The organism is Streptomyces sp. NPDC020490 (genome assembly GCF_044335305.1).
Classification (GTDB): domain Bacteria; phylum Actinomycetota; class Actinomycetes; order Streptomycetales; family Streptomycetaceae; genus Streptomyces.
This window is the reverse complement of sequence record NZ_JBIRUY010000028.1, coordinates 41,031-95,818: the sequence shown is the minus strand read 5'-3', so window position 1 is coordinate 95,818 and position 54,788 is coordinate 41,031. Positions and strand designations below refer to the sequence as shown.

The 54,788-nt window shown below is 73.7% G+C and carries 53 protein-coding genes and 1 pseudogene (1 of these 54 only partly in view); 19 read left to right on the top strand and 35 right to left on the bottom strand.

Features of this window, described 5'->3' with window-relative positions:
• The 3 genes from ACH4ZX_RS26900 to ACH4ZX_RS26890 form a co-directional block, all read left to right on the top strand.
• Positions 1-483: the final stretch of a polyprenyl synthetase family protein gene (locus ACH4ZX_RS26900; protein WP_398277755.1), read on the top strand. The gene continues 567 nt to the left of window position 1, outside the view; the window shows 483 of its 1,050 coding nt (coding positions 568-1,050); the start codon falls outside the window, past its left edge; the stop codon is at positions 481-483.
• A 97-nt stretch (positions 484-580) separates the two neighbouring features.
• The gene (locus ACH4ZX_RS26895; RefSeq protein ID WP_398277753.1) at positions 581-1,540 is read left to right on the top strand and encodes a threonine/serine dehydratase; all 960 of its coding nucleotides are present in this window, start codon (positions 581-583) and stop codon (positions 1,538-1,540) included.
• A gap of 173 nt (positions 1,541-1,713) precedes the next feature.
• Entirely contained in the window at positions 1,714-3,393 is a 1,680-nt protein-coding gene (locus tag ACH4ZX_RS26890; RefSeq protein ID WP_398277750.1) for a serine/threonine protein kinase, read from the top strand.
• Here the strand turns inward: ACH4ZX_RS26890 and ACH4ZX_RS26885 are convergent.
• Positions 3,385-4,830 carry a serine hydrolase domain-containing protein gene (locus ACH4ZX_RS26885; RefSeq protein ID WP_398277747.1) on the bottom strand — a complete coding sequence of 482 codons (1,446 nt, stop codon included), beginning with the start codon at positions 4,828-4,830 and terminating at the stop codon, positions 3,385-3,387. The two genes, ACH4ZX_RS26890 and ACH4ZX_RS26885, sit on opposite strands and share 9 nt — an antisense overlap.
• Before the next feature lie 165 nt (positions 4,831-4,995).
• Between ACH4ZX_RS26885 and ACH4ZX_RS26880 the strand changes: the two are divergent.
• Positions 4,996-5,337, top strand: a pseudogene (locus ACH4ZX_RS26880) (hypothetical protein); the annotation flags it as partial.
• A 77-nt stretch (positions 5,338-5,414) separates the two neighbouring features.
• Entirely contained in the window at positions 5,415-6,122 is a 708-nt protein-coding gene (locus ACH4ZX_RS26875; protein ID WP_398277869.1) for a DUF2238 domain-containing protein, read from the top strand.
• Here ACH4ZX_RS26875 and ACH4ZX_RS26870 read toward each other — a convergent pair.
• A complete protein-coding gene (locus ACH4ZX_RS26870) occupies positions 6,043-6,546 on the bottom strand; it encodes a DUF6328 family protein (RefSeq protein ID WP_398277744.1) in 504 nt (167 codons plus the stop codon). The two genes, ACH4ZX_RS26875 and ACH4ZX_RS26870, sit on opposite strands and share 80 nt — an antisense overlap.
• 155 nt (positions 6,547-6,701) lie before the next feature.
• Between ACH4ZX_RS26870 and ACH4ZX_RS26865 the strand changes: the two genes are divergently transcribed.
• Positions 6,702-7,052 (top strand): hypothetical protein, encoded by a 351-nt coding sequence (locus ACH4ZX_RS26865; RefSeq protein ID WP_398277741.1) that lies wholly within the window; start codon positions 6,702-6,704, stop codon positions 7,050-7,052.
• Between the two features lie 101 nt (positions 7,053-7,153).
• Here the strand turns inward: ACH4ZX_RS26865 and ACH4ZX_RS26860 are convergent, their stop codons facing one another.
• From ACH4ZX_RS26860 to ACH4ZX_RS26830, 7 genes are all read right to left on the bottom strand, one after another.
• Positions 7,154-8,137, bottom strand: a complete 984-nt coding sequence (locus tag ACH4ZX_RS26860; protein ID WP_398277738.1) for an aldo/keto reductase — start codon at positions 8,135-8,137, stop codon at positions 7,154-7,156.
• A 91-nt stretch (positions 8,138-8,228) separates the two neighbouring features.
• Positions 8,229-8,840, bottom strand: coding sequence for a TetR family transcriptional regulator (locus ACH4ZX_RS26855; RefSeq protein ID WP_398277735.1), 612 nt, complete (start codon positions 8,838-8,840; stop codon positions 8,229-8,231).
• On the bottom strand, positions 8,837-10,309 hold the full coding sequence (locus ACH4ZX_RS26850) for an MFS transporter (protein WP_398277732.1): 1,473 nt from the start codon (positions 10,307-10,309) through the stop codon (positions 8,837-8,839). Before ACH4ZX_RS26850 ends, ACH4ZX_RS26855 begins: the two co-directional genes overlap by 4 nt.
• A gap of 78 nt (positions 10,310-10,387) precedes the next feature.
• Entirely contained in the window at positions 10,388-11,605 is a 1,218-nt protein-coding gene (locus tag ACH4ZX_RS26845; RefSeq protein WP_398277730.1) for an FAD-dependent monooxygenase, read from the bottom strand.
• A gap of 234 nt (positions 11,606-11,839) precedes the next feature.
• Positions 11,840-12,196: a LuxR C-terminal-related transcriptional regulator gene (locus ACH4ZX_RS26840; RefSeq protein WP_398277727.1), complete on the bottom strand. Its 357-nt coding sequence runs from the start codon at positions 12,194-12,196 to the stop codon at positions 11,840-11,842.
• A gap of 523 nt (positions 12,197-12,719) precedes the next feature.
• Entirely contained in the window at positions 12,720-13,052 is a 333-nt protein-coding gene (locus ACH4ZX_RS26835; protein WP_398277724.1) for an AzlD domain-containing protein, read from the bottom strand.
• Positions 13,049-13,732, bottom strand: a complete 684-nt coding sequence (locus ACH4ZX_RS26830; RefSeq protein WP_360748428.1) for an AzlC family ABC transporter permease — start codon at positions 13,730-13,732, stop codon at positions 13,049-13,051. The genes ACH4ZX_RS26835 and ACH4ZX_RS26830 overlap by 4 nt, the downstream gene beginning before the upstream one ends.
• Before the next feature lie 67 nt (positions 13,733-13,799).
• On the opposite strand from ACH4ZX_RS26830, the gene ACH4ZX_RS26825 reads away from it, so the two are divergent.
• Positions 13,800-14,369: a helix-turn-helix domain-containing protein gene (locus ACH4ZX_RS26825; RefSeq protein ID WP_398277720.1), complete on the top strand. Its 570-nt coding sequence runs from the start codon at positions 13,800-13,802 to the stop codon at positions 14,367-14,369.
• 135 nt (positions 14,370-14,504) lie between these two features.
• Here ACH4ZX_RS26825 and fabG read toward each other — a convergent pair whose 3' ends face one another.
• The 9 genes from fabG to ACH4ZX_RS26780 form a co-directional block, all read right to left on the bottom strand.
• On the bottom strand, positions 14,505-15,224 hold the full coding sequence (fabG, locus tag ACH4ZX_RS26820; RefSeq protein ID WP_398277717.1) for a 3-oxoacyl-[acyl-carrier-protein] reductase: 720 nt from the start codon (positions 15,222-15,224) through the stop codon (positions 14,505-14,507).
• Positions 15,225-15,273: 49 nt separating this feature from the next.
• On the bottom strand, positions 15,274-16,356 hold the full coding sequence (locus tag ACH4ZX_RS26815) for a branched-chain amino acid aminotransferase (RefSeq protein WP_398277714.1): 1,083 nt from the start codon (positions 16,354-16,356) through the stop codon (positions 15,274-15,276).
• 42 nt (positions 16,357-16,398) lie between these two features.
• Positions 16,399-17,994: an acyl-CoA carboxylase subunit beta gene (locus ACH4ZX_RS26810; RefSeq protein ID WP_398277711.1), complete on the bottom strand. Its 1,596-nt coding sequence runs from the start codon at positions 17,992-17,994 to the stop codon at positions 16,399-16,401.
• A gap of 176 nt (positions 17,995-18,170) precedes the next feature.
• Positions 18,171-19,049, bottom strand: coding sequence for a fumarylacetoacetate hydrolase family protein (locus tag ACH4ZX_RS26805; protein ID WP_398277708.1), 879 nt, complete (start codon positions 19,047-19,049; stop codon positions 18,171-18,173).
• Position 19,050: 1 nt separating this feature from the next.
• Complete coding sequence (locus tag ACH4ZX_RS26800; protein WP_398277705.1) at positions 19,051-19,473, bottom strand: acyl-CoA thioesterase; 423 nt, start codon at positions 19,471-19,473, stop codon at positions 19,051-19,053.
• Positions 19,474-19,478: 5 nt separating this feature from the next.
• On the bottom strand, positions 19,479-21,320 hold the full coding sequence (locus ACH4ZX_RS26795; protein ID WP_398277702.1) for an acyl-CoA dehydrogenase: 1,842 nt from the start codon (positions 21,318-21,320) through the stop codon (positions 19,479-19,481).
• Positions 21,321-21,381: 61 nt separating this feature from the next.
• Complete coding sequence (locus tag ACH4ZX_RS26790; protein WP_398277699.1) at positions 21,382-22,605, bottom strand: beta-ketoacyl-[acyl-carrier-protein] synthase family protein; 1,224 nt, start codon at positions 22,603-22,605, stop codon at positions 21,382-21,384.
• Positions 22,602-22,844 (bottom strand): acyl carrier protein, encoded by a 243-nt coding sequence (locus ACH4ZX_RS26785; RefSeq protein ID WP_360748455.1) that lies wholly within the window; start codon positions 22,842-22,844, stop codon positions 22,602-22,604. Before ACH4ZX_RS26785 ends, ACH4ZX_RS26790 begins: the two co-directional genes overlap by 4 nt.
• Positions 22,845-23,108: 264 nt before the next feature.
• The gene (locus tag ACH4ZX_RS26780; RefSeq protein ID WP_398277696.1) at positions 23,109-24,128 is read right to left on the bottom strand and encodes a beta-ketoacyl-ACP synthase III; all 1,020 of its coding nucleotides are present in this window, start codon (positions 24,126-24,128) and stop codon (positions 23,109-23,111) included.
• Positions 24,129-24,289: 161 nt separating this feature from the next.
• On the opposite strand from ACH4ZX_RS26780, the gene ACH4ZX_RS26775 reads away from it, so the two are divergent.
• Entirely contained in the window at positions 24,290-25,669 is a 1,380-nt protein-coding gene (locus tag ACH4ZX_RS26775; protein WP_398277693.1) for an FAD-binding oxidoreductase, read from the top strand.
• A gap of 270 nt (positions 25,670-25,939) precedes the next feature.
• Here the strand turns inward: ACH4ZX_RS26775 and ACH4ZX_RS26770 are convergent, their stop codons facing one another.
• Together ACH4ZX_RS26770 and ACH4ZX_RS26765 are read right to left on the bottom strand one after the other, a co-directional pair.
• Positions 25,940-26,638 (bottom strand): ribonuclease H, encoded by a 699-nt coding sequence (locus ACH4ZX_RS26770; protein WP_398277690.1) that lies wholly within the window; start codon positions 26,636-26,638, stop codon positions 25,940-25,942.
• Between the two features lie 64 nt (positions 26,639-26,702).
• Positions 26,703-27,500, bottom strand: a complete 798-nt coding sequence (locus tag ACH4ZX_RS26765) for a VOC family protein (protein ID WP_398277687.1) — start codon at positions 27,498-27,500, stop codon at positions 26,703-26,705.
• Positions 27,501-27,662: 162 nt separating this feature from the next.
• Between ACH4ZX_RS26765 and ACH4ZX_RS26760 the strand changes: the two genes are divergently transcribed.
• A complete protein-coding gene (locus tag ACH4ZX_RS26760) occupies positions 27,663-28,670 on the top strand; it encodes a zinc-binding alcohol dehydrogenase family protein (protein ID WP_398277866.1) in 1,008 nt (335 codons plus the stop codon).
• Positions 28,671-28,757: 87 nt separating this feature from the next.
• On the opposite strand, the gene ACH4ZX_RS26755 is transcribed toward ACH4ZX_RS26760, so the two are convergent.
• A complete protein-coding gene (locus ACH4ZX_RS26755) occupies positions 28,758-29,240 on the bottom strand; it encodes a VOC family protein (protein WP_398277684.1) in 483 nt (160 codons plus the stop codon).
• Positions 29,241-29,411: 171 nt separating this feature from the next.
• Between ACH4ZX_RS26755 and ACH4ZX_RS26750 the strand changes: the two genes are divergently transcribed.
• The 3 genes from ACH4ZX_RS26750 (at position 29,412) to ACH4ZX_RS26740 (ending at position 32,017) form a co-directional block, all read left to right on the top strand.
• Positions 29,412-30,617 carry an epoxide hydrolase family protein gene (locus ACH4ZX_RS26750; protein WP_398277681.1) on the top strand — a complete coding sequence of 402 codons (1,206 nt, stop codon included), beginning with the start codon at positions 29,412-29,414 and terminating at the stop codon, positions 30,615-30,617.
• 141 nt (positions 30,618-30,758) lie between these two features.
• Positions 30,759-31,412 carry an ATP-dependent Clp protease proteolytic subunit gene (locus ACH4ZX_RS26745; protein WP_360748476.1) on the top strand — a complete coding sequence of 218 codons (654 nt, stop codon included), beginning with the start codon at positions 30,759-30,761 and terminating at the stop codon, positions 31,410-31,412.
• Between the two features lie 2 nt (positions 31,413-31,414).
• The gene (locus ACH4ZX_RS26740) at positions 31,415-32,017 is read left to right on the top strand and encodes a ClpP family protease (protein WP_398277677.1); all 603 of its coding nucleotides are present in this window, start codon (positions 31,415-31,417) and stop codon (positions 32,015-32,017) included.
• Positions 32,018-32,029: 12 nt separating this feature from the next.
• Here ACH4ZX_RS26740 and ACH4ZX_RS26735 read toward each other — a convergent pair whose 3' ends face one another.
• Positions 32,030-32,488, bottom strand: coding sequence for a helix-turn-helix domain-containing protein (locus ACH4ZX_RS26735; RefSeq protein ID WP_398277674.1), 459 nt, complete (start codon positions 32,486-32,488; stop codon positions 32,030-32,032).
• A gap of 278 nt (positions 32,489-32,766) precedes the next feature.
• Between ACH4ZX_RS26735 and ACH4ZX_RS26730 the strand changes: the two genes are divergently transcribed.
• A complete protein-coding gene (locus ACH4ZX_RS26730) occupies positions 32,767-33,654 on the top strand; it encodes an RNA polymerase sigma factor SigF (RefSeq protein WP_398277671.1) in 888 nt (295 codons plus the stop codon).
• A gap of 19 nt (positions 33,655-33,673) precedes the next feature.
• Here the strand turns inward: ACH4ZX_RS26730 and ACH4ZX_RS26725 are convergent, their stop codons facing one another.
• Together ACH4ZX_RS26725 and ACH4ZX_RS26720 are read right to left on the bottom strand one after the other, a co-directional pair.
• Positions 33,674-34,129 (bottom strand): ATP-binding protein, encoded by a 456-nt coding sequence (locus ACH4ZX_RS26725; RefSeq protein ID WP_398277668.1) that lies wholly within the window; start codon positions 34,127-34,129, stop codon positions 33,674-33,676.
• Positions 34,130-35,117: 988 nt separating this feature from the next.
• Complete coding sequence (locus tag ACH4ZX_RS26720; RefSeq protein WP_398277665.1) at positions 35,118-35,528, bottom strand: hypothetical protein; 411 nt, start codon at positions 35,526-35,528, stop codon at positions 35,118-35,120.
• A gap of 374 nt (positions 35,529-35,902) precedes the next feature.
• Here ACH4ZX_RS26720 and ACH4ZX_RS26715 point away from each other — a divergent pair, with 374 nt between their 5' ends.
• Positions 35,903-36,286 (top strand): nuclear transport factor 2 family protein, encoded by a 384-nt coding sequence (locus ACH4ZX_RS26715; RefSeq protein WP_398277662.1) that lies wholly within the window; start codon positions 35,903-35,905, stop codon positions 36,284-36,286.
• Positions 36,287-36,504: 218 nt separating this feature from the next.
• Here the strand turns inward: ACH4ZX_RS26715 and mgrA are convergent, their stop codons facing one another.
• Positions 36,505-37,497 carry an L-glyceraldehyde 3-phosphate reductase gene (gene mgrA / locus ACH4ZX_RS26710; RefSeq protein WP_398277659.1) on the bottom strand — a complete coding sequence of 331 codons (993 nt, stop codon included), beginning with the start codon at positions 37,495-37,497 and terminating at the stop codon, positions 36,505-36,507.
• A 210-nt stretch (positions 37,498-37,707) separates the two neighbouring features.
• Here mgrA and ACH4ZX_RS26705 point away from each other — a divergent pair, with 210 nt between their 5' ends.
• Positions 37,708-38,592: a LysR substrate-binding domain-containing protein gene (locus ACH4ZX_RS26705; protein WP_360748503.1), complete on the top strand. Its 885-nt coding sequence runs from the start codon at positions 37,708-37,710 to the stop codon at positions 38,590-38,592.
• Between the two features lie 25 nt (positions 38,593-38,617).
• Positions 38,618-39,133 (top strand): DinB family protein, encoded by a 516-nt coding sequence (locus ACH4ZX_RS26700; protein WP_398277656.1) that lies wholly within the window; start codon positions 38,618-38,620, stop codon positions 39,131-39,133.
• Here the strand turns inward: ACH4ZX_RS26700 and ACH4ZX_RS26695 are convergent.
• From ACH4ZX_RS26695 to ACH4ZX_RS26655, 9 genes are all read right to left on the bottom strand, one after another.
• On the bottom strand, positions 39,097-40,194 hold the full coding sequence (locus ACH4ZX_RS26695; RefSeq protein ID WP_398277653.1) for an adenosine deaminase: 1,098 nt from the start codon (positions 40,192-40,194) through the stop codon (positions 39,097-39,099). The two genes, ACH4ZX_RS26700 and ACH4ZX_RS26695, sit on opposite strands and share 37 nt — an antisense overlap.
• Before the next feature lie 34 nt (positions 40,195-40,228).
• A complete protein-coding gene (locus ACH4ZX_RS26690) occupies positions 40,229-40,642 on the bottom strand; it encodes a VOC family protein (protein ID WP_398277650.1) in 414 nt (137 codons plus the stop codon).
• Between the two features lie 237 nt (positions 40,643-40,879).
• Positions 40,880-41,794: an aldo/keto reductase gene (locus tag ACH4ZX_RS26685; RefSeq protein ID WP_398277647.1), complete on the bottom strand. Its 915-nt coding sequence runs from the start codon at positions 41,792-41,794 to the stop codon at positions 40,880-40,882.
• 157 nt (positions 41,795-41,951) lie between these two features.
• Entirely contained in the window at positions 41,952-43,274 is a 1,323-nt protein-coding gene (locus ACH4ZX_RS26680; protein WP_398277645.1) for an aldehyde dehydrogenase family protein, read from the bottom strand.
• A 155-nt stretch (positions 43,275-43,429) separates the two neighbouring features.
• Positions 43,430-43,780, bottom strand: coding sequence for a YciI family protein (locus ACH4ZX_RS26675; RefSeq protein WP_360748520.1), 351 nt, complete (start codon positions 43,778-43,780; stop codon positions 43,430-43,432).
• 541 nt (positions 43,781-44,321) lie between these two features.
• Complete coding sequence (locus ACH4ZX_RS26670) at positions 44,322-44,486, bottom strand: hypothetical protein (RefSeq protein ID WP_324787249.1); 165 nt, start codon at positions 44,484-44,486, stop codon at positions 44,322-44,324.
• Between the two features lie 159 nt (positions 44,487-44,645).
• Complete coding sequence (locus ACH4ZX_RS26665; protein WP_398277641.1) at positions 44,646-45,431, bottom strand: SigB/SigF/SigG family RNA polymerase sigma factor; 786 nt, start codon at positions 45,429-45,431, stop codon at positions 44,646-44,648.
• A 3-nt stretch (positions 45,432-45,434) separates the two neighbouring features.
• Positions 45,435-47,621 (bottom strand): MMPL family transporter, encoded by a 2,187-nt coding sequence (locus tag ACH4ZX_RS26660; RefSeq protein WP_398277638.1) that lies wholly within the window; start codon positions 47,619-47,621, stop codon positions 45,435-45,437.
• A 185-nt stretch (positions 47,622-47,806) separates the two neighbouring features.
• Positions 47,807-48,313 (bottom strand): MarR family winged helix-turn-helix transcriptional regulator, encoded by a 507-nt coding sequence (locus ACH4ZX_RS26655; protein WP_398277635.1) that lies wholly within the window; start codon positions 48,311-48,313, stop codon positions 47,807-47,809.
• 182 nt (positions 48,314-48,495) lie between these two features.
• Between ACH4ZX_RS26655 and ACH4ZX_RS26650 the strand changes: the two genes are divergently transcribed.
• From ACH4ZX_RS26650 to ACH4ZX_RS26640, 3 genes are all read left to right on the top strand, one after another.
• Entirely contained in the window at positions 48,496-50,025 is a 1,530-nt protein-coding gene (locus ACH4ZX_RS26650) for an SDR family oxidoreductase (protein WP_398277864.1), read from the top strand.
• 76 nt (positions 50,026-50,101) lie between these two features.
• Complete coding sequence (locus ACH4ZX_RS26645) at positions 50,102-51,475, top strand: cryptochrome/photolyase family protein (protein ID WP_398277632.1); 1,374 nt, start codon at positions 50,102-50,104, stop codon at positions 51,473-51,475.
• Between the two features lie 334 nt (positions 51,476-51,809).
• On the top strand, positions 51,810-52,532 hold the full coding sequence (locus tag ACH4ZX_RS26640) for a maleylpyruvate isomerase family mycothiol-dependent enzyme (RefSeq protein WP_398277629.1): 723 nt from the start codon (positions 51,810-51,812) through the stop codon (positions 52,530-52,532).
• 283 nt (positions 52,533-52,815) lie between these two features.
• Here the strand turns inward: ACH4ZX_RS26640 and ACH4ZX_RS26635 are convergent, their stop codons facing one another.
• A complete protein-coding gene (locus tag ACH4ZX_RS26635) occupies positions 52,816-54,066 on the bottom strand; it encodes an NAD(P)/FAD-dependent oxidoreductase (RefSeq protein ID WP_398277626.1) in 1,251 nt (416 codons plus the stop codon).
• Positions 54,067-54,788: the final 722 nt, after the last annotated feature.

Sequence of the window (54,788 nt, the reverse complement as noted above, 5' to 3'; positions counted from 1 at the left end):
TCGATGGCCGAGCACAAGACGGGCGCGCTGCTGGGCTGCGCGGGCGCGCTCGGCGCCCTGCTGGGCGGCGCGGACCCCGTGACCGTCGCCGCCCTCGACCGGGCCGGACGGCATCTCGGGATCGCCTTCCAGATCACCGACGACGTGCTGGGGATCTGGGGCGATCCCGCCGTCACCGGCAAGCCCGTGCACGGCGACCTGCGGGAAGGCAAGAAGACGTACCCGGTGCTGGCCGCGCTGGAGGGCGCGGACGCCCCGGCCCGCCGGCTCGCCGCGGTCCTGGAGGCTCCGGCCGCGCCACCGGAGCGGTGGCGGGAGGCGGCCGCGCTGATCGACGCGGCGGGCGGCCGGTCGGCGGCGCTGGCCGAGGCGCGACGGCACATGGCGGCCGTGGCGGACGCCTTCGCGGACGCCTCCCTGCGGCCGCCCGTGCTGGAGGAACTGCGGTCGCTGCTGGAGTTCCTGGTGCGCCGCGATCTGTGAGGCGGCGCTCGCGGCGGCGAGTTGACCTTCGCCGCGCCGAGGCGTCAGGGTCATGGCGGCGCGCCCCCGCCTCCCCCGCGCCGGAAGGTCGACCGTCATGATCGGACTGTCGGAGATCGAAGCCACGGCCGAGCGGATCGCCGGGCACGTGGTCCGCACGCCCACGCTGCCGAGCCCGGGCCTCACCGCCCTGTTCGGCGCCCCGGTCACCGTCAAGCTCGAAGTCCTCCAGCGCACCGGCTCGTTCAAGGCGCGCGGCGCGGCGGCGAAGCTGCTGGCGCTGAACGAGGCCGAGCGCGCGGCGGGCGTGGTGGCGGTCAGCGGCGGCAACCACGGGATCGCCCTCGCCGTCATGGCGGCCGCCCTGCACGTCGAGGCGACGGTGGTCATGCCGCGCTCCGCGCCCGCGCGCAGCGTCGGGATCGTCCGGGAGGCCGGGGCGTCGGTGCGCCTGACCGACGGCATGGACGAGGCCTTCGAGCTGGCCCACCGCCTGCGGGACGAGGGCCTGACCCTGATCCACCCGTTCGACGACCCGGTCCTGATCGCCGGGCAGGGCACCGTCGGGCTGGAGCTGGCCGCGGACGCCGGCGACCTCACCGACGTGCTCGTCAGCGTCGGGGGCGGCGCGCTGATCTCAGGCGTGGCGGCGGCGCTGCGTGCCCGCCGGCCCGGTGTGCGGATCTGGGGCGTGGAGACCGAGGGCGCCGAGGCCATGTCGCGGGCGCTGGCGGCGGGCGGGCCGGTACCGGTCGCCCTGTCCTCCATCGTGTCCACGCTCAGCGCGCCGTCCGTGTCGCGGCTGACGTACGACCATGTCTCGGCGCTGGTCGACGAGGTGCTGGTGGTGCCGGACCGGGAGGCGGTGCGGGGCACGCTCGACTTCGCCGAGCACGCCAAGGTGTGGGCCGAGCCCGCCGCCGGCTGCCTCCTGCCGGCGGCCCGGCGGGTCCTCGAACGGGTCGGCGACGGGGCGCGGCTCGCCCTGGTGGTGTGCGGCGGGAACGCCACGACCGGTGACGTGGCGGCCTGGGCGGAGCGTTTCGGCCTGCGCTGAATTCACGGCACCGCCCTGCTGAATTCTCGTCAATAACCGCCGGCTTCGAGACAAACGCCGGTCGGATTGTGACTGAATTTCAGAAAACACCGCTTGATCGCGGCTTCTTTGAACGCTGCCCGTGGCGCCCCGCGTACCTCTGGGGGAAAGGTGAGCCAGGGGTTCGGCGAGGGATGACCATGGTCAAGGCGCATGTCTTCACACACGAGTTGGTTGCCGAAAGATACCAACTCGTCGATATCGTCCATCGCGAGACGAACAGAATCTGCTGGTACGCCAAGGACGTCGGCACCCAGCGACCCTGTCTGCTCACCCAGATCGTCCTGCCGACGGATCCCGACGGCGAAGCCGGGCCCCGGGCCGCCGCCCGCGTCGTCAGCATGTCCGAGACCATGGGGCGGCTGTGCCCGGGCCGGGTCGCCACGGTCGTCGACGCGGTGGCGGAGCACGGCGTGCTGTGGACGGTCGCCGAGTGGGTCGACGGCACCCCCCTCGGCGAACTCCTCCGGGAAGGCGCCTTCGACCAGGCACGGGCGGCGCGCATCGCGTGGGAGCTGCTCGACGTCCTCGAGGCCGCGCACGGCCAGGGCATCACGCACGGAGAACTCAGCCCCGGCCAGGTGTTCGTGCCCGACCGGGGGCCGGTCGTGGTCGCCGGCTTCGGGCTGGCCGGCGCGACCCTCGGCCCGCGGCTGACCGCACCGTCGTACGCGTCCCCCGAGCAGGCCCGCGACGAGCGGATCGGACCGGCGGCGGACCTGTGGGCCCTCGGAGCCATGCTCTACGCGATGCTGGAGGGGCGTCCGCCGTTCCGGGACCGCGGCCGCCCGGAGTCCACGCTGCGCGCCGTGGACCGGCTCCCGCTGCGCACACCGGTGCGGTCGGGGCAGCTCACCCGGACCGTGCAGGGGCTGCTGCGCAAGGACTCCCACGAGCGCATCACCCGCACCGCGCTCCGGCAGGCCCTCAGCCCCATCCTCACCGAGGACCCCGGGGAGGCCCCGCCGGCGTCGGCCCGGCACCGGCTGCGCGCCGTGTTCACCGCCGCCGCGCAGGCCGCCCCGGGCTGGAGCGGGCGCGCCATGACGGCCGGCACCGCCCTGGCCGTCGTCACCGTCGTGGTCGCCGTCCTCGCCGCGACCCGGCAGCTGCCCGGCCTCGACAACACCGGCACGGGCGCGTCACCCCACCGGTCCGCCCCCGCGACCGCCACCGCCACCGCGCCCCAGACCGGACCCGGCAGGCGCGCCGAGGGCCACGCCTCCACCCCCGTTCCCTCCGCCGCGTCCACCCGGCCCCCCTCCGCGTCCGCGTCGCCCCCGGTGTCGCCCTCGGCGTCCGCGTCCACGTCGGCGTCGGCTTCCAAGTCGACGCCGGCCACCGCCCTCCCGCCCGGCTTCCACCGGTACACCGCCCCCGAGGGCTTCTCCGTCGCCCTCCCGGACGGCTGGACACGGCTGCGGACCGACCGCCAGTCCGGCGTGGCCTACCGCGTCACCTTCGGCGCGCACGGCGACCCGCGCACCCTCGCGGTCACCTACAGCACGCGGGTGGGCCCGGACCCCGTCGCCGTGTGGCGCGACGACGTGGAGCCCGAACTGGAGCGCTACCCCGGCTACCGGCGGATCGGCGACATCCGGGCGACGGCCTACCAGGGCCGCAGCGCCGCCGACATGGAGTGGCTGTCCAAGGTGCACGGGACGCAGGTGCGCACCTTCGGCCGGGGCGTCGTGCTCGGCGGCGGGCGCGGCTTCTCGCTGCGCTGGACGACGCCGGCCGCCGACTGGGACGACTCCGCCGGCCGGCAGGCGCTCGCGACCGTCCTGCGGACCTTCCGGATGCCGTCAGCCTGAGTACCGGGGCGCGCGCATCGCCCGCAGCCCCGGGGCGTGCAGCGGCGGCGTGCGCCAGCTCGCCGTGAACGTCCCGTCCGGCAGCGAGCACGTCACCGTCAGCCGGTGCGGCGTCTCCAGGAACACGATGTCCACGGCGAGGGCGCCGGCGTCCGCCCATCCCCCGCTGACCGCGGCCGGCAGCGGCTCGTCGGCCTCCCTCCAGCCGGTCCGCCCGATCCGGAAGGGGAGCCGGTGGCCGTCCTCGGTGAGCGTCAGCGTCCAGCCGTCCGCGTCCGCGGTCACCCCGGCCTCGGTCAGCTTCGGCAGCCCCGCGCACCGGCCGCCCCGCGGGGTGAACACGGCGCCGGACCACTCCGGCGCCCGGTCCGGCGGGGCGGGCCGGCCCTCGGCGGGCGGCAGGGCCAGCCGCGCGAGCCGTTCCCGCAGCGCGGCGTCCTCGTCCGTCCGGCCCGGCAGCGGTCCGGGGCGGAAGGCCGGCAGCAGATGCGTCCATACCAGGTCCAGGAGTCGCTGCATCTCCACCGTCGCCGCCGTGGTCGCGACCACGGCGTCCTGTTCGGGCAGCACCAGGCAGAACTGGCCGTACGCCCCGTCGCCGCGGTAGCCGTGCCGGGAGCGCCAGAACTGCAGGCCGTAGCCCAGCTGCCAGTCCGACAGTGCCCCCTCGGGCGTGCCGTCGGCGGTGTCGATGTGCGCGCGCGACGCCTCGGCCGCCCATCCCCCGGGCAGCAGCCGCCGGCCCTCCCACACGCCGTCGCGCAGATACAGCTCGCCGAGCCGGGCGATCGCGTCGGTGGTGGCGTGCAGCCCGCTGAAACCCAGTTCGCGGCCGGCCCGGTCGCGCAGCCAGGCGATCTCCCCGATCCCGAGCGGGTCGAGCAGCCGGGGCCGCAGGTAGGCGCTCAGCGGCTGACCGGTGACGCGCTGGACGATCGCGGCGAGGGTGTAGGTGGTGGGCTGGTTGTAGGCGAAGACGGTGCCCGGATCGCCGTCCGGGGGGATCCGGAGGAAGCCGCGTACGAGTTCCTCGCGGTCCGCGGCGCGCGCCCGTTCGAGCGTCTCGGTCCGGTGGCCGCTGGCCATGGACGCCACGTGCCGCACCAGCATCGCCCGGCTGCGCGGGTCGGTGACGTCGGCCGCGAACTCCGGGAAGTAGGAGATCACCGGGGCGTCGAGGTCCAGTAGTCCCTCGGCGGCGGCGAGCCCGGCGGCCGTCGCGGTGAAGCTCTTGCTGAGCGAGTACAGCAGGTGCGGGCGCGCGGCCGTGTACGGCGCCCACCAGCCGGACGCCACGAGACGGCCGTGCCTGACGACCATCACACTGTGCGGCTCGATGTCCGGGGCGGCTTCGACGGCGTCGAGGAACGCGTGGACGCCGGACGCGTCGACGCCTTGGGCGGAGGGGCTGCCGAGCGGCAGCGGGCGAGCGCTCATGACGGCATCCTGCCCCGCGGGCCCGCCCGTGACCGCGCTGTCGGGGCTGCCGGGCCGTCGCTTCCGGCCGCCCGCGCGGGGGACCCGGCGCCCATGGTGCGGATCGGATAGACGATGTTGACGGAGCAGGCAGGCCCCCGTGAGCTCGTCGACCATGTGGTGCGGGCCCAGTTCCGCTGGTCCGGCAGCGGCTGGAAGGTCGACTCCGAGCTGCCGCACCCGGATTCGTTCGAGGCGGCCACGCAGTTGGTGACGCCCGACGACGTCGCCGCCGCGATCCTGTGCGGTGCAGACCCGGAGGCCGTCGTCGAGGCGGGGCGGCCGTTCGCCGTCGCCGGGTTCGACGAGATCGCGCTGGTGCAGATCGGCGGGGAGAGCCGGCCGGAGTTCGTCGACCGGGCGTCGAAGACGCTGCTGCCCGCGCTGCGCGACGCTCGGCTGACGACGCGCTCTTACCGACGTCGCGGGGACACAGGTTCGCAGGGGGCATCGACGCAGGCGCGCTGAGTAGCCGTACTCATGCCTCGCCGTCACGCGCGCGGCCACGATGGGGGCTCGACGAGGAGGAGCCCCCCATGACCACCATGACCGCCGCACGTCCCGCCCCGCCCCGGCGGCGGCTGCCCGCGCTGCTCGCCGCCGCCGTCGTCGCGGGACTGGCCGTCTCGGCCTGGGCCCCGCACGACCGCACCACCTGGTTCCTGGAGACGGTGTGGGTGCTGATCGGGCTGCCGCTGGCGGTGCTGACCCGGCGGCGCTTCCCGTTGACGGACCTGCTGTGCTGCCTGCTGGCCGCGCACGCCCTCGTCCTGGCGGTGGGCGGGCACTACACCTACGCCCAGGTGCCCGTCGGCGACTGGGTGCGGGACACCTTCGGGCTGGACCGCAATCCCTACGACCGCTTCGGGCACCTCATGCAGGGCTTCGTGCCGGCGGTGCTGGTGCGGGAGCTGCTCAGCCGCACCTCGCCGCTGCGCGGCAGCCGCTGGCTGGCTCCGCTGACCGTGTGCGCCTGCCTCGCCTTCAGCGCCGTGTTCGAGATGCTGGAGTGGCTGGCCGCCGTGGTCGGCGGCCAGGCGGCGGACGCGTTCCTCGCCACGCAGGGCGATGTGTGGGACACCCAGTGGGACATGTTCTGCGCGCTGGTCGGCGCGACCCTGTCGGTGCTGCTGCTCGGCCGCCTGCACGACCGGCAGCTGGCGGCGCCGGGCCTCACCTCGTCGTATGGCGGTGCCGGGTCCACAGCGGCACCGCGAACCAGCACAGCAGGTACCACGCGACGACGCCGGTGACGATCCAGGACACGGCCCCGTTGTGGGTCGCCACCCGCAGGATGAGCACGAGCGAGCTGGTCATGGTGGCCAGCAGCAGCACCAGGCCGGCGAAGGTCATCCGGGAGGCCCACTCCACCGCCTGCGGTTTGATCTGCCGGCCGGACACCAGACGGTGCAGCGACACCGGCCCGATCAGCGCCCCGGTGGTGGCGGCGCCGAGGACGACGGTGACGATGTAGATGGTCTTGTCGGTCTGTTCCAGCTGACCGTACTTCGGCGTGAACACGACGGTCAGCAGGAAACCGAACAGGATCTGCACCCCGGTCTGGGCGACCCTGACCTCCTGGATGAGCTCGGTCCACTTCCGGTCGGCCCGCTCCTCCTCGGTCTCGTGCCGTCCCCATTCGTTCACCGGGTCCGCGCCGTGCTCGCTGTCCGCCAATGTTCCTCCCGGCTCTCCCGGCCGATGTCGCCTCTCCGGGCCGTGTTCCCGGTTCGGCCGGGTTGACCGGTGCGGACGGCGGGCTGTTTGGCCGGTCACCGGACGGTCACACGAAGCGCATGGCTCACGACGACCAGCCGAGGAGTGCGTCGACCATGTCCGCCACCGAGCTCACCCTCACCCTCAGCGGCGGCAGCGCCGCCGACGCGCGGGCCGTGGTGCGGGCCCTGGAACCCGCCTTCGGTTCGGCGCGGGAACTGCCCGCCGACGAACGGGCCACGATCCACACGGCGACATTCGAACACGATGCCGCCGGCCCGTCGCGGGACGGCGGCGCGGGCGGCGCCGCCGGTCGTCTGTCCGGGGCGGTGACGGTGACCGTGCAGGGCGCCCCCGAGGCGGTGGCGAAGGCGCGCGAGAGGCTGAACCACGCCTTCACCGCGCAGGACCAGGGGTCGGTCTCCGGCGACCAGGAGCAGGAGTGGCAGCTGCTCCTGGAGCCGTGAGCGTGCCCGAGCCGGGAGCGTGTCCGCGCCGGGAGCCTGCCCGAGCCGGGAGCCTGCCCGAGCCGGGAGCCTGCCCGAGCCGGGAGCCTGCCCGCGCGGTCCTACCAGCGGTGCTCGACCTGGTCCTTGATGCGGCGGTCGTAGAGGTCGCGGATCGCGTCGAGGGTCTCGGCGCCGAGTTCGGGCAGGGCTGCGGCGGCCGCGTTGGCGCGGGCCTGCTCCGGTGAGCGGGCGCCGGGGATCACGGTGGTCACGCCGGGCTGCTGGACGATCCAGCGCAGGGCGAGCTGGGCCGGGGTGTATCCCTCGGGCGCGAGGGCGGCGAACTCGGCGGCCGCCTCGACGCCGGTGTCGTAGTCGACGCCGGAGAACGTCTCGCCGACGTCGAAGGCCTCGCCGTGACGGTTGTAGGTGCGGTGGTCGTCCGCGGCGAAGACGGTGTCCTTGGTGTACTTGCCCGACAGCAGGCCGGAGGCCAGCGGCACGCGCGCGATGATGCCGACGCCCGCCTCCCGCGCCGCGGGCAGCACCTCGCGCAGCGGCTTCATACGGAACGGGTTGAGGATGATCTGCACGCTCGCCACGTTCGGCCGGGCGATCGCGGTCAGCGCCTCCGCGCAGGTCTCCACGCTGACGCCGTAGGCGGCGACGCGCTCCTCCTCGACCAGGGTGTCGAGGGCGTCGAAGACCTCGTCGGTGGAGTAGACGGGGGTGGGCGGGCAGTGCAGCTGTACGAGGTCGATACGGTCGACGCCGAGGTTGCGCCGGGAACGGTCGTTCCAGGCGCGGAAGTTGTCCAGTACGTAGTTCTGCGGGATCTGCTCGACGCGGCGGCCCATCTTGGTGGCCACCAGCACGCGCGGGTCCGGCCTGCCGCGCAGGAAGGCGGCGATGGTCTGCTCGCTGCGCCCGTCGCCGTACACGTCGGCGGTGTCGAAGAAGGTCACCCCCGACTCGGCCGCCGCCTCCAGCACCGCGTGGGCGTCCTTGTCGTCGACCTCGCCCCAGTCGGCGCCCAGCTGCCATGTCCCGAGCCCGACGACGGACGCGTGCCGGCCGGACCTGTCGAATGCGCGCTCTTCCATGCCGCCAGTCTGTCATCCGCCCCACCCGCCCCCGGAACCGGCCGCTCGGGTTCCGCCGCGTCCGAGCGCCCGCGGCGGCCCGCGGGGGCGTTCACGGCCCGGACGGCCGGGTTCCCGCGCCGGGCGTGAGGTGGGCCTGGAGGGCGGGCGCGTAGCGGTCCACGACGTCGTCCACCGGCGCCCCGCGCAGGTGGGCGCCGCGGGCGATGCCGTACATCACGCCCAGGCCGAGGAGCATGCCGACGGCGAGTTCCGCGCGCAGGCCCGCGTCGGGTCCGGTGAGGCGGGCGGCGAGACGTTCGGTGACCTGGGTGCGGAAGTTGGCGCGCAGGATGTCGCCCTGTTCGCCGTGCAGCGGGGCGAACACGATCCGCAGCAGCGGGTCGGCGCCCTGCCGGGACTGGCTCACCAGGACGTGCCGGACCATGTGCCGGCCGAGCGCGTCCAGCGGCGCGTCGAGCAGGGCGTCGGCGTCCGTCTCGAAGGACATCACCCGGGCGAACAGGGCGTCCTTGCTGCCGAAGTACTTCAGGACCAGCGGCGGGCTGACACCGGCCCGTTCGGCCACGGCCTTGAGGGTGATGTCGGCGTGGGCGTGCCGGGCCAGCAGGTGTCGGGCGGCCCTGAGGATGGCCGCCTTGGTCGCCTCGGCGTCCCGGCGGGCGGGTGCGGGCGAGGGAGGTGGAGTGCTCACGGCGCTCATGTTCCCTCCAGCGCCTCGTCGCGGGTGTCCCGGACCCCGCCGCGGGCCCGGCGGGTGTCCTCGGGCCCGCCGTCGCGGGGGATGGACAGGGCCGCGGCGCACGCCGCCAGCGCGACGGCGCCGGCGATCGCGAAGGCGATCAGGTACCCGTGCAGGGTCGGTACGCGGGCACCGCCGACCGGGCTGGTGTGGTGCACCAGCACCGCGGCGACCGCGGCGCTGGAGGTGGCCTGGCCGATGGTGCGCATCAGCACGTTGACGCCGTTGGCGGAGGCGGTCTGCCCGGCCGGGACGGCGCGCAGGATCAGGGTGGGCAGGGCGGAGTAGGCGAGGGTGGTGCCGGTCGCCACCACGGTCGCCCCCAGGATGATCATCCACAGGTCACGGCTGTCGGCGATCCGTACGGCGTAGCCGCAGGCGATGACCGCCGCGCCGAGGGCGAGCGTGACGCGCGGGCCGCGGACCGCGGAGATCCGGGCCGACAGCGGCGAGAACAGGAGCATGGTGACCCCGCCCGGCAGCAGGCACAGGCCGGTGGCCACGATCGACAGGCCGAGCCCGTACCCGGTGGCCTTCGGCGCCTGCACCAGCTGGGCCGTCACCAGGGAGTTGGCGTAGAACGCGAACCCGGTGAGCAGGGCCGCCACGTGCGACAGGCCCACCCGCGGCCGGGTGACCAGCCGCAGGTCCACCAGCGGCCGTTCGGTGCGCAGCTGCTGCACCCACCACAGCGCCAGGACGGCGGCGGCGACGGCGAACAGGCCGAGCACCCGTGCGCTGCTCCAGCCCCACTGCCCGCCCTGGGACACCCCCAGCAGCAGGCACACCAGTCCGGCCGCCAGCCCCAGCGCGCCCAGTACGTCGAACCGGCCGGGCCGGCGCACCGGGGATTCGCGGACCGCCCACCACACGGCCGTCACGCCCAGCGCGCCGAGGGCGGCGGTCAGCCAGAACATGGTGTGCCAGTCGGCGTACTGCACCACCAGCGCGGCCAGCGGCAGGCCCAGGGCGGCGCCGATGCCGACGGTGGAGCTCATCAGCGCCACCGCGGAGCCGCGTCGTTCGGGCGGCAGTTCGTCGCGCAGGATGCTGATCGACAGCGGCACCACGGAGGCGGCGGCGCCCTGCAGGGCGCGGGCCGTGATGAGCACGGCGATGTCGGAGGACAGGGCGCACATCACCGCGCCGACCGTCATCAGCGTCAGCGCCGCCATCAGCACCCGGCGCTTGCCGTACATGTCCCCCGCCCGGCCGAGCACCGGCGTGAGGACGGCGCCCGACAGGAGCGTGGCGGTGACCGTCCAGGAGACCGCGCCCGCCGACGCCCCGGTCAGCCGCGGCAGGTCGGGCAGCAGCGGGACGACCACGGTCTGCATGACCGCCATGAGGATGCCGCCGAATGCCAGCGCGGGGATGGTGAACCGCTTCCGCAGGCCGTCCGGGCGCGGTATCGGGGCGGGCTGCTCCATGAGGACTCCAGCGGGCGGAAAACGAGAAACAGGTGAATGACCATTCACCATAGCGGGTGAATGGCCATTCACCCAGCCCTATCCGCGGGAGGCCAGCGTCCGCGCGTGCACGGTGCGCGCGATCCTCGGGCCCAGCCAGCGCTTGAGGCGGCGCAGCGCCTCCGACTGACCGACGGCGTGGTCGATCCGGTAGTACAGCTGCGGCGGGACGTACGGCAGCAGCGGCGAGTGGCGCTGGCCGAGCAGCGCGAACATCCGCTCCGGGGGCAGGTGGATGTAGCGCTGCAGGTTCTCGTACCACTGGGCGCTGTAGCGGGCCGCGCTCTGCACGGGCAGGAGTGCCTTCTTGCGTTCACGCTCGTAGCGGTCGAGGGCGTACGGCAGCGGGGCGGGCTCGCGCAGTGCGCCGGCCAGCGCGATGGCGTCCTCCAGGGCGAGGGTGGTGCCGGCGCCGATGGAGTAGTGCGTGGTGTGCGCGGCGTCGCCGACGAGCACGAGGTTGCCGCGGTGCCAGGTGCGGTTGGTGAGGGTGCGGAAGGTGAGCCACTGGGCGTCGGAGCCGGCCCCGGCGGAGGTGCGGCCGATGAGCGGGTGGCCGTCCAGGATGCCGGCGAACAGCTTCTCCAGCAGCGCCAGCCGCTCCGCCTCGCTCCCCTGGTCGAGACCGAGTCCGGTGCGGGTCTCGGGCGCGCACTCGATGACGCAGGTGCTGCGGTCGGCGCCGTAGGGGTATCCGTAGCACCAGATCCAGCCGTGGCCGGTCTCCACGAAGGCGAAGGTGAAGGAGTCGAAGACCTTGGTGGTGCCGAGCCAGATGTAGGTGTTGCGCCCGTTCTTGATCCGCGTGCCGAAGTATCCGGCGTGCCGGGTGCGCAGGGCGCTGCCGACGCCGTCGCCCGCGACGACGAGGTCGGCGTCCGGCAGGTCGCCCGGGGTGATCTCGCGCTCGAACTCCAGGCGCACGCCGAGGGAGCGGGCCCGGTCGGCGAGGATCTCCAGGAAACGGTGGCGGCCGATGCCGTGGCCCTCGTCGCCGGGGCGGCGGGTCGTCAGGTCGCCCACGTGGGCGACCCCTTGGTTCCAGCGGACTGAGTTCTCGCGCACGGCGCGCGCCGACTCGGGGTCGTGTTCGTGGAGCCGGTCGAGCAGTTCCCGCCAGTAGGTCACGCCCCAGCCGTAGGTCGAACCCTCCGGATCGCGTTCGTGGACGGTGATGTCGTGGGACGGGTCCTGCCGCTTCAGCAGGATCGAGAGATACAGGCCCGCGGGCCCGCCTCCGACACAGGCGACCTTCACGCACACCCCTTAAAACTACCCAAAACGGACAATTGACGACGCAGGGTAGCAGGGTGGGCCTGGCTACTCGGGGGTTCACCCCGCAGGCCGCGGGCGCCTGCGGGGACGACCGACTGGACGGAGCAAGGCCGGGACCGGCCGCGGCGCGAGCGCGGGACGCCCTGCGCGCACCGCCCGAATCACATGGCAGGCGGGGACGTACGAGCCCTCACGCGTACGCGCGCGGCGAATTGGTCACCGTGGCGCGTCACGGCCTCCCCCGGCGATCTCCCAGGCGAAGCCGGCGATTCCGGCCTGGAGCCGTGACTCCACACCTAATTTGGACAGTATCTGGGCGACATGGGCCTTGGTCGTGCGTTCGGTAATGCCGAGCCGGGTCGCGATGCTCCTGTTCGACGCCCCTTTCCCCAGGAGCCGGAAGACATCGAGTTCACGCTCGGACAACAGCGGCACGCGGGCCATTGCGTCCCGGACGCCGTCGTCCCGGACATCGTCGTGGAGCAGGGTCAGCCGTGGCTCGGTGACGAGGGACTGCTGATCGTCGGCCAGGCGGGCACGGGGTCTCGGACTCTCCGTCTTCGTGATGTTCATGCCGGTCTGTCAGCGCTCCTTGGGCGTGTGTCCGTGGGGGTGCCGCGGATGCGGCGTCGACGTGTGCCACGATCCGGTCCACGGTGGTGCGCGCGGAGACTGCTGTGAAACCCCTTCGACGGCCGGCGCGAACCGACCGGATCGAACGCCGCTCAGGATCGCCCCGGGCAGTCGGCGAAATCGTCCTGCACGCATCTCAGCAGATCCTTTACGGACATCCGAGGGAGAGTGTTCCGAGAATGGAGCAGCCATCCTGAACTACTACGCACTACGGGTACGAGGCGCACACGGGCTGGACAATTTCCGCGTTGTTGTCCACTTCTCACAGAGGCTACTCGACCGCTTTCGGAGCGAACAACAGTGCGTCCACACTGCGAGAAGGCCGGGCGACGAGAATGCGTCAAACTCGGCGCGCAGGTTTGTTCCGCTCTTTCGAATGGGTCGGCTCAAAGGGAACGCCCGCCGGGGAACCCGGCGGGCGTGAGGGTGGGCGTCGTGGAGGATTCGGTCAGGTCAGGTCGGGTCAGGGAATTCCAGCCAGTCGCAGCAGCGCGGCGGTGCCCGCCGCCGTCAGCACGACGACGAGGAACGGCGCCTTGCGCAGGGCGAGCACGCCGCCCACCAGGACCCCGATCGGCCGCGCGGCACCGGCGAAGGCATGCCCCTCGGTCAGCGCCGAAGTGGCCGTCAGCGCGGCGAGCAGGACCACCGCCGAGACCTCCAGCACCTTTTCGGCCCGCTTCGGGAAGGTGACCTTGGCGCGCAGGGCCGGGCCCGACAGGCGCAGCAGGAAGGTTCCGGCGGCCAGGCCCAGCATCGCCGCCAGCGTCGGCAGCACCGGGATGGACCCGCTCATCGCACGGCTCCTTCCCGGGACCTGGCGGTGCACAGCGGCAGCGCGGCCAGGGCGATCAGCACCGGCAGTCCGACCGGTACGAACGCGGTGACGGCCAGCGCCAGCGCGGCACCGGCCAGCGCGGTCCGCCGCACCGCCCGCTCCTTCATCGCGGGCAGGATCAGCGCCAGGATGACCGCGGGGAACATGGCGTCCAGGCCCAGCGCCCCGGTGTCCCTGACGACCGTGCCGAGCAACGCCCCCAGCGCCGCGCCGGCGGGCCAGCAGACGAGAATGCCCAGGCCACAGGCCCAGTACGCGGCCCGCTTGCGGTGCATTCCCTCCTGGGAGAGGGCGAAGACGACCGTCTCGTCGTTCATCAGATGGGTGCCGAGCAGTCCGCGCCAGCCGCGCCCGAGCACGTCGGGCACCGCGAGCCCGAAGGGCAGGTGCCGGGCGTTGACCAGGAGCCCGGCGAGCAGCGCGGCGATCGGACTGCCGCCGGCGGCCACGATCCCGATGAACAGGAACTCGGAGGACGCGGCCAGGACGAGCGCCCCCATCAGCACCGGGAACCACCAGGCGAATCCGGACGTGGTCGCGACGGCGCCGTAGGAGACGCCGATGACCCCGACGGCCAGGCAGACCAGCGCGATGTCGCGCAGCGGCCCGGAGCCGAGGGTTTTCCATAACGAACGCATGGCTTTTATACTGAACACACCTGAACATGTTCGTCAAGGCGAACGACTGGCCACTGGAGCGAACGCCATGCCCGACGCCGATCCCGCGCTCAAGCCCCCGCTCGACGTGATCGCAGCATCGCTGCGCGCGGAACGCTCCCGGACGCAGCTGTCGCTGACGGAGGTGGCCCGCCGGGCCGGAATCGCCAAGTCCACCCTGTCCCAGCTCGAGTCCGGCACCGGAAACCCCAGCCTGGAGACGCTGTGGGCACTCTGCGTGGTGCTGGAGATCCCCTTCTCCCGGCTCCTGGCCATGCCCCGTCCGCACGTGCAGGTGATCCGCGCCGGGGAGGGGCCGGCCGTCGGAGCCGCCGAGAGCCACTACCGGGCCACCCTCCTCGCCTCCTGCCCGCCCGGGGCCCGGCGCGACGTCTACAGCATCGACGCCGAGCCCGGCCCGCAGCGCTCCTCCGCCCCGCACCTGCCCGGCGTGGTGGAGCACGTCGTGATCAGCGCGGGCCGGGCCCTGGTGGGGACCGCCGAGGAGCCGGTGGAACTGCACCCGGGCGACTACATCTGCTATCCGGCCGACGTTCCCCACGTCTTCCAGGCGCTGGAGCCCGGCACCCGCGCCGTGCTCGTCTCGGAGCACCGCTGAGCGCGGAGCCCGCGCGCACGCGATGTGTGCCGTCTCCGAGCACCGGCCCCGCGCGCACGCGACGTGCCTCGTCTCCGCGCACCACCGAGCACCGGCCCCGCGCGCAAGCGGTGCGCCCGGCTCCGGCCCGCCGCCTCAGTGACCCATGCCCAGCCCGCCGTCCACCGGCAGGACGGCTCCGGTGATGTAGGCGGCGTCCTCGGACGCGAGGAACCGCACCGCCGCCGCCACCTCGTCCGCCTGCGCGCCGCGCCCCAGCGGCACCCTGCCCAGCATGGCCGAGCGCTGCCGGTCGTGGAGCGCGGCGGTCATGTCCGTCTCCACGAACCCCGGCGCCACCACGTTGCAGGTGATCCCCCGCGGACCGAGTTCGCGGGCCACGGACCGGGCGAAGCCGACCAGGCCCGCCTTCGAGGCGGCGTAGTTGGCCTGCCCGGCCGCGCCGAGCAGGCCGACCGTCGAGGAGATCACCACGATCCGCCCCCACCGCGCGTCGACCATCTCCTCGACGGCCCGCTTGACCACCCGGAAGACGCCCGTCAGGTTCGTGTCCAGCACGTCCGTGAAGTCCTTCTCCGCCATCCGCAGCACCAGCCGGTCGCGGGTGATGCCGGCGTTCGCCACCAGCACCTGCACCGGGCCGTGCACCGCCTCCACCTCCTTGTACGCCCGCTCCACCTGCTCGGCGTCGGTGACGTCGCAGGTGACGGCCAGACAGCCGAGGCGGGCCGCCGTCCGGGGCGGCTCGCCCGACCGGAGGGTCAGCGCGACCCTGTCACCCGCCTGCGCGAAGGCACGGGCGACGGCCAGGCCGATCCCCCGGTTGCCCCCCGTCACAAGGACCGAACGACTCATGATTCCCCCACACCCCTCACTGTGTGACCCGGACCGGCCGGCCCGTCCGTCAGGCGATCTTGTGGACCCAGTTGAACGGGTCCGGTCTCGTCCCGGCCTGAATCCCCGTCAGCTCGTCGCGCAGCCGCGCGGTCACCGGACCGGGCTCCCCGCCCCCGATCGTCCAGTCGCCGTCCGCGCTCCTGACGAACCCCACCGGCGTGATCATCGACGAGGTGCCGCAGGAGAACACCTCGGTCAGCGCGCCCGACTCCGCGTCGGCCCGCCACTGCTCCACGCTGATCCGCCCCTCCTCGGCCGGGAAGCCGAGTTCGGCCGCCAGCGCCAGCACCGAGTCCCGGGTGACGCCCGCCAGCAGCGTCCCCGACAGCTCCGGCGTGACCAGCCGGTTGCCACGGACGAAGAACAGATTGCTGGTGCCCATCTCGTCCACCCAGCGGCGTTCCACGGCGTCCAGCCACACCACCTGGTCGCAGCCCTTCTCCCGGGCCTGTTCCTGAGCCACCAAGGTGCCCGCGTAATTGCCGCCGCACTTGGCCTCGCCGGTGCCCCCGGGAGCCGCCCGGGTGTAGTCCCGCGACAGCCACACCGTCAGCGGCTTGGCATCGGCCCGGAAGTAGGACGCCGCGGGCGAGGCGATCACCATGAACCGGAAGGCGGCGGACGGCCCGTAGAAACCGATCGTGTGCTGCGTGGCGATCATGAAAGGACGCAGGTAGAGGCTGTGTCCGGGCCGGTCCGGGACCCAGTCCCGGTCGGCGCCGACCAGCAGTTCCAGCGCCTCCACGAACGTCTCCTCGGGGAGTTGCGGCATCGCCATCCGCGCGCAGGAGCGGTTGAAGCGGGCCGCGTTGGCGTACGGGCGGAACGTCACCACCGTGCCGTCGGGGCGCCGGTAGGCCTTCATGCCCTCGAACACCTCTTGGCCGTAGTGGAAGACCTGGGCCGACGGATCCAGCGTCAGCGGCCCGTACGGATGCAGTCGGGCGTCGTGCCAGCCACGCTCCCGGTCCCAGTCGATGCTGATCATGTGGTCGGTGAACACCTCGCCGAAGGCGGGCGCCTCCAGCAGCGCCGCCCGCTGCGCGGCGGGCAGGCGGACGGCCGGTTCGGTGGTGAACGCAAGGGTCATGGATACGCTCCGGAACAGGGGGCTGGTTGGGCTCGGGGTGGGTCACATGGGGTTGTTGGCGTGCTTGCGCGAGGGTTGCTCCGCGTGCTTGGTCCGCAGCGCCCGGAAGGCGCGGATCAGCACCGTCCGGGTCTCGGCGGGGTCGATCACGTCGTCGACGAGGCCGCGCTCGGCCGCGTAGTACGGGTGCATCAGCTCCGACCGGTACTCCTTGACCTTGCGCGCGCGTTCGGCCTCCGGGTCGGCGGCCTCCGCGATCTGCTTGCGGAAGATGACGTTCGAGGCGCCTTCCGCGCCCATCACCGCGATCTCGTTGGTCGGCCAGGCGTAGGACAGGTCGGTGCCGATCGAGCGGGAGTCCATCACGATGTACGCCCCGCCGTACGCCTTGCGCAGGATGAGCTGGACGCGCGGCACGGTGGCCTCGCAGTAGGCGTACAGCAGTTTCGCTCCGTGCCGGATCACCCCGCCGTGTTCCTGGTCCACTCCCGGCAGGAATCCCGGCACGTCCACCAGCGACAGCAGGGGGATGTTGAACGCGTCGCACATCCGCACGAAACGGGCGGCCTTCTCGCTGGCCTTGATGTCCAGCACCCCGGCCAGGGCGACCGGCTGGTTGGCCACGATGCCGATCACCTCGCCGCCGAGCCGGGCCAGCCCGCACAGCACGTTGGGCGCCCACCACTCGTGGACCTCCAGGAAGTCGGCGTGGTCGACGATCTCCTCGATCACCCGCCGCATGTCGTACGGCAGCCTGCCCTCGGCCGGAACCAGCCCGAGCAGCGCCTCGCCGCACCGGTCGGCCGGGTCCGTGCAGGGCACGGCGGGCGTGTTCTGCTGGTTGTTGGACGGCAGCAGGGACAGCAGGTACCGCACCTCGCTCAGGCAGGTCCGCTCGTCCTCGTACACGAAGTGCGCCACTCCCGACTGCTTCGCGTGAGCGTCGGCCCCGCCGAGCCGCTCCTGGGTGACATCCTCTCCGGTGACCGCCTTCACCACGTCCGGTCCGGTGATGAACATCTGCGAGATGCCGCGCACCATGAACACGAAGTCGGTCAGTGCGGGAGAGTACGCCGCACCGCCCGCGCACGGACCGAGAATCACCGAGATCTGCGGGATCACCCCCGAGGCCCGCACATGGCGCCGGAAGATCCCGCCGTAGCCGGCGAGGGCCGAGACACCCTCCTGGATGCGGGCGCCGGCCCCGTCGTTGAGCGACACCAGCGGCGCACCGGCCGCGACGGCCATGTCCATGATCTTGTGGATCTTCTCGGCGTGCGCCTCGCCGAGCGCCCCGCCGAAGACGCGGAAGTCGTGCGCGTAGACGAACACGGTACGGCCCTCGACCGTGCCCCAGCCGGTGATCACGCCGTCCGTGTACGGTCGGCGCTCCTCGATCCCGAAGCCCACCGCCCGGTGCCGGCGCAACTGCTCCACCTCGGCGAACGACCCCTCGTCCAGGAGCAGTTCGATGCGCTCACGCGCGGTGAGCTTGCCCTTGGCGTGCTGCGCCCGGGTCGCGCGGTCGCCCGGCCCGCAGCAGGCCAGTTCCTTGTTCGCGTGCAGTTCCGCCACCAGCGCCCGGGTGTCGGCGGACCGGCACGGGGCCTGGCCGGTGCGTTCCTCCTGGACGGTCATCTGCTCTCGCTCTCCTTCCCGGGCCGGTACGACAACCGCTGCTGCTGTGGCTGTGGCTGTGGTTGCGGCTGCGGGTGCGGGTGCGGTTTCGGCTGCGGCTGCGACTGCGACTGCGGCGGAAGACGGCCGCAACGACGTGTGCGGACGCGCCCCGCCGCTCACCACGGGCTCCCCGCTCACCGCCGGCTCTCCGCCAGGACCGTCGCGCGGCAGCGCTGCCGCTGCGCGCCCAGCCCGGCCACCTCCGCCTCCACCACGTCACCGGGCCGCAGGAACGGCTGGTCGGGGCGGCCGAGCGCGACCCCGCCGGGCGTCCCGGTCAGCACCACGTCACCCGGGTGCAGCACCATGAACTGGCTCAGGTACCAGACCAGATGGTCCACCCCGAAGACCATGTCGGCCGTGGACCCGTCCTGCATCAGCCGCCCGTTGACCCGGCAGGTCAGCCGCAACCGCTGCGGGTCGCCGGCCTCGTCCGGGGTGACCAGGAAGGGGCCGAGCGGACTGAAGGACTCGAACGACTTGCCCTTCACCCACTGCCCGCCGCGCTCCAGCAGCCAACTGCGCTCTGACACGTCGTCGGCCGTGGCGAACCCCGCGATGTGCGCCTGCGCGGCGGCGCGGTCCGGCAGGTACTGGGCCCGCCGCCCGATCACCACCGCCAGTTCGACCTCCCAGTCGGTCTTCTCCCCGCCCGGCGGTATCAGCAGGTCGTCGTGCGGCCCGACCAGGGTGGAGGGCGCCTTGCTGGAGACGACCGGCTCCGGGGACAGCGCCATGCCCGCCTCGGCGGCGTGCGCGCGGTAGTTGAGCCCGATCGACAGCAGATGCCCGCCCGGACGGACGGGCGGCCCGATCCGCTCGGCCGCCGGGTCGACCGCCGGCAGCCCCGCCGCCTCCCGCGTCAGCCGCGCCGCCAGCTCCCGCAGCGCGTCCGGGTCCAGGGCCGCGCCCGTCCAGTCCGGCACCCACGCCGACACGTCGCGTACGACACCGCCGGGGCCGACAGCGCACGGCCGCTCCCCGCCCGGCGGACCGATCCGCAGCAGCCGCATGTCAGCGCGCCCCCAGGGGGGCTTCGACGTACTTCTCGAAGAAGCGGGTCTCCTCGTCGGTCAGCCTGCGGGGCCGGCCCGTCCGGTAGTCGAACGGCGCCATCACGGTCGAGGCCGTGGCGTACACGGTGTCGCCGTCCTTCACCACGTAGTCGACGGCCACCGTCGCCGACTGCAGGTCGGAGACCCACATCTCGATCTCGACCGGCGCGTGTCGGTGCACCAGTTGCCGCCGGTAACGGATCCGGTGCTCCACCACCACCGAGCCGTCCCGGAAGAACGCGTCACCCTCGGTCGGCGCCATCCGGAAGATGAAGTCGACCCGGGCCTCCTCCAGGTAGCGCAGGTAGGCGACGTTGTTGACGATCCCGTAGACGTCCATGTCGGCCCAGCGGATCGGGCAGAGGTAACTGTGCCGCGCCATCGCGCTCAGCCCCCTTCGGCCGGCCGGACGGCGGCCGGCCCGAACGCGCCGGTCCGCTGCTGGAAGGCGGTCACGTAGTCGGCCGCGGCGATCGGCGCCCGCAGCAGCTCCGGGGACAGGTTGAACCCGTCGATCAGCGTCTCGGCGTACGGCGCGATCCGCGCGCACAGCGCGTCCGCCTCCTGCGGCAGCCGCTCCACCTGCTCGGCCGTCAACGCGCCGCGCGCCAGGAACCAGCCCGCGTCCCGCCGGATCTCGGTCAGCCCGTACAGCGCGGCCAGCAGTCCGAGCGCCGTGCGCGCCGTGTCGTCCCGCGCCGTGTCCACCGCGGCCGTCAGGCACTCCAGCGCGGTGCGCACTCCGCGGGCCCGGGCCATCTCCAGGCCGTCGTTGACGGTGTCGTTCCACGCCTCGAAGTACGTCCGGTCCCGGGAGTCGTCCGCCATGGCCGCCCGGGCCGCCCGCAGCAGCTCCCGCTCCCGGTGGCGCAGCACCGCCAGCAGGAATTCCGGGTCCGCGAGGCCGCGGCCCCGCGGATCGGGGGCCGCGGCCGGCTCCTCCGAGTCGTCGCCCTCCGCGATGATCTGCCCGGCCGTGGTCGCCAGCAGCACCTGGTTGTCGCCCTCCGCGGTGACCAGGCCCTGCAGCAGCGAACCGTAGTCCGCGATCCGGTTGACGCTGAAGATGCCCTGGGCCCCGCAGCGCTCCCGGCAGACGGCGATGACCTCGGTCATCTCCCATGTGGACAGCGCCTTGGTGATCGAGACCAGATGGTTCAGCTCGGCGGGCGCCCCTTCCCGCGGCGCCGCCGTGAACTCCCGCTTGGCGTGGTTGAGCAGCAGGGTCATCGCGTACGTCTTGGCCAGCGCGGTGAACAGGGCGAGCTGGTGGCTGCGGTACTCGATGACCGGCAGGTCGTTGCGGCCCGGTGCGTTGGTGAGCCGCTGCGCCGCGTACCGCAGGGCGATGTACACGGCGGCGCGGCCCGCGCCGGTCGCCGCGCTGGAGACGCACAGCCGCCCCGGCAGGATCCGGTTCATGGCGCGCAGGAACCGCTTGCGCCGGTTGCCGGGGGCCGGGCGGAAGACGCCCTTCTCGTCGAACCGGCCCATGTCGCCGTGCAGCAGGTTGCGGCGCGGGACGCGCACGTGGTCGAACCAGGTCAGGCCGTTGTCGAGGCCCTGGACGGGCTTCTCGGGGCACGGTGCCGCGTGCACCCCTTCGCACAGCCGCTCGCCGTCGCTGATGCGCACCAGGAACGGGAACACTCCGTGGTCGGTGCCGTCCGCCTTCAGCCGGGCCATCACCACGGCCAGTTTGGGGATGTCCTGGAACCCGCTGTACGACATGTACTTCTGGGCGAGCGCGTCGGGCGTGTTGAGCACGAACGTCTCGGTGGCGGCGTCGTACACGGCCTCGGTGCGCAGGGCGGCGACGTTGTTGCCGTAGCCCAGTTCGGTGGCCATGTACGGGCTGAACGAGTCCAGCCGGTCCAGTTCGTCGAACAGGTCCTTCAGGTCGTCCCGCGCGCCGTGCTCCACGACCGTGCCGAAGGCGAGGTTGTAGTGCACCATCAGCAGCGAGAACACCGAGACGTCCAGGAGCGAGGGCCACTCGGCCAGGGCGAACAGCCGCCAGGGGTCCGCGAGGATCTCGCGGGGGCGCTCCAGCGCGGCGTGCACGGCCCTCGACCGCTCGTAGGCCAGCTTGCCGGCCTCGGTCATGGTCAGCCCCTGGCGGGGGTCGAACACGGGGTCCAGCAGCAGTTCGTGGAGGTCCTGGTGGGTCTGCTCGTACCTGCCGTCGAACAGGAGCCGGGACAGGTCGGCGCGGGCCGACGAGGTCATCTGTGAGTCCTTTCCTGCGGGGCGGTTCGTGGGGTCCGGCGCGGGAGGCGGGCGACCGCGGTCAGGCGGACGCGATCAGCAGCGCGGCGTTCTGGCCGCCGAACCCGAAGGAATTGCTCAGGGCCACGTCCACGCGCCCGCTGCGTGCCGTGCCGTGCACGACGTCCACCTCGATCCTCGGGTCGACCTCGGTGGTGCTCGCCGTCGGCGGGACGACGCCGTGGTGCACGGTGAGCGCCGCGAACGCGGCCTCGATGGACCCGGCCGCGCCCAGCGGGTGCCCGGTGACTCCCTTGGTGGAACTGACCTGTGCGTGCGCGCCGACGACCCGGCGGATCACTCCGGCCTCGACGACGTCGTTGAGCGGGGTGGAGGTTCCGTGGGCGTTGACGTACTGCACGTCCCGGCCGGTGAGACCGGCGTCCTTGAGGGCCGCGCGGACCGCGAGTTCGGCGCCCCGGCCCTCGGGGTGCGGAGAGGTCACGTGGTGCGCGTCCGCGGAGGCGCCGTAGCCGATCACCCGGGCCAGCGGCCGTACGCCGCGGGCCCGCGCGTGCTCCTCGGACTCCAGCACGACCACGCCGGCGCCCTCACCGAGCACGAACCCGTCGCGGCCCGCGTCGAACGGGCGGGAGGCGGTCCGCGGGTCGTCCATCCGTCGTGACAGCGCCCGCATCCTGGCGAACGAGGACACGTACAGCGGGGTGACCGGCGCCTCGGCGCCGCCCGCCACGACGATGTCCGCCAGTCCGGACCGGATCAGCTCCCGGCCGAGGCCGATCGCGCTGGCCCCGGCCGCGCACGCGGTGCACGGCGCCATGCAGGGCCCGTTGGCGCCGATGTCGATCGCCACCTGGCCCGCCGCCATGTTCAGCAGACCCATCGGCAGTGTCATCGAGGAGACCTCCGACGGCCCCTCCTCGATCAGGACGCGGTGCTGCTCCTCCAGGGTCGCGGTGCCGCCGGCACCCGAGCCGAGGATGACGGCCACCCGTGCGCTGTCCGCCCAGGCACCGGGCCGCAGCCCGGCGTGGTCCAGGGCTTCCCGCGCCGCGGCGACGGCGAACTGGGAGTAACGGTCCCACTGCCAGGCTCCCCGCAGGCCGAGTGCGGCCGCATCGAAGCCGGGCACCCGGCACGCCATGGTCACGGGCAGGCCGTCCAGCTCGGCGTGGTGGGCGGCCGTGGGGCTGCCCTCCGTCACGCGGTGCCAGTTCTCCTTGGTCCCGATGCCGGCCGGCGTGACCAGCCCGATCCCGGTGATGGCGGCGGCGAAGCCGGTCATCGGACGGTGGCGGTCTTCTGCTCGACCGCGGCGACGACGTCGGCGACGACGGCCATCTCGGACAGCTCCTCGTCGGGGATCGCCACGCCCAGCCGCTTCTTCAGAGCGGTGGCCAGCTCAATCTGCGACAGCGAGTCCAGTCCGAGGTCGTCGAAGGTGGCCTCGGGCACCACCGTCTCGGGGTCGAGGCCGAAACGGGCGACGAGGACCTCGACGACGGATTCGAATGCGGAGCTCATGCGGTTCCTCCTGAACATGGGAAGGGGTGAACGGGAAGGGGCGAAGACGACGGAGGTACGGAGTGGTGTGGAATGGAACGGAGTGGTACGAAGACGACGGCGCAGCGCGTCACCGGAGAACGGCCGCACTCCGTCGGCGGTGAAGTCCGAGCGGTGAACCCGGCTATGAGGCCGAGCGGTGAACCCGGCGGTGAGGCCGAGCGTGGACCCGGCCGTGAGGCCGAGCGGTGACTCGGTGGTGGGCCCTGTGGTGCGGGACGCCCGTCAGCCGACGGGCTCGGCCTTGATGTCGGGCCAGACCAGCGTGGCCGAGCCCCAGGACAGGCCGGCGCCGAACGCGGACAGCAGGACGCGCTGCCCCGCGCGCAGGTCGCCGCGGGCGGCGTAGTCGTTCAGCAGCAGCGGCACCGACGCGGCCAGCGTGTTGCCGACCTGGTCGATGTTGACCGCGACCCGCTCGTCGGGCACGCCCATCTCCTCCGCGACCGCCTGCACGATGCGGATGTTGGCCTGGTGTCCGGCGAACCAGTGCACGTCCGCGACCGCCCAGGCGGCGCGTTTGAGGGCGGTCCGCGCCGACTGCGTCATCCGCTCGACGGCCTGGGTGTAGAGCGGACGGCCCTGCATCCGCAGGTACCAGTCGTCCGCCGGCACCGTGCCGTGCCCGAGCCCGCTGTCGGCGGAACGCTGCCGTGCGCCGCCGGCCGGGATGGCGAGCAGGTCGGCGAGCGCCCCGTCGCTGCCCAGGTCGAACGGCCCCAGCGCGCCGGGCTCGTCCGCCTCGCCGCGGCGCAGCACCACCGCGCCGGCTCCGTCGCCGAAGATCGGCGCGGTGGTCCGGTCCCGCTGGTTCACGAGCGTGGTGAACGCCTCCGCCCCGATGAACAGGACGGTGTCGGCGGTGCCGGACGCGATGAGACCACCCGCGGTGGCGAGCCCGTACAGGAACCCGCTGCACGCCGAGGTCAGGTCGAACGCGGCGACGGTGTCCAGGCCCAGCCGGGAGGCGACCTCCGGCGCCACCGCCGGGCAGAGCCGCTCGGGCGAGGTGGTCGCCACGACCACCGCGTCCACGGCGCTCACCCCTGCCGAGCGCAGGGCCCGGGCGCCGGCCTCCACGGCCAGGTCCCCCGTCGACAGGCCGTCGGCGACCACCCGGCGCTCCCGGATCCCGGTCCTGGTGCGGATCCAGTCGTCGGTGGTGTCCAGTGTGCGTGCGAGGTCGTCGTTCGTGACCGCCTTGGGCGGGAGGAAGCCCCCGATTCCCATGAGTACCGCCGCCATCGACTCACCCTCCTCATGGCCGCTCACACGGCCTGACCTGGCCTGGCATCAGGCTTGCCGATGGCCGGACAGGCGGGCAATTGGCCCTTGGTACACCCACGGCGAGGCGTGTACCAAGGGCCAATTGACCCCTTCCGGCGCCGGTTGCGACTCTCCATGAGATGACCTTGAAACCCACTGCTCTCGCAGCGCTCCTGCCGGCCGGACGGGTGATCGACGACCCGGCACGGCTGGCCGCCTTCGCGCACGACGAGGCCGCCGGCGCGCCCTACGCCCTCCCGGCGGCCGTGGTACAGCCCCGCGACACGGCCGAGGTCGCGGCCGTCGTGGCGTACTGCGCCGAACGCGGCGTGCCCGTGGTGGCCCGCGGCGCGGGAACCGGTCTGTCCGGCGGCGCCAACGCGACCGCCGGCTGCGTGGTGGTCTCCTTCGCCGGGATGAACCGCATCCTGCGTATCGACCCGGACGAGCGCCTCGCCGTGGTGCAGCCCGGTGTCGTGAACGACGATCTCCGGGCGGCCTGCGCCGCCAAGGGCCTGTGGTACCCGCCGGACCCGGCCAGCGCCCCGTGGTCGACCATCGGCGGGAACGTCGCCACCAACGCGGGCGGGGTGTGCTGTGTGAAGTACGGGGTGACCCGCGACTACGTGCTGGGGGTGGAGGCGGTCACCGGCCGCGGCGAGGTGGTCCGGCTGGGCCGCCGGACCGCCAAGAGCTCCGCCGGCTTCGAACTCGCCGGGCTGCTGGTGGGTTCGGAGGGCACCCTGGGGCTGGTCACCGAGGTCACCCTGCGGCTGCGCGGCGAGCGTGCCCAGGAGCACGCGGTGGTGGGGTTCTTCGACGATCTGCCGGGCGCGGGCCGGGCCGTCGCCCGCGTGGTGGCCTCCGGCGTGGTGCCCAGCGCCCTCGAACTCGTCGACCGCTACTGCCTGCGCGCCGTCGACGAGTGGAAGAACATGGGGCTCACGGACGGCGGCAACGTGCTGCTGCTGGCCCGGTGCGACGCGCCCGGAGCGGCCGGCGCCGAGGAGGCCGACACGGTGCTGGCCTGCTTCGAGGCCGCCGGCGCCGCCTGGAGTGCCCGCTCCGCCGACCCGGCCGAGGCGGACGCCCTGTTCGCCGCCCGCCGCCTGGTCTACCCCGCGCTGGAGCGTCTGGGCATGGTGCTCAGCGAGGACATCTGCGTCCCGCGCACCCTCGTCGCCGACATGCTGGCCCGCATCGAGCGCACCGCCGAGCGGCACGGCGTGCGCATCGCCGGACTCGCCCACGCCGGGGACGGCAATCTGCATCCGATGCTGGTCGTGCCGCGCGGCGACGAGCGTGCGCTGGCCCGGGGCAGGGAGGTGCTGGAGGAGGTCGTCGACCAGGCCCTCGAACTGGGCGGTACGGTGACCGGCGAGCACGGTGTGGGCCTGCTGAAGATGCGCGGTCTGACCAGGGAGCTCGGCCCGGCGGTGCTGGAGCTGCACCGGGGCATCAAGCAGGTGTGGGATCCGGCGGGCATCCTCAATCCGGGGAAGGTCTTCACCGACGCCTGAGAACTCCCGCCGGAACGACCTCGGGCGCCGTCGGCGGACGAGCGCGCGCGGCCCGGGGCGCGGCTTGCGGCCCGGGGCGCGGCTTGCGGCCCGGGGCGCGGTTTCACGCCGGGAGACCGGTCCCGGCCACGACAACGGCCGGGACCGGGCGGCGGGTCCCGGCCGCTGTCGTAACCACGGCCGGCCGGCGCCGACGGCGGATCGTGCCGACGGTCACGCGAGCACCGGCGAGGATCGTGCCGGCGACCACCGCGAGCACCGTCGCGGTGCTCAGCCGGCCTCCGCCGTACGGCATTCCGGGTGGCCCCAGCCCTGGGGGTTCTTGGCGATCGGCTCGCCGGCCGCGTAGGAGCGGCCGCACGGGCAGCGGCCGGGGAACTTCGCCTTGATGGTGCGCGACGAGGCGCCCCCGCTCCGCTTGGCGGCCGCGGGCCGACGGCGCGCGGCCTTGGGCTGCGGGGCGCCGGACGAGGGCGGCGGCGCGGGCGAGCCGAGCGCGCTGCCCGCCGCCACCTGCGCGGTCGCCGCCTGGCTCGCGGCGCGGTCCGCGAAGTCGTTGAGCGGATCGCCGTCGACCTGGTGGGCGGGCACGTAAAGGAAGTCGACGGAACGGCCGTCGAGCAGTTCGTCGATGCGCACGACCAGGTCCTGGTTGGCGACCGGCTTCCCGGCGGCCGTCTTCCAGCCGTTGCGCTTCCAGCCGGGCAGCCAGGTGGTGACGGCCTTCATCGCGTACTGCGAGTCCATCCGGACCTCGAGCTCCACACCCGGGTCGGTCGCCGCCAGCAGCCGTTCCAGGGCGGTGAGTTCGGCGACGTTGTTGGTGGCCCTGCCCAGCGGGCCGGCCTCCCAGCGCACCGGGGTCCCCCCGTCGTCGGAGACCACCCACGCCCAGGCCGCCGGACCCGGATTTCCCTTCGAAGCCCCGTCGCACGCGGCCACCACACGTTCACGCATGACCTCGATCATGCCACGGCAGCACCCGGCCCCGGGCCGGGCCCCGGGCCGCCCCCGGAGCGCCCCGGGAAAGACCTCAGGAGACGTCCTTCAGCCGGGGCGGTTCGCCCTCGGCCCGGGTGATGTCGATCACCGAGAACTGCGCGCCCTGCGGGTCGCCGAGCGCCGCGAACCGGCCGTAGGGGCTGTCCACCGGCCCGAACCGCAGCACGCCGCCGAGCTTGGCCGCCTTGGCGACGGCGTCGTCGCAGTCGGGGACGACGAAGTAGACGTTGATGTAGGACGGCACCTCGGGCGGGAAGTCGTCCGTCATCCTCATCCGGCCGAGGACCATGTCGTCGCCGAGGCTGAACAGGCGGAAGTCGACCGCGTCGTCCTCCATCTGCCGGGCGCGGTAGGAGAAGACCGCCGTGAAGAACGCGTCCGTGCGCTCGGGGGCCCGGGTGAACACCTCGGCCCAGCCGTAGGCGCCCGGCACGGCCGTCGCCTCGAAGCCCTCGTGGACGCCAGGCTGCCAGACGCCGAACACCGCGCCGCCGGGCTCGCGGGCCAGGCACATGGTGCCGAAGTCGCCGACCCGCATCGGCTCCATCAGGACCTCGCCGCCGTTGTCGCGGATGCGCGCGGCGGTCGCGGCCGCGTCCCGCGACGCGAAGTACAGGCACCACTGCGACCGGCCGTCCTGGCCGGGCATCGGCGGGACGACGGCGGCCACCGCCTTGCCGTCCGCGTAGGCCTGGGTGTAGTTGCCGTACTCCGACGACGTCTCGCCGAAGGTCCAGCCGAGGACGTCGCCGTAGAAGCGCTTCGCGCCCTCGATGTCGCCGAACATCGCATCGGCCCAGCAGGGGGTTCCCTCAGGTCGTACGGCCATGATCGTGGCCCTCCCGAATCGGCGGTCGGTCCGTCCACTCACGCTAGCCATCCCCGCACCGGACCGCGCGCCGAACGGTTCGGCCCCCTCCAGACTGGAAAGGAGCCGGACGGCCGGGTCCGGTCTTCGACGGGAGGAGGTGCGGACATGGCGGACGGGACGATGCGCGCGTGGTCGGTGGTCACGCCCGGGCCCGTGGAGTCGGGGGGCCTGCGGCTGGTCGAGAAGCCGGTCCCGGTCCCCGCGGACGACGAACTGCTGGTGCACGTGCGCGCGTGCGGGGTGTGCCGGACCGACCTGCACGTCACGGAGGGCGATCTGACGGTGCGCCGGGCGGGCGTGACGCCGGGGCACGAGGTCGTCGGCGTGGTGGCCGGGACCGGGGCCGCGGTGGAGGGCTTCGCCGCCGGCGACCGGGTGGGCGTGGCGTGGCTGCGATGGACGGACGGGACCTGCGGGTACTGCGCGCGCGGGGCGGAGAACCTGTGCCCGGCGTCGCGGTACACCGGCTGGGACGCCGACGGCGGCTACGCCGAGTACACGACCGTGCCGGCCGCCTTCGCCTACCGCCTGCCCGGCACGCTCGACGACGTGGCCGCCGCGCCGCTGCTGTGCGCCGGCATCATCGGCTACCGCGCGCTGCGCCGGGCCGCGCTGCCGCCGGGCGGGCGCCTCGGCCTGTACGGGTTCGGGGGCAGCGCCCACCTGACCGCGCAGCTGGCGCTCGCCGAGGGCGCCACCGTGCACGTCCTCACGCGGGGGGCGGCCGCGCGGCGGCTGGCGCTGGACCTGGGCGCCGCGTCCGCGCGGGACGCGTACGAGACGCCGCCCGAGCCGCTGGACAGCGCGATCCTGTTCGCCCCGGTGGGCGACCTGGTCCCGGTCGCGCTGCGCGCCCTCGACCGCGGCGGCACCCTGGCCGTCGCCGGCATCCACCTCAGCGACACCCCGCCGCTGCACTACGAGACCGAGCTGTTCTACGAGAAGCAGGTGCGCAGCGTCACCTGCAACACCCGCGAGGACGGCCGCGAGTTCCTGGCCGGAGCCGCCCGGCACGGTGTGCGCGCCACCACGCACACGTATCCGCTGTCGAAGGCCGACGAGGCGCTGCGGGACCTGAAGGCCGGCCGGTTCGACGGGGCGGCGGTCCTGCTGAACGACCTGTCCTGAACGCCCCGGAGCCCACGACCGCCCCGACTCACCCGTCCCTGCCCTGCCCTGCCGGGCCGGCCGAGTGACCGGCCGGCCCGGCCACCGTCACTCGCCCGCGTGCGCCTTCTCCAGGGCGGCGATGTCGAACTTGCTCATCGACATGAACGCCTCGGTCGTGCGGGCGGCCTTCTCCGGGTCCGGGTCGCTCACCATCTCGACGAGCCCGGTCGGCACCACCTGCCAGGACAGGCCGTACCTGTCCTTCAGCCAGCCGCACGGGCCGGGCTCGCCGCCGCCCTCGGTGAGCTTGGTCCAGTAGTAGTCGATCTCCTCCTGGCCGTCGCAGTAGATCTGGAACGAGACCGACTCGTTGAACCTGAACTCCGGGCCGCCGTTCAGCGCGACGAACTTCTGGCCGTTGGCCGTGAACTCCACGGTCATGACCGAGCCGGCCTGGCCCGGTCCCGCATCGGAGTAGTGGCTGACGCGCCCGATGCCGGAGTTCTTGAAGATCGAGACGTAGTGGTGCGCGGCCTCCTCCGCCTGGCCGTCGAACCAGAGACAGGTGACGAAACCCTCGGTGGTCATGGCTACCTCCTGGAGCGTGGAACTCGGTCACCTGTATCGACCGCCCCACGCCGGAAGACTCATCGGTGCGGCAGCGCCCCGAAGCGGCGCGGCGAACCGCGCGACCAGCCACGACGGCGCGGCAGCCGCTCCATGACACAGCACCCCAGCGGAGCGCTTACGCTTCCGGACATGACGCCCGCACCTGACGAAAGTATCCGTCCGTTCCGTCTGGACGTCCCGCAGAGCGACCTCGACGACCTCCACGACCGCCTGGACCGCACCCGCCGGCCGGACGCCCTGCCCGGCACCGGCTGGGCGTACGGCGTACCGGCGGACTACCTCGACGAACTGCTGCACCACTGGCGGCACGGCTACGACTGGCGGGCCGCGGAGGCGCGGCTCAACGAGTGGCCGCAGTTCACCACCACGATCGACGGCTCCACCGTCCACTTCGCCCACGTCCGCTCCCCCGAGCCGAACGCCACCCCGCTGATCGTCACGCACGGCTGGCCGGGCTCGATCGTGGAGTTCCTGGACGTCGTCGGACCGCTCGCCGACCCCGCCGCGCACGGCGGCGACCCGGCGGACGCGTTCCACGTCGTCGTACCGAGCATTCCGGGCTTCGGGCTGTCCGGGCCGCCGGCCGACACCGGCTGGGAGGCGGGCCGGGTCGCCGACGCGTGGGCCGAGCTGATGCGGCGGCTGGGCTACGAGCGGTTCGGCGCGCAGGGCGGCGACTGGGGCGCGGCGATCTCGCGGGAGCTGGGCCGGGCCCATCCGGAGCGGGTGACCGGCGTGCACCTCAACCTGCTGCCGGGCGCCCACCAGGCGACGGAACCGACGCCGGAGGAACTGGACGCGCTCGGCGCCGAGGAGCGGGAGCGGACGCTGCTGTCGTGGCGCCGGTGGAGCGAGTGGTCGCGCGAGGGCACCGGGTACGCGGTCCTGCAGTCGACGCGGCCGCAGACCCTGGCGTACGCGCTCACCGACTCGCCGGCCGGACAACTCGCCTGGATCGTCGAGAAGTTCTGGGAGTGGACGGACTCGGAGCGGTGGCCCGAGGAGGCGGTGGACCGGGACCGGATGCTGACCAACGTGATGCTGTACTGGCTGACCGGGACCGCCGGTTCCGCGGCCCGCATCTACTACGAGCGCGCGCACGCCACGGGCCGCGCCGCCCGGCCCGCCGAGCCCTCCACCGTTCCGACGGCGCTGGCCCTCTTCCCGGCCGAGCCGCAGATCCCGCTGCGGCACAAGGCGGAACGCACCGAGAACCTCGTACGGTGGACGGAGTTCGACCGGGGCGGGCACTTCGCGGCGATGGAGGAGCCGGACCTGCTGGTCGCGGACGTGCGGGCGTTCTTCCGGCAGTTGCGCCAGAAGGGACTCGTCTGACGCCCCCTCAAGAGGCCCTGGCTGACGGCTTCGCCCGCGGCGAATCTGCCGCGGGCAGAGAAATCCGCAGGTGACGGGCGTCCGGGCGGAGAGTGGAGGGCGCGGCGCCACCGCCGCACCACGACTCGACAAGGAGCGCCCATGTCTCCACTCACCGCCGGCCCGGGTCCGGCCCTGCTGCCCCGGGCCGAGGACGGCGACACCCCGCCCACGCGTTTCGACGACCACCTCGCCGCCCAACTCCTCGCACAGCGCATCGTGTTCCTCGGCACCGAGGTCAACGAGGTCTCCGCGAACCGGATCTGCGCCCAGCTGCTCCTGCTGTCGGCGGAGGACCCGCGCACCGACATCAGCCTGTACGTCAACAGCCCCGGCGGGTCCGTGCACGCGGGCCTGGCCATCTACGACACGATGCGGCTGATCCCGAACGACGTCTCCACGCTCGCGATGGGGTTCGCCGCCAGCATGGGACAGTTCCTGCTCAGCGTCGGGGCGGCCGGCAAGCGGTACGCGCTGCCGAACGCGCGGATCATGATGCACCAGCCGTCCGCGGGCATCGGCGGCACCACCGCGGACATCGAGATCCAGGCGGAGAACCTGGAGTTCACCAAGCGGACCATCGAGCGGATCACCGCCGAGCACACCGGCCAGAGCCCGGAGACCATCTCCCGGGACGGCGACCGCGACCGCTGGTTCACGGCCGAGGAGGCCAGGGAGTACGGCATGGTCGACCGGGTGGTGGAGTCCCTCGCGGACGTCCGCCCGGCCGCGACGAGGCGACGGATGGGGCTGTGACCATGGGGAGTTACACGATTCCGAACGTCGTCGAGCGCACCCCGCAGGGCGAGCGGTCCTACGACGTGTTCAGCCGGCTGCTGTCGGAGCGGATCATCTTCCTCGGCACCGAGATCGACGACGGCGTCGCCAACGTCGTCATCGCGCAGTTGCTCCATCTGGAGTCGGCGGCGCCGGACAGCGAGATCGCGATCTACCTCAACTCTCCCGGCGGATCGTTCACCTCGCTGATGGCGATCTACGACACGATGACGTTCGTGCAGGCGCCGATCTCGACGTTCTGCGTCGGGCAGGCGGCCTCCACCGCGGCCGTCCTGCTGGCCGGCGGGGATCCCGGGCGGCGGTTCGTGCTGGAGCACGCCCGCGTGCTGCTCGGGCAGCCGGCCAGCGCGGGACGGCAGGGCACGGTCTCCGACCTCTCCCTCCAGGCCAAGGAGATGGTCCGCATCCGCGCGCAGGTCGAGGAGGTGCTGTCGCGGCACACCGGCCACGACATCGCGACACTGCGCGCGGACATGGACCGCGACAAGGTGTTCACCGCGCGGGAGGCGGTGGCCTACGGCCTCGCCGACGAGGTGCTCGGCCGCCGCCTCGGCACGGTGTGACCGGTCGGCCGCTCAGGCGGCCAGGCACAGCCCGTCGTACGGCGTCCTCGACGCCCTCGGGCCGCTGTGCCGTTGCCGGGTGAGCTCTCCCTGCGCCAGCGACAGCAGGTCGCCGAGGCCCAGGCCGAGGGCGCGGGCGGCGGCCGCGAGGACCTCCGAGGAGGCTTCCTTGCGGCCCCGCTCGACCTCCGAGAGGTAGGGCATGGAGATGCGGGCGGCGTCGGCGACGTCCTTGAGCGTGCGTTCCTGCGCCAGCCGTTCCCGGCGCAGGACGTCCCCGACCAGGTCGCGCCAGAGCGGCTCCTGGGGCCGCTCCCCCTTCCGGGTCCCGTCGGGAGCGTCCGCGGGCCGCGGAGCCGGCGGAAGCGATGAACGCGACGAATGCGAAGAACGCGACGGATGCAGTGGACGCGAGGGACGCGACGGACGCAGCGGAATGACACGGGCTTCGTTCGGCCTCTGGTTGCTCACCTGCCCAGCCTAGGAACGCCGGCCGCCGTGGGAAGGGCCCGGCGTTCCGCCCTGCGAGAAGCGCGCGCGGCCGGCCTCCGGCGCCGGACGGCGATCCGCGCCCGTCACAGCCTCTGTGAAAGGCCGGCGCGGAGGTGCCCGAGAGGCGGTGGCGGCGCTGGTTTTCCGCCGACGCGGCACGCGGGGGGCATGGTCCGTCATGCACGGGGTACGCGCAACCGGGAAGGACCGAGCCAGACAGCACAAGATGTCGGACCGTGACTTTCGTGGGAGAGGGAATGAATACCGCCGTGAATCGGTCGAAGGCAGGGGCCGCGACCAGGACCGCCGCGGCCGGCACGGGCGACGAGGCACTGCCGGGCATCGCGGATCCGCGGGCCGTCGCCCCGCGCGACGCACGGGAGCTGTCCCGCCAGTTCTTCCGGCGCCTCTCGGAACTCGAGGAGGGCACGCACGAGTACCAGTACGCGCGCAACACCCTCATCGAGATGAACATGTCGCTGGTGCGGTTCGCCGCCGGACGTTTCCGCGGGCGCGGCGACGACATGGAGGACATCGTCCAGACCGGCATGATCGGCCTCATCAAGGCGATCGACCGGTTCGAACTGTCGCGCGAGGTCGAGTTCACCTCCTTCGCGCTGCCGTACATCGTCGGCGAGATCAAGCGCTTCTTCCGTGACACCACGTGGGCCGTGCACGTGCCGCGGCGGCTGCAGGAGCTGCGGGTGGAGCTGGCCAAGGCCCGCGAGGAGCTCGCCAGCCGGCTGGACCGGGAGCCGGCCGTCGCCGAGCTGGCCACGCTGATGAACATCTCCGAGCGCGAGGTCGTCGAGGCCCAGATCGCCTCCAACGGATACAACTCCGCGTCGCTGGACGCCGCGCTCACCGGCGACGGCCCGGAGGGCGGCGAGGCGGTCCTGGCCGACTTCATCGGCGTCGAGGAGGAGGGGCTGCGGCTCGTCGAGGACTTCCACTCGCTCGCTCCGCTCATGGCCGAGCTGGGCGAACGGGACCGGCAGATCCTGCACATGCGGTTCGTGGAGGAGGCCACCCAGGCGGAGATCGGCGAGAAGCTGGGCTGCTCCCAGATGCACGTGTCCCGCCTGATCAAGCGGATCATCGCGCGGCTGCGTGAGGGCATGCTGGGCGAACTCGGCTGCGCGTGAGGCCGCGCGGCCCTCGCGGTCAGTCGCCGCGCAGGCGTACGACGGCGCACACCCGCTTGCCCACCGGAACCCGCTCGACGGTGACCCGCTCCGCGACGACGTGCACGATCTCCAGGCCGTGCCGGCCGACGCGCTGCGGGTCACGGGGGAAACGGCGCGGCAGGGCGGCGCTGCTGTCGTAGACGCACACGGTGACGGCGGCGTCCGTGCCCTCCAGCTCCAGGATGTACGGGCCGTTGCTGTGCCGGTCGGCGTTGGTGACCAGCTCGCTCACGACCAGGAGGATCTCGTCCTCGGCGCGGCTGCCGATCTCGGCGCACCATTCGGTTCTCAGCCGGGCGACGAAGTGCGCGGCGAAGGACCGCGCCTCGGCGATGCACCCCGGTTCACCGCTGTAGTGCGCCGCCCGCCGAAGCGGCTCCACGGGCACGTCGAAACCTGTCGGAACCACTGCCCCGCCCACTTGGTCGATCATGCGTTTCTCTCTCGAAGCCGGACTGGCCGGACGTCTGCTGCACCACTGCTCGTACCCCGCCCCGGGCCGCACAGTCCCCTGTCCCGCCCGGAAAGGGCACCTGGCCGACGCGATGCCCGGCGCCTGCGGTGCACTGTACGCGGAGACGGCACGCGGACACGGGTGCCGGACCCGACCCGGAAGACGACGACCAGGAGGGACGAAGACGAGCAGGGACGGCGACGAGGAGCCACGGCGAGGGGCGACGACCGGAGCGCGGCGCGGGCCGAATGCACGACCTGTCCGACTTCGGACAGGGCCGGCTCACCGGACTCACGGCCCTGCGCGACGCGGCACTGGCGCTGGGGGCGGCGAACCCCGTGGCGCACCATGTCACCAACGTCGTCGTCGAGGACGTCACCGACGGCCGGGTCCGGGTCCGCTCCAAGGGGCTGGGCATCATGGCGGGCGGCTCGTGCGGCTCCGTGACCTACGAGGACGTCGTGGTCCGCGTCGATCGACGCCGGCCGGCGGATCTGCCACCGCAAGGTCGTGCCGCGCAGGGAGCCGCTGAACGGCCTGTACCGGGAAGAGGCCCCGGCCCGCCGGCCGTGACCGACGCCGCCGCGCCGCCATGGCGCACGCCCACGCCCGCGCCCGGGAGGGCGTGGACGTGGGCGCGCCTGGCCGGTCGGGGCAGGCGCCTCCCAGGCGGGCATGCCGTGCCGGGGGACGACGCGGGCGGGCCGGAACGCTGGTCGCCGGTCAGCCCGCCGGGCACGGTCCGGGGGCCGTCCCGACGGTGTCGGCCCTCGCGCCGAGCGCGCCCCGCGGGGGCGCCGGCCGCCCCGGCCGTGGTGAGGCCGACGTCGCCGAGCGGATCGCCTCCGGCGCGGTGGCCGCGGCCCGGGTGCGTCGCCGCGGAGCCCGTCCCGGTCTGCGGGAACGGTACGGGCGCGGTCGGCCCGACCGGCCGGGTGTGCGCCCGGCGCGCTGCGTCCGGGCGGCCTCAGCCGACCGGCATGACCAGCGCCGGAACGATCCGCTGCATGCGCAGCGCGTCGACGGACTCCGCGAGCAGTTCGTACTCGGTGGTGTCGTCGCAGACAGCGATCCGCACCAGTCGGCCCATGGCCAGTTCGTCGGCGACGAGTTCCTGCCGGTCCGGATCGCCGCACCAGGCGCGCAGCACGGCCGGCACGTCGGGCACGGTGTCCGCGACCGGGACGAGCGAGCCGGACGGGAAGTGTCCGGCCTCGGGCAGCGGGTCGAGGCGGTCGGCGATCCAGTTGGCGCGGTCGCGCAGCCACCACAGGGCGAGGGCGAGGGTGGGGGCGCGATAGGTCCCGAGGGGTACTCCGATGCGCCGCCCTCCGCAGGTGCCGTACGCGGTGACATGGCACAGGAATTCGTCGTGCACGGTCGCTCCCCCGTCGCGGCGTTCGCCTGCCGGCCGGCCTCGCTTTCGGTGCGGGTCGTGTGCGGTAAGTGATCAGGGATTCGCTCTGTGAAGTCTCTCACAGTCGAGTATGTTCACTGTCGGAACACTGTCACCACGACTTTTTGGCCAGTCTGTTGGCATATTCACCGCGTCCGTTGGCCGAAATCCGGCGGACGGCCCATCGGCGGAGGTGCAGCCGAGGGACAGCCGAGCGCCACCGGGGAGTGCGGGCCATTACCCGAGGGGTAATCGACGGTGCCGGCCGCCGCGGGCATGGTTGCGGTACCGGGTCAGCGCGAGGCGGGATCCGGGATTCCGAGCAGCGACCACGCTCCGATGGAGGCCGATCAGCCATGTCCGCGAACACCGAACGTTACGAAAACGCCGTCGCCCGCTACTTCGAGGCCTGGAACGCGCGTGAGCCGGAGGCGCGGGCGAAGGCGGTCGCCGCCGCCTGGTCCGCGGACGGCACCTACACCGACCCGCTGGCCGACGTCAGCGGCCACGAGCAGATCGCGGCCGTGATCGCGGCGGCCCACGAGCAGTTCCCGGGCTTCGCCTTCCGGCTGACGGGCTCGGTGGACGGCCACCACGACACGGCGCGCTTCGCCTGGGAACTGGTGAGCGAGGCGGACGGCTCCGCACCGGTCGCCGGATCCGACGTCGTCACCCTGGACGCCGACGACCGCATCCGCGACGTGCTGGGCTTTCTCGACCGGGTGCCCACCGGGGCCTGAGGATCGCCCCGGCCCTGGTGGGCACCCGTCCGCCGCTCCCGGCGCGCCCGCTCCACCGAGCGGACGCCCACCGGGAGCGGCGGACGGATCAGGCCACGCCGGGAAGACCGACCGGGGACGGCCGGGCCGCCCCCGGTCCGGGGCTCCGGACCGGACCGCACGGCGCCGTCCGCCGCCCTCCGTCCTCCGTCCTCCCCGAGGGACGGCACCCCCTGGGCTCAGCCCTTCACGATCGCGTCGATGCGGGCCAGTTCGTCCTCGTCGAAGTCCAGGTTGGCGATGGTCGCGACGTTGTCCTCGATCTGCCGGGGGCTGCTCGCGCCGACGAGGGCGGAGGTCACCCGGCCGCCGCGCAGGACCCAGGCCAGGGCGAGCTGGGCCAGGGACTGGCCGCGGGACTTGGCGGTCTCGTCGAGGGCGCGGAGCTTGCCGACCAGTTCGCCGGTGACCGCGTCCGTGTTCAGGAAGGGGCTGTCGCTCGCCGCCCGCGAGTCCTCGGGTATGCCGTCGAGGTAGCGGGAGGTGAGCAGGCCCTGCTCCAGCGGGGAGAAGACGATCGAGCCGACCTGGAGCTCGTCCAGCGCGTCCAGCAGGCCCTCCTCCTCGGGCCGCCGGTCCAGCATCGAGTAGCGCGGCTGGTGGATCAGGAGCGGGGTGCCCAGCTCGCCGAGGATGCGGGCGGCCTCACGGGTCTGCTCCGCCGAGTAGTTGGAGACGCCGACGTACAGCGCCTTGCCCTGCTGCACCGCCGAGTGCAGGGCGCCCATCGTCTCCTCCAGGGGAGTGTCCGGGTCGGGGCGGTGCGAGTAGAAGATGTCGACGTAGTCCAGGCCCATCCGCTGCAGGCTCCGGTCGAGCGAGGACAGCAGGTACTTGCGCGAGCCCCACTCGCCGTACGGGCCGGGCCACATCAGGTAGCCGGCCTTGGTGGAGATCACCAGCTCGTCCCGGTAGCCGGCGAAGTCCGCCTTCAGCGCCTCGCCGAGCGCGGATTCGGCCGCACCCGGCGGCGGACCGTAGTTGTTCGCGAGGTCGAAGTGGGTGACGCCGAGGTCGAAGGCGCGGCGCAGGATGGCCCGCTGGGTCTCGACCGGGCGGTCGGGACCGAAGTTGTGCCACAGGCCGAGCGACAGCGCGGGCAGCTTCAGGCCGCTGCGTCCGGTGCGCCGGTAGGGCATCTGCGCGTAGCGGTCGGGGTGTGCGGTGTACAACGCGACTCCATGGGGATTGGCACACGGGATTACCGGTTCCGGGGAACCGGCCCCACTCTGTCGTGGCCCGAGGCCAGCGGTCCAACAGGCAAGTCAGATGGGATTCAGCGAGGCGGCTTCTCAATCGCGCCCCGGCGGCCTCGGGCGTGAGGGTCCGGCCGGACGTCCGCTGCCTACCATGGGCGGACGATCGACACGAGAGAAGGCCCGATGGAACTGCGTCACCTCCAGCACTTCGTCGCGGTCGCCGAGGACCAGCACTTCACCCGGGCCGCCGAACGGCTGATGGTGTCCCAGTCGGGCCTGTCGGCGTCGATACGGGCGCTGGAGCGGGAGTTGCAGACGCCGCTGTTCGTGCGGACGACGCGGCGGGTGACCCTCACGCAGGCGGGGCGGGCACTGCTGGGCGAGGCGGAGCGGATCCTGGCGCAGGTGCGGGCGGCGCACGAGGCGGTCGCGGCCGTGCAGGGCGTGCTGCGGGGGACGCTGTCGCTGGGCACCGAGCAGTGCATCGCCGGGTTGCACGTCGCGGGTCTGCTCGCCGCGTTCCGGCGACGCCACCCGGACGTGGAGATACGGCTGCGGCAGGCGGGGTCGGGCGCGCTGGCGGAGGAGGTCGCGGCGGGCCGGCTGGACCTGGCGTTCGCCTACCGCACCCAGGCGGACAGCGATCAGCTCAGGTCGGTGTCGCTGGCGAGCGAGCCGATGACGGTGCTGTGTCACGCCTCGCACCCGCTCTCCGTCGCCGGAGCCACCGTCGCCCCGGCCGACCTCGCCGACGAGGTCTTCGTCGACTTCCAGCCGGACTTCGGGCCCCGCCGCGCCACCGACGCCGCCTTCGCCGGGGCGGGGGTGCGGCGCACGGTCGCGCTCGAGGTCAACGACGTGCACAGCCTCCTGGACCTGGTCGGCGAGAACCTCGGCATCGCCGTCGTACCGCGTCACTTCCGGTACAAGCGGGCGTCGCTGACCGCCCTGGATCTGAAGGACGGCGGCGAGCCGGTGTACGAGAGCGCCGCCCTGCTGCCGCCCCCGCAGGCCACCAGCCCCGCGGCCCGCGCGCTGATGGCGCTGCTGGAATCGGGGGGCGCGTAGGCGGCGGCTGGGGGATGGTGGAGGCATGCATGCGAAGGACATCCTCATCGACGGGTACGGCCGCATCCAGGAAGAAGTCCGCGCCGTCGTCGGGGGCCTCGGCCCCGACGCCCTCAACGCCCGCCCCTCCGGCGACGCCAACTCCATCGCCTGGCTGGTGTGGCACCTCACCCGCGTCCAGGACGACCACGTCGCCGACGCCTTCGGTCTCGACCAGGCCTGGTCGGCGCGGGACTGGCACAAGCGCTTCGGGCTCGACCTGCCCCGCCACGACACCGGCTACGGGCACAGCCCCTCGAAGGTCGCCAAGGTGCGGGTCGACTCCGGCGACCTGCTGACCGGGTACTACGACGCGGTGCACGAGCAGACTCTCCAGGCCCTGCGCTCCCTCGCCGCCAAGGACCTGGAGAGGATCGTGGACGAGCGCTGGGACCCGCCGGTCAGCCTGGGCGTGCGGCTGGTCAGCGTGCTGTCGGACGACCTGCAGCACGTCGGGCAGGCCGCCTACGTGCGGGGGCTGCTGGGGAGCACCGCCGCGTAGCCCGGCAGGACGACGTCCTCGATGAGGGCGTTGCGCTCGTCGAACGGGATGAAGGCGCTCTTGAGGGCGTTCAGCGTGACCGTGCGCAGGTCCCGCACCGTCCAGCCGGCCTGCTCGACGAGCAGGGACATCTCGCGGGTCATCGTCGTGCCGGACACCAGACGGTTGTCGGTGTTGAGGGTGACGCGGAAGCCGAGGTCCTTCAGCGCGGTGATCGGGTGCTCGGCGATCGAGGCGGCCGCGCCCGTCTGGAGGTTGGAGGTCGGGCACATCTCCAGGGCGATCCGGCGGTCGCGGACCCAGCCGGCGAGACGGCCGAGCTTGCCGGCCGCGAGGTCGGGGATGTCCTCGGTGATGCGCACGCCGTGGCCGATGCGCTGGGCGCCGCACACCTGTACGGCCTGGTGGACGCTGGGCAGGCCGTACGCCTCGCCGGCGTGGATGGTGAAGGGGACGCTCTCGCGGCGCAGGTGCTCGAAGGCGTCGAGGTGGTCGGCGGGCGGGAAGCCGTCCTCGGCGCCGGCGATGTCGAAGCCGACGACGCCGGCGTCCCGGAAGGCGACCGCGAGGCCGGCGGTCTCGCGGGTGCGGTCGAACATGCGCATCCCGCACAGCAGCGTGCGCACGAGCACGGGGGTACCGGCCGCGGCCGCCTTCGCCATGCCGGCCGCGAGCCCTTCCTGGACGGTCTCGACGACCTCCGGCAGCGTCAGCCCGCGCCGCACCATCAGCTCCGGGGCGTAGCGCACCTCGCCGTAGACGACGCCGTCGGCGGCGAGGTCGAGGACGTACTCCTCGGCGGCGCGCAGCAGGCCCTCGCGGGTCTGCAGCACGGCGAGGGTGTGCTCGAAGGTGGCTATGTAGCGCACCAGGTCGCCGGAGCCGGCGGCCTCGACGAACCAGGCGGCGAGTTCGTCCGGGTCGGTGGTGGGCAGGGTGTGGCCGGCCTCGGCCGCGAGCTCGACCACGGTGGCGGGGCGCAGGCCGCCGTCGAGGTGGTCGTGCAGGACGGCCTTGGGCAGGCGGCGGAGGGTGTCGGCGTCGATGCGCGGCGCGGTCATGGGCGGGGCTTTCCTCGGCGGGTGGTGCGGACGGTCAGTGGGTGGCGGGGGCCGCGGGGGCGGCGGGCTGGAGCAGGTCCCAGCGGTTGCCGTACAGGTCCTGGAAGACGGCGACCGAGCCGTACGGCTCGTGCCGCGGCTCCTCCAGGAAGGCGACGCCCGCCGCGAGCATCCGGGCGTGGTCGCGGGCGAAGTCGTCGGTGTGCAGGAAGAATCCGACGCGCCCGCCGGTCTGGTCGCCGATCCGGGCGCGCTGTGCCTCGTCCTTGGCGCGGGCCAGCAGGAGGCCGGTTCCGCCGGATCCGGTGCCGGATTCGACGACGACCCAGCGGGAGCCGTCGGGGCGCGGGCTGTCCTCGGCGAGCCGGAATCCGAGGGCCTCGGTGTAGAAGCGGATCGCCTCGTCGTAGTCGTCGACGACGAGGGTGACCAGGGCGACGCGTCTCATCGTGGCCTTTCGGTGCGGGTGGTCGACGCGAGAGGTTATACGTAGAACTTCGCGGGCGCCAGTCCCGGCCGGACGGGCGCGGGCGAGGGACGGGTGGCTTCGGGCGCCGGCGGGGTGTCGGCCCGGCCTGTCGGCGTCGTGTCAGTCGTGTCAGCTGTCCGCCCGGCGTCGTGTCAGTCGTGTCAGCTGTCCGCCCGGCGTCGTGTCAGTCGTGTCAGCTGTCCGCCCGGCGTCGTGTCAGCCGGCCGGACGGCGCAGGGCGTCGAGACGGCGCAGCTCGTCGTCGGTCAGGCGCAGGGCGCCCGCCGCGACGTTCTCGACGAGGTGGTCGGGGTTGCCGGTGCCGGGGATGGCGAGCACGTGCGGGCCCTGGTGCAGCGTCCAGGCGAGGCGGACCTGGGCGGGGGTCGCGTCATGGGCGCGGGCCACGGCGAGCACCTCGTCGTGGTCGGCGCTCGCGTCGGGGTCGGCGGCCTGCGGTCCGCGCTGTCCGGCGACCGCGTAGAACGGCACGAAGGCGATGCCCTGTTCGCCGCAGACGCGCAGGAGTTCGTCGGTCGCGGGGTCCGGGGAGTCCAGCGCGTAACGGTTCTGCACGGCCACCACAGGAGCGATGGCCAGCGCCTCGGCGAGGTGCCGGGGCTCGACGTCGGAGACGCCGAGGTGCCGGATCAGGCCCTTGTCGCGCAGTTCGGCGAGCGCCCCGAAGTGCTCGGCGACGGAGTCCTGGCGCATGCGCCGCAGGTACACCAGGTCCAGGTGGTCACGGCCGAGCTGACGGAGGTTCTCCTCGACGTGGCCGCGCAGCTGGTCGGGCCGGGCGGAGGTGCCCCACTCCCCGTGGTAGTCGCGGAAGGGCCCGACCTTGGCGGCTATGAGGAGGTTGTCCGGGTACGGGGAGAGAGCGCTGTTGATGATCTCGTTGGCGGAGCGCAGCCGGGAGAAGTAGAAGGCGGCGGTGTCGATGTGGTCGACGCCGAGCTCGACCGCCCTGCGCAGCACGGCGATCGCGCGTTCCCGGTCGCTGGGCGTCCCGAGGTGGAAGGCGGCGCTGCCGGTCAGCCGCATCGCGCCGAGGCCGACGCGGGCCACGGTGAGGTCGCCGAGGGTCCAGGTGCCCGCCGCGTCCGCGGTGATCATTTCGGAGGTCATCGGCGGAGTCTCGCACAACTCCCTTGGCTCTATGGGGCGTTCACGTCCGACCCCGGCGTGGCCGACGCTGGTGCGGCCGGCCGGGGTGGGGACGGGGCACCCTCGACCGCCGCGACCGTCGACCGACGATGACACCCGCCGGTCGACGGCTCCGGGGTCAGCGCAGCGGCTTGTCGAGGACCGCCTTGCGGTGACTGAACGTCTCGATCGAGTAGGGGCCGTGGTAGCTCCCCATGCCGCTCTCCCCCACTCCGCCGAACGGCAGGTCGGAGACGGTGAGATGGGCCAGCGGCAGGCCGTACCCGAGGCCGCCCGAGGAGGTCTCCGCGGCGATCCGGGCGCGGGTGCCCTCGGACTCCGAGAAGACGTACAGGGCGAGGGGCTTGTCCCGGTCGTTGACGAAGTCGATCGCCTCGTCCAGGCCGGAGACGGTCACGATGGGCAGGATGGGGCCGAAGATCTCCTCCCGCATCACCGGCGACTCGGGGTCGACGTCGGCCAGGACGGTCGGCGCGATGAACTTCTGCGCCCGGTCGCTGTCCCCGCCCACGACGACGCGGCCGGAGCCGAGCAGACCGGTGAGCCGGTCGAAGTGCCGCTCGTTGACGATGCGCCCGTACTCGCCGCAGGTCCGCGGGTCGCTGCCGTACAGCGCCTCGACGGCGCGGGCGAGCGCGGGTTCCAGGGCGGCGGCGGTGGCCGGGTCGGTCAGCACGTAGTCGGGCGCGACGCAGGTCTGTCCGGCGTTGAGGAACTTGCCGCGCGCCAGCCGGTCGGCGACCACGTCGAGGTCGACGCCGCGGTCGACGAACGCCGGTGACTTGCCGCCGAGTTCGAGGGTGACCGGGGTGAGGTGCTCGGCCGCGGCGCGCATGACGATGCGGCCCACGGTGCCGTTGCCGGTGTAGAAGACGTGGTCGAAGCGCTGCGCGAGCAGGGCGGTGGTCTCGGGGACCCCGCCCTCGACGACGGCGACCGCGTCGGTGTCGAGGTACTCCGGCAGCAGGCGGGCCAGGGCGGCGGAGGTGGCCGGGGCCAGCTCGCTGGGCTTGGCGACCACCGCGTTGCCGGCGGCGAGCGCGCCGACCAGCGGAGCGAGCAGGAGCTGGGCGGGGTAGTTCCAGGGGGCGATGACGAGGACGACGCCGAGCGGGTCGTACTGCGTCCACGCGCGGGCGTCGGCCCCGAGGTGTGCCGGGTCCGGGGCGGGTTCCGGACGCAGCCAGTCGGCCAGGTGGCCGAGGGTGTGGTCGATCTCGCGGACGGTGAAGTCGATCTCGGTGCGGTGGGCTTCGGTGACGCTCTTGCCCAGGTCGGCATGGAGGGCGGCGGCCAGGTCGGGCCCCTTCTCGGTGAGCAGCGCGCGCAGGCGGCGCAGCTGGTCGGTGCGCCAGGCGAGGGGCTTGGTGCGGCCGGTGCGGAAGGTGGCCCGCAGCCGGGCCACGATGTCGGCGGGCTGCTCGGGGCTGGGGTGGTTCACGGGTGCCTCGCTGCTGGGGCGGGCCTCGCGGCTCGCCGATGCGGTCTGAACGGTCAGGTCGTCGACCCGGAGGTCGATGCATACACCAACATTTCATACACCAAAATAAATTCCGGTGCTGAGGCGGAGTTCCGCGGCGCTGTCCCTGCCCGGCTTCAGGCCTCGTCCATGAAGGCGCGTACCTCGATCGGCAGCGTCGTGGCCCACACCGCCCGGCGTCCCCAGCGCAGGGCCGCGTCCAGGTCGGGCGCCTGGATCAGACAGATGCCGCCCAGGCACTCCTTGCCCTGGGCGTAGGGCCCGTCGGTGGCGAGCACCTCCCCGTCGTGGGGCCGCAGCATGGTCGCGCTCTCCGGGTCGTGCAGTCCTCCGGCGAAGACCCACGCGCCGGCCTCGCGCAGTTCCCGGTGGAACACCTCGAGGTTGTGGCCGATCTCGGCGAGCGCCTCCGCCGAGGGCGGCTCCGCCTCGCTCGGCTGGACCACGCTGAGCAGGTAGTACGTCATGGCGTCCTCCAGGGGGCCGGGTGTCCTCGTGTCACCTTCCGCACGAACGGCACACCCCCGATTCCACACCGTGCACGGCGGCCTCGCGAGAATTCCCCGCGGTACGGCGGGGCGGCCGCGGCCGGCGCGGTGGCGCGGGAGGTGACGGGATCCGGGCCGGGGCGTAGTGCTCGGCGCGGTTCGTGCGCGCCCGCCGGGCATCCCCTCCCCCGTGCGCGGATCGAGGAGGGGCTGGTGCTGGGGACGCGGGCGTACTGCCTGACGAGCGTGGCCACGACCCCCGCGTAGGGCCTGATGCGCGCGGCCACGACCCGCGCATACGGCCCGATGTGCGCGGCCACGACCCGCGGCGTTCGTGGCCGGACGGCGGTCACCCCGCTGGGTTCGCTGCGCTGCGCCGCGCCGCGCCGCGCCGCGCCGCGGAAGAACCGCGCACGAGGCGTTCGGGTTCCGGGTTCCGGGGGCGGGATCCGGGGGGGGCCGGTGGCGGGATCCTGGCGGGGGCGGCGGCGCGGCCCGAGGCGGTGCGGAGGGCGGCCGGTCAGTCCTCGTCGCCGGCGACGACCACGAGGAACGCGTCCGACTCGAGGTCCATCACGACCTCGGCGGGCTCCCCCGCGGCACGGCGCTGCGCGGCGTACTCCTCCGCGGGCCACGATCCGCGCGGAGCTCCTGCGGGGAAACGCTCCAACACCTTCCCGCTCATAGCGGCAGCCACCTCCTGCGTCGGCCTGGGCATCCTCACGACGACTGTCGTGCTCTTCCTCGTGCCCGCAAACAGCGCGGACATGTCCGCCCGGGCGGCCGGGCCCGGCGGTCTCACTCAACCGCGGCCGTCGAGCCGGCTCCACAGCCGCGGTTTCACTCAACCGCGGCCGTCGAGCCGGCTGCGCAGCCGGGCCAGGGTGCGGCTGAGGAGGCGGGAGACGTGCATCTGGGAGATGCCCAGTTCGGCGCCGATCTGCCTCTGGGTCATGTCACGCCGGAACCGCATGTCCAGGATCCGGCGCTCTCGGGCGGGCAGCGCCGCGATCAGCGGACCGAGGGTGGCCACGTCCTCGGCCCTGGCGAGGGCGGGGTCGTCCGCGCCGAGCAGGTCGCCGAGGACCTCGCCCTCGCCCGGTTCCGCGGGCGCGTCCAGGGAGACGGCGTCGTGCCCTTCCGCCGCCTGGAGGCCGTCCAGCACCTGCTCCTGCGACAGTCCGGTGCGGCGGGCGAGCTCGCCGACGGTGGGCGAGCGTCCCTCCTCCTGTTCGAAGTCGGCGCGGGCCTCCAGCAGGACGGCGCGGTACTCCTTGAGCTGCCGGGGCACCCGCACCGCCCAGGTGGTGTCGCGGAAGAACCGCTTGATCTCCCCGAACACGGTGGGCACGGCGAAGACCTCGAAGTCGTTGCCCCGGGTCGGGTCGAACCGGTCGATGGCCTTGATCAGCCCGATCGTGCCGGCCTGGAGCACGTCGTCGTACATCTCCGGACGCGGCCGGAAGTGGCGCCCCGCGTACCGCACGAGCCCCATGTTGAGCTCGACGAGCGTGTTGCGGACGTACATGTACGCGGGGGTGCCCTCGTCCAGCGAGCGCAGCCGCTCGAACAGCGGCCGGGACAGGGCGCGGGCGTCGGCGGGGCCGGTCACGACGGGCTGCAAGGACACGGTTCACTCCTCGGTCGGGATCCTGGCCGGCGTGGGCGTCACCTTTCCTTCCGTCGCGTCGGCGGTCACGGATGCGGTCTCCCGCGACCCGTCGGCCCGGCCGCCGGCGGGGGTGCGGCTCTCCCGCCACAGCCGTCCCGGCCACCACACGACGGGGCCGAGGTCGCGGGCGAGGGCGGGCACCAGCAGCGAGCGCACGACCAGGGTGTCGAGGAGCACGCCGAAGGCGACGATGAACGCGATCTGCACCAGGAACGCCAGCGGGATCACCCCGAGGGCGGCGAAGGTCGCGGCGAGCACCACGCCCGCCGAGGTGATCACGCCTCCGGTGCCGACCAGGCCGCGCAGGATGCCCTGGCGGACCCCGTGCCGCAGCGACTCCTCCCGCACCCGGGACATGAGGAAGATGTTGTAGTCGACGCCGAGGGCGACGAGGAACACGAAGCCGTACAGCGGGACCGAGGGGTCGGTGCCGGTGAAGCCGAGGGCGTGCCGGAAGACCAGGGCCGAGACGCCGAGCGTGGCGAGGAAGTTCAGCGCGACGGTGGCCACCAGCAGCGCGGGCAGCAGCAGCGAGCGCAGCAGCAGGGCCAGGATGGCGAGGATCACGGCCAGGACGACCGGCACGATGAGGGTGCGGTCCCGCTCGGCGGTGCGCAGGGTGTCGTACTGCTGCGCGGTGTAGCCGCCGACGAGGGCGTCGGCGTCCGGCACCGCGTGCAGGGCGCCGCGGAGCCGGGCCACGGTGTCCTTGGCGGCGTCGCTGTCGGCGGCTGCCTTCAGGGTGACGTCGACGCGTACCCGCCCGTCGACGACCAGCGGGGAGCCGCCGGGCCGGCCGGAGGCGGTGACGCCGGCCGCCGCGGCGACGCCGTCGGTGCGCAGGGCGGCCGCGACGACGCGGTCGAGGCGGTCGGCGTTCGCGATGACGACGGCGGGGTTGCCGGAGCCGCCGGGGAAGTGCCGGGAGAGGGTCCGCTGGGCGGCCACCGAGGGCGCGTCGTCGACGAAGGTCTCGTCGAGGGGGACGCCCTTGGAGGTGAGGGCGGGGGCGAAGGCGGCGCAGGCGAGCAGCACGGCGAGCGAGACGGCCCAGACCTTCCGGGGCGCGCGGTCGACGAGGTCGGCCACGCGCCGCCACACGCCCCGGCCCGCGCGCTCCTCGTCCCCGGCGTGCGGGGCGGCCGGCCAGTACGCGGCGCGGCCCAGCAGGACGAGCGCGGCGGGCAGGAAGGTCAGGGAGCTGACGAGCGCGCAGACGATGCCGATCGCGCCGACCGGGCCGAGCGCCCGGTTGTTCGTCAGGTCGCTCGTCAGCAGGGCGAGCAGCCCAAGGGCGACGGTCGCGGCGCTGGCCACGACGGCGCCCCAGGACCGCCCCAGGGCGGCCCGCACGGCCGCGAAACGGTCGGTGCGCGCGGCCAGTTCCTCCCGGAAGCGGGCCGTCAGCAGCAGCGCGTAGTCGGTCGCCGCGCCGATGACGAGGATGGAGAGGATGCCCTGGACCTGCCCGTCGACCCGGACGACGCCGTGGTCGGCGAGGACGTAGACGACGGCGCAGGCCAGGCCCAGCGCGAAGACCGCGCCGATGATGATCACCAGGGGCAGCAGCACGCTGCGGTAGACCAGCAGCAGGATCACCAGGACCGTCACCAGCGCGACGGCCAGCAGCAGCCCGTCGATCCCGGCGAAGGCGTCGGACAGGTCCGCGCGGGTCGCGGCCGGTCCGGCCAGCTCGACCGTGCTGCCGGGTACGCGTTCGGCGGCGGCGCGGATCCGGTCGAGGACGTCGGGCAGCCGCTCCCCCAGGTCGGGCCTGAGCTGGACCACGCCCTGGACGGCCCGGCCGTCCCGGGAGAGCAGCGCGGGCGAGACCTTCCCGGACACGCCCGGCAGGTCCGTCAGGGAGGCGAGGGCCTGCCCGGCCGCGGCCTGCCTGTCCCGCATCGGGCCGCCGTCCGCGTCGGTCCACACGACGATCGCGGGCAGTGTCTCGTCCTGCCGGAAGGCGCGCTGCTCGGCGACGACCTCGGTGGACTCGGCGCTGCGCGGCAGGAAGGCGGCCTGGTCGTTGGTGGCGACCTCGCCGAGCCGGCCGGCGTACGGGCCGAGCACTCCGCCGACGCCGAGCCAGACGACGAGCAGCAGCAGGGGGACGAGGAAGCGGCCTCGTCGTGCGGTGAGGGACATGGTTCTCCTGGCTTCACGGGACGGTGCCTCGGTCGGGCGCCGCGGCCGGTGTCCGGACCGGTGCCTCGGCAGTACCTCGGCAGGTACCTCGGTACACGTATCTCAATGAAAAACAATCTCAATCATTGAGCTACATGATCGTAGCGACACCTGCTCTTCCGCTGTCCGCGGGTCGGCGGATGCGGTCAGGAGCCGTGGAACCTCAGAAGGGCGAGTTCCTCGTTCATGGCGGCCACGAAGCGCGTGACCACGGCCAGTTCGTCGTCCGTGAAGCGCGCGTGCGCCGCCTGCGCGGCCTGTGCGAGGGGCCGGAAGTACGTGCGCGCGGCGGCCCGCGCGTCGGCCGCGTAGTACAGGTGCACCACTCTGCGGTCCGCGCTCTCCCGCACCCGCCGGATGTGCCCGGCGCGCTCCAGCCGGTCGACGCAGGCGGTGACGGCGCCGGAGGTGAGCCCGAGGTGTTCGCGCAGCCGCCCGGGCGTCATCGGCTCGTCGGCGTCCAGGATCGCCGCGAGCGCCTGGACGTCGGTGGCGTGCAGGCCGTGGTCGGCGGCGAAGCCGTGGACCAGACGGTTGATCTCGCCGTTCATCCGGCGCAGGTGCACGGCGAGGAGCTGCAGGTCGGTCCCCGCCGGAACTCCGGGTCCGGGCTGCGTCGCCGTCCGCCGCTCCCGGTCGTCTGCTGTGGCCACGGGATCACCCTATAGAAGCACGCGCATCCACTGTCGCCGCGTCCGTGGAAGGGATCACAGGGAGCCATATCGAAGCCATGCACGCCATGCACGCCATCGACGCCATGCACGCCATGCACGCCATGGACGCCATGGACGCCATGGACGCCATGCACGCCATCGACACGGAGGGCCGGCGACTGATGAACCACGACGAGGGCGGACCCGGGCTGCGCTGCCTCGTGACCGGGGCGACGGGATACATCGGCGGCCGTCTGGTGCCGGAGCTGCTCGCCGAGGGGCACACGGTGCGCTGTCTGGCCCGGTCGCCCGGCAAGCTGCGCGACCACCCGTGGGCGGGCGAGGCGGAGGTGGTGCGCGGCGACGTCACGGACGCCGCGTCCGTCGCCGAGGCGATGCGCGGGATCGACGTCGCCTACTACCTGGTGCACGCCCTGGGCAGCGGCGCCGCGTTCGAGGAGACCGACCGCCGGGCGGCGCGGATCTTCGGGGAGCAGGCCCGGGCGGCCGGGGTACGCCGCATCGTCTACCTCGGCGGACTGACCCCCGTGGGCGTGCCCGAACGGGAACTCTCCCCGCACCTGCGGTCACGGGCCGAGGTGGGCCGGATCCTGCTGGCGTCGGGCGTGCCGACCACCGTGCTGCGCGCGGCGGTGGTCATCGGCTCGGGCTCGGTCTCCTTCGAGATGCTGCGCTACCTGACCGAGCGGCTGCCGGTGATGGTCACCCCCAGCTGGGTGCGCACCCGCATCCAGCCCGTGGCGGTGCGCGACGTGCTGCGCGCCCTGGCCGGCAGCGCCCGCATGCCCGCCGATGTCAACCGCGCCTTCGACATCGGCGGACCGGAGGTGCTGACGTACCGGGACATGATGATGCGGTACGCGGCGGTGGCCGGCCTGCCGCGCCGGATCATCGTGCCCGTACCGGTCCTCACCCCCCGCCTCTCCAGCCACTGGGTCGGCCTGGTGACGCCGGTGCCGGCGTCCATCGCGCGGCCGCTCACCGAGTCGCTGCGGCACGAGGTGATCTGCCACGAGCACGACATCGCACGGTACGTGCCCGACCCGCCGGGCCATCCGATCGGCTTCGACGAGGCGGTGCGGCTGGCGCTGAAGCGGGTCCGGGACGCCCAGGTGACCACCCGCTGGTCGTCGGCGTCGGTGCCCGGCGCGCCCAGCGACCCGCTGCCCACCGACCCCGACTGGGCGGGCGGCAGCCTGTACACGGACCGGCGCGAGCGGCCCGTGAACGCCTCACGGGAGGCGCTGTGGCGGGTGATCGAGGGCATCGGCGGGGACAACGGCTGGTACTCCTTCCCGCTCGCCTGGGCGGTGCGCGGGCGGCTGGACCGGCTGTTCGGCGGGGTCGGCCTGCGCAGGGGGCGACGCGACGCGGCCCGGCTGCGCGTCGGCGACTCGCTGGACTTCTGGCGGGTGGAGGAGATCGAGCCCGGGCACCTGCTGCGGCTGCGCGCGGAGATGCGGCTGCCGGGGCTGGCCTGGCTGGAGATGCGCGCGGAGACGGACGACGAGGGCCGCACCCGCTACCGGCAGCGGGCCCTGTTCCACCCGCACGGGCTGCTCGGGCACGCCTACTGGTGGAGCGTCTCGCCCTTCCACGCCGTCGTGTTCGGCGGCATGGCCCGCAACATCGCACGGGCCGCCGCCCGGACGCCCGTCCCACCGGCGAGGGAACGCACGTCGGCCCGTTGACGGCCGCATCCGCCGGCTCGCCCCGGCCGGAAACACCTCACCGGCCGCCTCCTTCCCGTCACCCGGAGTACGCACCATGAACGTATCGGTCGTCCTGTTCACCTGCGACCTGCGCCTGCACGACCATCCCGCGCTGCGGGCCGCGAGCGAGGCCCACCGGGTCGTCCCGCTGTTCGTGCGCGACCGGGGCGTGGCGCGGGCCGGCTTCGCCGCGCCCAACCGGCTGGCGTTCCTCGCCGACTGCCTGCGCGACCTCGACGCGGGGCTGCGCGAGCGCGGCGGGCGGTTGGTGGTCCGCTCCGGGGACGTCGTGGAGGAGGTGTGCAAGGTGGCCGCCGAGGCGGACGCCGACGAGGTCCACATGGCGGCCGACGTCAGCGGCTACGCGCAGCTGCGCGAGCGGCGGCTGCGGCGCGCCCTGGAGGCGGAGGGCAGGCGGCTGCACGTCCACGACACGGTGACCACGGCCGTCACGCCCGGCGCGGTGACGCCGAGTTCCTCGGACCACTTCGCCATGTTCACGCCGTACTTCCGGCGGTGGTCCGAGCTGCGGCTGCGCGATCCGCTGGCCGCGCCGCGCGCCGTGCGGGTGCCGGACGACGTCGGCTCCGAGCCGCTGCCCTCCCGGGCCGGCCTCTCCGGGCTGTCACCGGCCCTGGCGGCGGGCGGCGAGCCGGAGGGGCGCAGGCGCCTGTCCGCCTGGCTGCGCGGCGGGCTCGCCGACTACGAGGACCGCCAGGACGACCTGGCCGGTGACGCCACCTCCCGGCTCTCGCCGCACCTGCACTTCGGGACGGTCTCCCCCGTCGAGGCCGTCCACCGGGCGCGGAAGGCGGGCGGGCCGGGCGCCGAGGCGTTCGTACGGCAGATCGCCTGGCGGGACTTCCACCGCCAGGTGCTGGCGGCCCGGCCCGCCGCGGCCACCGCGGACTACCGCACCAAGCACGACCGCTGGCGCTCGGAGCACGCGGCCGCCGAGGACGTCGCGGCCTGGCGGGAGGGCCGTACCGGCTATCCGCTGATCGACGCGGCGATGCGCCAGCTGCGGCACGAGGGGTGGATGCACAACCGGGGCCGGCTGCTGACCGCGAGCTTCCTGACCAAGACCCTGTACGTCGACTGGCGCGTCGGCGCCCGGCACTTCCTGGACCTGCTGGTCGACGGCGACATCGCCAACAACCAGCTCAACTGGCAGTGGATGGCGGGCACCGGCACCGACACCCGGCCCAACCGCGTCCTCAATCCGGTCACGCAGGCCAAGCGGCACGATCCGGACGGGGCCTACGTCCGCCGGTGGGTTCCCGAACTCGCCGGGCTCGACGGGCCCGCGGTGCACGAGCCTTGGAAGCTGCGGGGCCTGGACCGGGCCGCCGTCGCCGACTACCCGGACCCGATCATCGACCTCGCCTACGGCCTGACCCGCTTCCGCCGCGCCCGGGAGCACGAGTGAGGGCCGCGCGGGGGTGCGTCCAGCCACGCACCGCGTAGGGCCGCGCGCCCCCGGGCATACGCGCACCGTGGCTCGCGTGACAAGCGGTCCTCGCCGGCTACGCGGTGCTGGGTCCGGGGCCGGCGGCCGTGATCCCCGTGGACTTCAGCGACACCGCCCGGCGTCATCCGGACCGGCCCCCACCGGAGGAGCGACGTGCAGATCGCCGCAGGCCGGGAACAGGTGAGACGACCGTCGTCACCGCGATCCGCCGTCACCGCGCCCCGCCGTCACCGCGCCCCGCCGTCACCGCGATCCGTCGTCACCGCGATCCGTCGTCACCGATCGGAGACCCATGCCTCCCGACAGCCCCGCCTCGCTGCTGCCTCTGCTGCGCGCCTCCGTCGACCGGCTGCTCGCGACCGCGGCCGTGCTGTCGGACGCGGAGGTGCGGGCGCCCTCGCTGCTGCCCGGCTGGACCCGCGGCCACGTCCTCACCCATCTGGCCCGCAGCGCCGACTCCCGCAGCCGGCTGCTCGCCTCCGCCCGTTCGGGCGCCGACCTGCCGCAGTACGCCGACGAGGCCCAGCGGGAGCGCGAGATCGAGGAGGGCGCCGGCCGGCCCGCCGCCGTGCTCCTCGACGACATGGACACCGCGCTGCACCGCTTCCTCGCCGCGGCCGGCGACCACCCGCGGGACGCCTGGGAGGTGCCGGTGCGCTGGCTCGGCGGCGGCCTGAAGCCGGTGCGCGGGGCCGTGGGGAGCATGCTGCGCGAGGTGGAAGTGCACCACACCGACCTGGCCACCGGTCACGGCCCGGCCGACTGGCCCGCCTTCTTCGTAGCCCGCGAGCTGGAGACGACCGTGGGGAAACTGCGCGGCGACCCCGACGCCCCGCCGCTGACGCTGTGCGCGGACGAGGACCGGACCGTCCGGGTCGTCAAGGACGGACAGGGACCACGGGTGACGGGGCCGGCGGCGGAGCTGCTGGGCTGGCTCACCGGCCGGACCGACGGCAGGGCACTGACCGTCGAACCGCCCGGCCCCCTGCCGACGCCCCCGGCCTGGCGCCGCTGACCCGGCCCCTCCCCCGGGCCGGTGCGCCCCGCGCGCCCCGGCCCGGCGCTCGGACCGGTGTCCGGTGCCGCGGTCCAGTGCACGGCGTGGGCGCGTCGCGTCTTGAGCGGCGGGCGCACGACGTCGCGGACGGCGACGGTCCCCCCGGGCCGGGTCGGCGTGCGCAAGGGACGCACCTTCTCGGCAGGCCGGGGAGGCCGGCACACGGCGAGGCGGACCGGGGTACGCGCCGGGGGGGAACCGCCCGGCTGCCGACGGCGCGGATCCCGCGGCGACCGCCCCGCTAGCGGCCGGCGTGGCGCAGATCCCGCAGCACCTCGCGGGCCGCGCGGGCGCCGGACGCCAGCGCGCCCTGGACCGAGCCGGTGGCGCGGTGGTCGCCGCAGACGTGCCGGGCCGGCGAGACCCGGCTGGTGCGGCTGAGCGGCTGCGGCGGGGGCATCGCGGGCAGCGCGTCCGGGACCGTGCGGGCGGTCAGCAGGTCCCAGCCGCCGGTGGAGGCGCCGTAGGCCTCGGCGAGCGCCTCGCGCACGGACCTCTCCCGTCCCGGGTCGTCCCCGCCGAGGACGGAGGTCGCGACGAGGGCGGAGCCGGCGGGCGCGTACGGCGGGACGACGTCGCTGAGGACGACGGTGTTGAGGAACCGCCGCCGCTCGTCGACGAGGAGGGTCGGCTCGCCGAGCGGTGAGCGGTCGGTGACGTGGTAGTACGTCGTCACCGTCCGGTAGGCGGGCAGGTCGAGGCCGGGCAGCAGGCCGGCCGCCGGTCCGGGACCGGTCGCCACCACCACGGCCCGCGCGGCCAGTTCGGCGCCGTCGGCCGTGACGGCGCCGTCGTCGGTGAGCGTGGCCACCGGCGTCTCCAGGCGCACGGTGCCGGCGGGCAGCGCGGCCGCGAGCGCGCGGGGCACCGCGCCGATCCCCTCGGCGGGCAGGCACAGGGTGCCGCGCAGCATGCTGCGCCAGACGAGGTGGAAGAACCGGCTGGAGGTCTCCAGTTCGTCCTCCAGGAACACCCCCGACAGGAACGGGCGGAAGAACCGCTCGACGAACTCCTCCGAGAACCCGGCATCCGCCAGGGCCGTGCGGGTGGTGCGGTCCGGCGACCGCTTCACCAACCGGACGGGGGCGAGCAGGTCGCGGGCCGACAGCGCGCCGAGCGCCGCGAGGTCGCGGGGTCCGGCGAGGCGGCCGGGAAGCAGGTCGGGCAGGGTGCGGGGACGGCGGGTGGGGTCGTTGAAACGCAGCCTGCCGCGCCCGGTGTGGATCAGGACGCCCGGCGTGAACGGCCGGAGCCGCAGTTCGCGCAGCGACAGCCGGCGGCGGATCTGCGGGTACGACGTGTTGAAGACCTGGAAGCCGCGGTCGACGACGAACCCCTCGACCCGGTCGGAGCGCATCCGCCCGCCCACCGCGTCGGACGCCTCCAGGACGTGGACGTCGAGGCCCGCCGCGAGCAGGTCACGGGCGCAGGCGAGCCCGGCGACGCCTGCGCCGATCACCAGGACGTCGGGGGTGTGGGCGGGCGCGGACACGATGGGACCCCTCGGGCTGTCGGGCCGCCCGGACTGCCGGGCGACGGCGTTCGTGCGCCGTCACGCACGTGTGTGGATCCCTTCCCGCCGTACACCGCCCACGGATGCGCCGGACGGGCGGTCTCCACCGCCCCGGCCCGGCCCCCGGACACCGGGCAGGACGGTCTCCGCCCCGCGCCGGGCCGGAACGTCGGGCAGGATCGGCGTACAGCCCCAGCCGAGCCCAGGCCCCGGGCAAGAGCAGTCTTCGCCCCGGGCCGGGCCGGCATGCCGGGCAGGATCGGCGTACGACCCCAGCCGAGCCCAGGCCCCGGGCAAGAGCAGTCTTCGCCCCGGGCCGGGCCCGGACGCCGGGCAGGGACGGTTCCCACCCCGAACCGAGGCCCGGACATCGAGCAGGCACGATGCCCACCCCGAACCCAGGCCCGGACACCCGGCAAGAGCGACACCCCGAACCGAGCCCGGACCGGGCAAGAGCAGTCTTCGCCCCGAGCCGGGCCCGGACACCGGGCAAGGACGATATCCGCCCCGAGACGAGGCCCGGACACCGGGCAGGCACGATGCCCACCCCGAACCCAGGCCCGGACACCCGGCAAGAGCGACACCCCGAACCGAGCCCGGACCGCGCAAGAGCAGTCTTCGCCCCGAGCCGGGCCCGGACACCGGGCAAGGACGATATCCGCCCCGAGACGAGGCCCGGACACCGGGCAGGCACGATGCCC

Excerpts from the sequence above, each read along its gene's own strand:
- ACH4ZX_RS26860 (WP_398277738.1), bottom strand. The coding sequence starts at position 8,137 with ATGGAAGAGCGCGCATTCGACAGGTCCGGCCGGCACGCGTCCGTCGTC.
- ACH4ZX_RS26800 (WP_398277705.1), bottom strand. The coding sequence starts at position 19,473 with ATGGCGCGGCACAGTTACCTCTGCCCGATCCGCTGGGCCGACATGGAC.
- ACH4ZX_RS26840 (WP_398277727.1), bottom strand. The coding sequence starts at position 12,196 with ATGAACATCACGAAGACGGAGAGTCCGAGACCCCGTGCCCGCCTGGCC.
- ACH4ZX_RS26810 (WP_398277711.1), bottom strand. The coding sequence starts at position 17,994 with ATGACCGTCCAGGAGGAACGCACCGGCCAGGCCCCGTGCCGGTCCGCC.
- ACH4ZX_RS26750 (WP_398277681.1), top strand. The coding sequence starts at position 29,412 with ATGACGCCCGCACCTGACGAAAGTATCCGTCCGTTCCGTCTGGACGTC.
- ACH4ZX_RS26695 (WP_398277653.1), bottom strand. The coding sequence starts at position 40,194 with ATGACCGCGCCGCGCATCGACGCCGACACCCTCCGCCGCCTGCCCAAG.
- ACH4ZX_RS26890 (WP_398277750.1), top strand. The coding sequence starts at position 1,714 with ATGACCATGGTCAAGGCGCATGTCTTCACACACGAGTTGGTTGCCGAA.
- ACH4ZX_RS26855 (WP_398277735.1), bottom strand. The coding sequence starts at position 8,840 with ATGAGCGCCGTGAGCACTCCACCTCCCTCGCCCGCACCCGCCCGCCGG.
- ACH4ZX_RS26865 (WP_398277741.1), top strand. The coding sequence starts at position 6,702 with ATGTCCGCCACCGAGCTCACCCTCACCCTCAGCGGCGGCAGCGCCGCC.
- fabG (WP_398277717.1), bottom strand. The coding sequence starts at position 15,224 with ATGAGTCGTTCGGTCCTTGTGACGGGGGGCAACCGGGGGATCGGCCTG.
- ACH4ZX_RS26725 (WP_398277668.1), bottom strand. The coding sequence starts at position 34,129 with ATGATCGACCAAGTGGGCGGGGCAGTGGTTCCGACAGGTTTCGACGTG.
- ACH4ZX_RS26705 (WP_360748503.1), top strand. The coding sequence starts at position 37,708 with ATGGAACTGCGTCACCTCCAGCACTTCGTCGCGGTCGCCGAGGACCAG.
- ACH4ZX_RS26650 (WP_398277864.1), top strand. The coding sequence starts at position 48,496 with ATGAACCACGACGAGGGCGGACCCGGGCTGCGCTGCCTCGTGACCGGG.
- ACH4ZX_RS26645 (WP_398277632.1), top strand. The coding sequence starts at position 50,102 with ATGAACGTATCGGTCGTCCTGTTCACCTGCGACCTGCGCCTGCACGAC.
- ACH4ZX_RS26885 (WP_398277747.1), bottom strand. The coding sequence starts at position 4,830 with ATGAGCGCTCGCCCGCTGCCGCTCGGCAGCCCCTCCGCCCAAGGCGTC.
- ACH4ZX_RS26670 (WP_324787249.1), bottom strand. The coding sequence starts at position 44,486 with ATGAGCGGGAAGGTGTTGGAGCGTTTCCCCGCAGGAGCTCCGCGCGGA.
- ACH4ZX_RS26815 (WP_398277714.1), bottom strand. The coding sequence starts at position 16,356 with ATGACCCTTGCGTTCACCACCGAACCGGCCGTCCGCCTGCCCGCCGCG.
- ACH4ZX_RS26740 (WP_398277677.1), top strand. The coding sequence starts at position 31,415 with ATGGGGAGTTACACGATTCCGAACGTCGTCGAGCGCACCCCGCAGGGC.
- ACH4ZX_RS26715 (WP_398277662.1), top strand. The coding sequence starts at position 35,903 with ATGTCCGCGAACACCGAACGTTACGAAAACGCCGTCGCCCGCTACTTC.
- ACH4ZX_RS26770 (WP_398277690.1), bottom strand. The coding sequence starts at position 26,638 with ATGATCGAGGTCATGCGTGAACGTGTGGTGGCCGCGTGCGACGGGGCT.
- ACH4ZX_RS26700 (WP_398277656.1), top strand. The coding sequence starts at position 38,618 with ATGCATGCGAAGGACATCCTCATCGACGGGTACGGCCGCATCCAGGAA.
- ACH4ZX_RS26660 (WP_398277638.1), bottom strand. The coding sequence starts at position 47,621 with ATGTCCCTCACCGCACGACGAGGCCGCTTCCTCGTCCCCCTGCTGCTG.
- ACH4ZX_RS26760 (WP_398277866.1), top strand. The coding sequence starts at position 27,663 with ATGCGCGCGTGGTCGGTGGTCACGCCCGGGCCCGTGGAGTCGGGGGGC.
- ACH4ZX_RS26830 (WP_360748428.1), bottom strand. The coding sequence starts at position 13,732 with ATGCGTTCGTTATGGAAAACCCTCGGCTCCGGGCCGCTGCGCGACATC.
- ACH4ZX_RS26745 (WP_360748476.1), top strand. The coding sequence starts at position 30,759 with ATGTCTCCACTCACCGCCGGCCCGGGTCCGGCCCTGCTGCCCCGGGCC.
- ACH4ZX_RS26755 (WP_398277684.1), bottom strand. The coding sequence starts at position 29,240 with ATGACCACCGAGGGTTTCGTCACCTGTCTCTGGTTCGACGGCCAGGCG.
- ACH4ZX_RS26790 (WP_398277699.1), bottom strand. The coding sequence starts at position 22,605 with ATGACCGGCTTCGCCGCCGCCATCACCGGGATCGGGCTGGTCACGCCG.
- ACH4ZX_RS26780 (WP_398277696.1), bottom strand. The coding sequence starts at position 24,128 with ATGGCGGCGGTACTCATGGGAATCGGGGGCTTCCTCCCGCCCAAGGCG.
- ACH4ZX_RS26685 (WP_398277647.1), bottom strand. The coding sequence starts at position 41,794 with ATGACCTCCGAAATGATCACCGCGGACGCGGCGGGCACCTGGACCCTC.
- ACH4ZX_RS26730 (WP_398277671.1), top strand. The coding sequence starts at position 32,767 with ATGAATACCGCCGTGAATCGGTCGAAGGCAGGGGCCGCGACCAGGACC.
- ACH4ZX_RS26875 (WP_398277869.1), top strand. The coding sequence starts at position 5,415 with ATGACCGCCGCACGTCCCGCCCCGCCCCGGCGGCGGCTGCCCGCGCTG.
- ACH4ZX_RS26895 (WP_398277753.1), top strand. The coding sequence starts at position 581 with ATGATCGGACTGTCGGAGATCGAAGCCACGGCCGAGCGGATCGCCGGG.
- ACH4ZX_RS26785 (WP_360748455.1), bottom strand. The coding sequence starts at position 22,844 with ATGAGCTCCGCATTCGAATCCGTCGTCGAGGTCCTCGTCGCCCGTTTC.
- ACH4ZX_RS26825 (WP_398277720.1), top strand. The coding sequence starts at position 13,800 with ATGCCCGACGCCGATCCCGCGCTCAAGCCCCCGCTCGACGTGATCGCA.
- ACH4ZX_RS26805 (WP_398277708.1), bottom strand. The coding sequence starts at position 19,049 with ATGCGGCTGCTGCGGATCGGTCCGCCGGGCGGGGAGCGGCCGTGCGCT.
- ACH4ZX_RS26690 (WP_398277650.1), bottom strand. The coding sequence starts at position 40,642 with ATGAGACGCGTCGCCCTGGTCACCCTCGTCGTCGACGACTACGACGAG.
- ACH4ZX_RS26640 (WP_398277629.1), top strand. The coding sequence starts at position 51,810 with ATGCCTCCCGACAGCCCCGCCTCGCTGCTGCCTCTGCTGCGCGCCTCC.
- ACH4ZX_RS26835 (WP_398277724.1), bottom strand. The coding sequence starts at position 13,052 with ATGAGCGGGTCCATCCCGGTGCTGCCGACGCTGGCGGCGATGCTGGGC.
- ACH4ZX_RS26765 (WP_398277687.1), bottom strand. The coding sequence starts at position 27,500 with ATGGCCGTACGACCTGAGGGAACCCCCTGCTGGGCCGATGCGATGTTC.
- ACH4ZX_RS26675 (WP_360748520.1), bottom strand. The coding sequence starts at position 43,780 with ATGACGTACTACCTGCTCAGCGTGGTCCAGCCGAGCGAGGCGGAGCCG.
- ACH4ZX_RS26795 (WP_398277702.1), bottom strand. The coding sequence starts at position 21,320 with ATGACCTCGTCGGCCCGCGCCGACCTGTCCCGGCTCCTGTTCGACGGC.
- ACH4ZX_RS26775 (WP_398277693.1), top strand. The coding sequence starts at position 24,290 with ATGACCTTGAAACCCACTGCTCTCGCAGCGCTCCTGCCGGCCGGACGG.
- ACH4ZX_RS26850 (WP_398277732.1), bottom strand. The coding sequence starts at position 10,309 with ATGGAGCAGCCCGCCCCGATACCGCGCCCGGACGGCCTGCGGAAGCGG.